This is a genomic window from Janibacter sp. UYMM211, from assembly GCF_040547045.1.
Classification (GTDB): domain Bacteria; phylum Actinomycetota; class Actinomycetes; order Actinomycetales; family Dermatophilaceae; genus Marihabitans; species Marihabitans melonis.
In genome coordinates this window covers 1-56337 of the sequence record NZ_JBEPOY010000001.1, presented here as the reverse complement: position 1 = coordinate 56337, position 56337 = coordinate 1, and the positions used below count along the sequence as shown (strand labels likewise).

51 protein-coding genes, 4 tRNA genes and 1 pseudogene (1 of these 56 only partly in view) are annotated in these 56337 nt (G+C 72.1%); 28 read left to right on the top strand and 28 right to left on the bottom strand.

Features of this window, described 5'->3' with window-relative positions; genetic code table 11:
- Window positions 1-308: the 3' portion of a 1-deoxy-D-xylulose-5-phosphate synthase gene (dxs, locus tag ABIB53_RS00280; protein WP_229299022.1), read on the top strand. Its footprint begins 1555 nt before the window's first position; only the last 308 of its 1863 coding nucleotides appear in the window; the start codon falls outside the window, past its left edge; the stop codon is at window positions 306-308.
- 91 nt (window positions 309-399) lie between these two features.
- Here the strand turns inward: dxs and ABIB53_RS00275 are convergent, their stop codons facing one another.
- Genes ABIB53_RS00275 through ABIB53_RS00265 form a run of 3 tightly spaced genes read right to left on the bottom strand, consistent with a single transcriptional unit; the run spans window position 400 to window position 5579 of the window.
- Window positions 400-1938, bottom strand: a complete 1539-nt coding sequence (locus tag ABIB53_RS00275) for a helix-turn-helix domain-containing protein (RefSeq protein WP_068276537.1) — start codon at window positions 1936-1938, stop codon at window positions 400-402.
- Window positions 1939-1969: 31 nt separating this feature from the next.
- A complete protein-coding gene (locus ABIB53_RS00270) occupies window positions 1970-3703 on the bottom strand; it encodes an NAD(P)/FAD-dependent oxidoreductase (protein WP_354586655.1) in 1734 nt (577 codons plus the stop codon).
- A 13-nt stretch (window positions 3704-3716) separates the two neighbouring features.
- Complete coding sequence (locus ABIB53_RS00265; RefSeq protein WP_354586654.1) at window positions 3717-5579, bottom strand: Na+/H+ antiporter; 1863 nt, start codon at window positions 5577-5579, stop codon at window positions 3717-3719.
- A gap of 140 nt (window positions 5580-5719) precedes the next feature.
- Here ABIB53_RS00265 and ABIB53_RS00260 point away from each other — a divergent pair, with 140 nt between their 5' ends.
- A complete protein-coding gene (locus tag ABIB53_RS00260) occupies window positions 5720-7567 on the top strand; it encodes an ABC transporter ATP-binding protein (RefSeq protein ID WP_354586653.1) in 1848 nt (615 codons plus the stop codon).
- A gap of 163 nt (window positions 7568-7730) precedes the next feature.
- Here the strand turns inward: ABIB53_RS00260 and ABIB53_RS00255 are convergent, their stop codons facing one another.
- On the bottom strand, window positions 7731-9848 hold the full coding sequence (locus ABIB53_RS00255; RefSeq protein ID WP_354586652.1) for a 3-hydroxyacyl-CoA dehydrogenase NAD-binding domain-containing protein: 2118 nt from the start codon (window positions 9846-9848) through the stop codon (window positions 7731-7733).
- Between the two features lie 3 nt (window positions 9849-9851).
- Entirely contained in the window at window positions 9852-11075 is a 1224-nt protein-coding gene (locus ABIB53_RS00250) for a thiolase family protein (protein WP_229299017.1), read from the bottom strand.
- 267 nt (window positions 11076-11342) lie between these two features.
- Between ABIB53_RS00250 and ABIB53_RS00245 the strand changes: the two genes are divergently transcribed.
- Entirely contained in the window at window positions 11343-12233 is an 891-nt protein-coding gene (locus ABIB53_RS00245) for an alpha/beta fold hydrolase (RefSeq protein ID WP_354586650.1), read from the top strand.
- A gap of 184 nt (window positions 12234-12417) precedes the next feature.
- On the opposite strand, the gene ABIB53_RS00240 is transcribed toward ABIB53_RS00245, so the two are convergent.
- From ABIB53_RS00240 to ABIB53_RS00230, 3 genes are all read right to left on the bottom strand, one after another.
- Complete coding sequence (locus ABIB53_RS00240) at window positions 12418-13689, bottom strand: ribonuclease D (RefSeq protein ID WP_191563802.1); 1272 nt, start codon at window positions 13687-13689, stop codon at window positions 12418-12420.
- Window positions 13686-14267 carry a DUF3000 domain-containing protein gene (locus ABIB53_RS00235; RefSeq protein ID WP_068275439.1) on the bottom strand — a complete coding sequence of 194 codons (582 nt, stop codon included), beginning with the start codon at window positions 14265-14267 and terminating at the stop codon, window positions 13686-13688. The genes ABIB53_RS00240 and ABIB53_RS00235 overlap by 4 nt, the downstream gene beginning before the upstream one ends.
- Before the next feature lie 112 nt (window positions 14268-14379).
- Complete coding sequence (locus ABIB53_RS00230) at window positions 14380-15846, bottom strand: hypothetical protein (protein ID WP_354586649.1); 1467 nt, start codon at window positions 15844-15846, stop codon at window positions 14380-14382.
- A gap of 102 nt (window positions 15847-15948) precedes the next feature.
- On the opposite strand from ABIB53_RS00230, the gene ABIB53_RS00225 reads away from it, so the two are divergent.
- Together ABIB53_RS00225 and hemE are read left to right on the top strand one after the other, a co-directional pair.
- Window positions 15949-16785, top strand: coding sequence for an EamA family transporter (locus ABIB53_RS00225; RefSeq protein WP_354586648.1), 837 nt, complete (start codon window positions 15949-15951; stop codon window positions 16783-16785).
- Between the two features lie 122 nt (window positions 16786-16907).
- A complete protein-coding gene (gene hemE, locus ABIB53_RS00220) occupies window positions 16908-17972 on the top strand; it encodes a uroporphyrinogen decarboxylase (RefSeq protein WP_354587347.1) in 1065 nt (354 codons plus the stop codon).
- Here the strand turns inward: hemE and ABIB53_RS00215 are convergent.
- Window positions 17920-18915, bottom strand: a complete 996-nt coding sequence (locus tag ABIB53_RS00215) for a DUF4349 domain-containing protein (protein ID WP_354586647.1) — start codon at window positions 18913-18915, stop codon at window positions 17920-17922. The genes hemE and ABIB53_RS00215 overlap by 53 nt on opposite strands.
- 128 nt (window positions 18916-19043) lie before the next feature.
- On the opposite strand from ABIB53_RS00215, the gene hemG reads away from it, so the two are divergent.
- From hemG to ABIB53_RS00200, 3 genes are all read left to right on the top strand, one after another.
- Complete coding sequence (gene hemG / locus ABIB53_RS00210) at window positions 19044-20495, top strand: protoporphyrinogen oxidase (protein ID WP_354586646.1); 1452 nt, start codon at window positions 19044-19046, stop codon at window positions 20493-20495.
- Window positions 20492-21208: a hydrogen peroxide-dependent heme synthase gene (gene hemQ, locus ABIB53_RS00205; RefSeq protein WP_123091881.1), complete on the top strand. Its 717-nt coding sequence runs from the start codon at window positions 20492-20494 to the stop codon at window positions 21206-21208. The genes hemG and hemQ overlap by 4 nt, the downstream gene beginning before the upstream one ends.
- 197 nt (window positions 21209-21405) lie before the next feature.
- The gene (locus ABIB53_RS00200; protein ID WP_354586645.1) at window positions 21406-22317 is read left to right on the top strand and encodes a type IV toxin-antitoxin system AbiEi family antitoxin domain-containing protein; all 912 of its coding nucleotides are present in this window, start codon (window positions 21406-21408) and stop codon (window positions 22315-22317) included.
- A gap of 106 nt (window positions 22318-22423) precedes the next feature.
- On the opposite strand, the gene msrB is transcribed toward ABIB53_RS00200, so the two are convergent.
- Window positions 22424-22849: a peptide-methionine (R)-S-oxide reductase MsrB gene (gene msrB / locus ABIB53_RS00195; protein ID WP_372430348.1), complete on the bottom strand. Its 426-nt coding sequence runs from the start codon at window positions 22847-22849 to the stop codon at window positions 22424-22426.
- Window positions 22850-22953: 104 nt separating this feature from the next.
- Entirely contained in the window at window positions 22954-25407 is a 2454-nt protein-coding gene (locus ABIB53_RS00190; protein ID WP_354586643.1) for a DUF8508 domain-containing protein, read from the bottom strand.
- A 163-nt stretch (window positions 25408-25570) separates the two neighbouring features.
- On the opposite strand from ABIB53_RS00190, the gene ABIB53_RS00185 reads away from it, so the two are divergent.
- The gene (locus ABIB53_RS00185) at window positions 25571-26653 is read left to right on the top strand and encodes a DNA polymerase domain-containing protein (protein WP_354586642.1); all 1083 of its coding nucleotides are present in this window, start codon (window positions 25571-25573) and stop codon (window positions 26651-26653) included.
- A 56-nt stretch (window positions 26654-26709) separates the two neighbouring features.
- On the opposite strand, the gene ABIB53_RS00180 is transcribed toward ABIB53_RS00185, so the two are convergent.
- Together ABIB53_RS00180 and ABIB53_RS00175 are read right to left on the bottom strand one after the other, a co-directional pair.
- Window positions 26710-26988, bottom strand: a complete 279-nt coding sequence (locus tag ABIB53_RS00180; protein ID WP_354586640.1) for a hypothetical protein — start codon at window positions 26986-26988, stop codon at window positions 26710-26712.
- A 29-nt stretch (window positions 26989-27017) separates the two neighbouring features.
- Entirely contained in the window at window positions 27018-28085 is a 1068-nt protein-coding gene (locus ABIB53_RS00175) for an ATP-dependent DNA ligase (protein WP_201467114.1), read from the bottom strand.
- 30 nt (window positions 28086-28115) lie between these two features.
- On the opposite strand from ABIB53_RS00175, the gene ABIB53_RS00170 reads away from it, so the two are divergent.
- Window positions 28116-29282 carry an alpha/beta hydrolase family protein gene (locus ABIB53_RS00170; protein ID WP_191563813.1) on the top strand — a complete coding sequence of 389 codons (1167 nt, stop codon included), beginning with the start codon at window positions 28116-28118 and terminating at the stop codon, window positions 29280-29282.
- A 70-nt stretch (window positions 29283-29352) separates the two neighbouring features.
- Here the strand turns inward: ABIB53_RS00170 and ABIB53_RS00165 are convergent, their stop codons facing one another.
- Window positions 29353-30027, bottom strand: a complete 675-nt coding sequence (locus ABIB53_RS00165) for a dihydrofolate reductase family protein (RefSeq protein WP_354586638.1) — start codon at window positions 30025-30027, stop codon at window positions 29353-29355.
- Between the two features lie 51 nt (window positions 30028-30078).
- On the opposite strand from ABIB53_RS00165, the gene ABIB53_RS00160 reads away from it, so the two are divergent.
- Window positions 30079-31074, top strand: a complete 996-nt coding sequence (locus ABIB53_RS00160; RefSeq protein ID WP_354586637.1) for a polyphosphate kinase 2 family protein — start codon at window positions 30079-30081, stop codon at window positions 31072-31074.
- Window positions 31075-31106: 32 nt separating this feature from the next.
- Here ABIB53_RS00160 and ABIB53_RS00155 read toward each other — a convergent pair whose 3' ends face one another.
- The gene (locus tag ABIB53_RS00155) at window positions 31107-32765 is read right to left on the bottom strand and encodes an acyl-CoA dehydrogenase family protein (RefSeq protein ID WP_354586636.1); all 1659 of its coding nucleotides are present in this window, start codon (window positions 32763-32765) and stop codon (window positions 31107-31109) included.
- A gap of 176 nt (window positions 32766-32941) precedes the next feature.
- Between ABIB53_RS00155 and ABIB53_RS00150 the strand changes: the two genes are divergently transcribed.
- The 4 genes from ABIB53_RS00150 (at window position 32942) to ABIB53_RS00135 (ending at window position 34216) form a co-directional block, all read left to right on the top strand.
- Window positions 32942-33850 carry a YihY/virulence factor BrkB family protein gene (locus ABIB53_RS00150; protein ID WP_191563817.1) on the top strand — a complete coding sequence of 303 codons (909 nt, stop codon included), beginning with the start codon at window positions 32942-32944 and terminating at the stop codon, window positions 33848-33850.
- Between the two features lie 104 nt (window positions 33851-33954).
- A tRNA-Gly gene (locus ABIB53_RS00145) sits at window positions 33955-34027 on the top strand.
- A 22-nt stretch (window positions 34028-34049) separates the two neighbouring features.
- Window positions 34050-34120, top strand: a tRNA-Cys gene (locus ABIB53_RS00140).
- Window positions 34121-34144: 24 nt separating this feature from the next.
- Window positions 34145-34216 (top strand) — tRNA-Val (locus tag ABIB53_RS00135).
- 84 nt (window positions 34217-34300) lie between these two features.
- Here the strand turns inward: ABIB53_RS00135 and ABIB53_RS00130 are convergent.
- Entirely contained in the window at window positions 34301-35473 is a 1173-nt protein-coding gene (locus ABIB53_RS00130) for a ScyD/ScyE family protein (RefSeq protein WP_354586635.1), read from the bottom strand.
- Window positions 35474-35684: 211 nt separating this feature from the next.
- Here ABIB53_RS00130 and ABIB53_RS00125 point away from each other — a divergent pair, with 211 nt between their 5' ends.
- Both ABIB53_RS00125 and ABIB53_RS00120 read left to right on the top strand, forming a co-directional pair.
- Window positions 35685-36770, top strand: a complete 1086-nt coding sequence (locus tag ABIB53_RS00125) for a helix-turn-helix transcriptional regulator (protein ID WP_354586634.1) — start codon at window positions 35685-35687, stop codon at window positions 36768-36770.
- An 89-nt stretch (window positions 36771-36859) separates the two neighbouring features.
- Window positions 36860-37342 carry a hypothetical protein gene (locus ABIB53_RS00120; protein WP_201467107.1) on the top strand — a complete coding sequence of 161 codons (483 nt, stop codon included), beginning with the start codon at window positions 36860-36862 and terminating at the stop codon, window positions 37340-37342.
- 4 nt (window positions 37343-37346) lie between these two features.
- Here the strand turns inward: ABIB53_RS00120 and ABIB53_RS00115 are convergent, their stop codons facing one another.
- The 3 genes from ABIB53_RS00115 to ABIB53_RS00105 are packed head-to-tail and all read right to left on the bottom strand — an operon-like array spanning window position 37347 to window position 40605.
- Entirely contained in the window at window positions 37347-37895 is a 549-nt protein-coding gene (locus ABIB53_RS00115) for a DUF6328 family protein (RefSeq protein WP_354586632.1), read from the bottom strand.
- Window positions 37895-39580 carry an alpha-amylase family protein gene (locus ABIB53_RS00110; RefSeq protein ID WP_354586631.1) on the bottom strand — a complete coding sequence of 562 codons (1686 nt, stop codon included), beginning with the start codon at window positions 39578-39580 and terminating at the stop codon, window positions 37895-37897. The genes ABIB53_RS00115 and ABIB53_RS00110 overlap by 1 nt, the downstream gene beginning before the upstream one ends.
- Entirely contained in the window at window positions 39577-40605 is a 1029-nt protein-coding gene (locus ABIB53_RS00105; RefSeq protein ID WP_354586630.1) for a TIGR03885 family FMN-dependent LLM class oxidoreductase, read from the bottom strand. Before ABIB53_RS00105 ends, ABIB53_RS00110 begins: the two co-directional genes overlap by 4 nt.
- 85 nt (window positions 40606-40690) lie before the next feature.
- Between ABIB53_RS00105 and ABIB53_RS00100 the strand changes: the two genes are divergently transcribed.
- The 5 genes from ABIB53_RS00100 to ABIB53_RS00080 all read left to right on the top strand — a co-directional run bounded on the left by ABIB53_RS00100 (window position 40691) and on the right by ABIB53_RS00080 (window position 43548).
- Window positions 40691-41701, top strand: coding sequence for a chorismate-binding protein (locus ABIB53_RS00100; RefSeq protein WP_354586629.1), 1011 nt, complete (start codon window positions 40691-40693; stop codon window positions 41699-41701).
- Window positions 41698-42546 (top strand): aminotransferase class IV, encoded by an 849-nt coding sequence (locus tag ABIB53_RS00095; protein ID WP_123091864.1) that lies wholly within the window; start codon window positions 41698-41700, stop codon window positions 42544-42546. The genes ABIB53_RS00100 and ABIB53_RS00095 overlap by 4 nt, the downstream gene beginning before the upstream one ends.
- A gap of 5 nt (window positions 42547-42551) precedes the next feature.
- The gene (locus tag ABIB53_RS00090; protein ID WP_236572294.1) at window positions 42552-43118 is read left to right on the top strand and encodes a PGPGW domain-containing protein; all 567 of its coding nucleotides are present in this window, start codon (window positions 42552-42554) and stop codon (window positions 43116-43118) included.
- Window positions 43119-43189: 71 nt separating this feature from the next.
- Window positions 43190-43266: transfer RNA gene (locus tag ABIB53_RS00085), tRNA-Val, on the top strand.
- Between the two features lie 159 nt (window positions 43267-43425).
- Complete coding sequence (locus ABIB53_RS00080; protein ID WP_354586628.1) at window positions 43426-43548, top strand: hypothetical protein; 123 nt, start codon at window positions 43426-43428, stop codon at window positions 43546-43548.
- 1122 nt (window positions 43549-44670) lie between these two features.
- Here ABIB53_RS00080 and ABIB53_RS00075 read toward each other — a convergent pair.
- The 4 genes from ABIB53_RS00075 to merA form a co-directional block, all read right to left on the bottom strand.
- On the bottom strand, window positions 44671-44937 hold the full coding sequence (locus ABIB53_RS00075) for a PepSY domain-containing protein (protein WP_354586627.1): 267 nt from the start codon (window positions 44935-44937) through the stop codon (window positions 44671-44673).
- On the bottom strand, window positions 44934-45278 hold the full coding sequence (locus ABIB53_RS00070) for a hypothetical protein (RefSeq protein ID WP_354586626.1): 345 nt from the start codon (window positions 45276-45278) through the stop codon (window positions 44934-44936). The genes ABIB53_RS00075 and ABIB53_RS00070 overlap by 4 nt, the downstream gene beginning before the upstream one ends.
- A gap of 480 nt (window positions 45279-45758) precedes the next feature.
- On the bottom strand, window positions 45759-46346 hold the full coding sequence (locus ABIB53_RS00065) for a recombinase family protein (RefSeq protein ID WP_072623518.1): 588 nt from the start codon (window positions 46344-46346) through the stop codon (window positions 45759-45761).
- Between the two features lie 221 nt (window positions 46347-46567).
- On the bottom strand, window positions 46568-47968 hold the full coding sequence (merA, locus tag ABIB53_RS00060) for a mercury(II) reductase (protein WP_017838447.1): 1401 nt from the start codon (window positions 47966-47968) through the stop codon (window positions 46568-46570).
- A 105-nt stretch (window positions 47969-48073) separates the two neighbouring features.
- Here merA and ABIB53_RS00055 point away from each other — a divergent pair, with 105 nt between their 5' ends.
- The 5 genes from ABIB53_RS00055 to ABIB53_RS00035 all read left to right on the top strand — a co-directional run bounded on the left by ABIB53_RS00055 (window position 48074) and on the right by ABIB53_RS00035 (window position 52936).
- The gene (locus ABIB53_RS00055) at window positions 48074-48463 is read left to right on the top strand and encodes a heavy metal-responsive transcriptional regulator (protein WP_007928756.1); all 390 of its coding nucleotides are present in this window, start codon (window positions 48074-48076) and stop codon (window positions 48461-48463) included.
- 648 nt (window positions 48464-49111) lie between these two features.
- Window positions 49112-49756, top strand: a complete 645-nt coding sequence (locus tag ABIB53_RS00050; RefSeq protein WP_354586625.1) for an ATP-binding cassette domain-containing protein — start codon at window positions 49112-49114, stop codon at window positions 49754-49756.
- A 20-nt stretch (window positions 49757-49776) separates the two neighbouring features.
- Entirely contained in the window at window positions 49777-51702 is a 1926-nt protein-coding gene (locus ABIB53_RS00045) for an FtsX-like permease family protein (protein ID WP_354587346.1), read from the top strand.
- 281 nt (window positions 51703-51983) lie between these two features.
- A complete protein-coding gene (gene cmtR / locus ABIB53_RS00040; RefSeq protein ID WP_028708027.1) occupies window positions 51984-52343 on the top strand; it encodes a Cd(II)/Pb(II)-sensing metalloregulatory transcriptional regulator CmtR in 360 nt (119 codons plus the stop codon).
- Window positions 52340-52936, top strand: a complete 597-nt coding sequence (locus tag ABIB53_RS00035; protein WP_030153505.1) for a cadmium resistance transporter — start codon at window positions 52340-52342, stop codon at window positions 52934-52936. The genes cmtR and ABIB53_RS00035 overlap by 4 nt, the downstream gene beginning before the upstream one ends.
- Before the next feature lie 66 nt (window positions 52937-53002).
- On the opposite strand, the pseudogene ABIB53_RS00030 reads toward ABIB53_RS00035, so the two are convergent.
- A pseudogene (locus ABIB53_RS00030) lies at window positions 53003-53257 on the bottom strand (oxidoreductase dimerization domain-containing protein); the annotation flags it as partial.
- A 174-nt stretch (window positions 53258-53431) separates the two neighbouring features.
- Here ABIB53_RS00030 and ABIB53_RS00025 point away from each other — a divergent pair.
- The gene (locus ABIB53_RS00025) at window positions 53432-54001 is read left to right on the top strand and encodes a GNAT family N-acetyltransferase (protein WP_354586623.1); all 570 of its coding nucleotides are present in this window, start codon (window positions 53432-53434) and stop codon (window positions 53999-54001) included.
- Between the two features lie 157 nt (window positions 54002-54158).
- Here ABIB53_RS00025 and ABIB53_RS00020 read toward each other — a convergent pair whose 3' ends face one another.
- The 4 genes from ABIB53_RS00020 to ABIB53_RS00005 form a co-directional block, all read right to left on the bottom strand.
- Window positions 54159-54581 (bottom strand): arsenate-mycothiol transferase ArsC, encoded by a 423-nt coding sequence (locus tag ABIB53_RS00020; RefSeq protein WP_354586621.1) that lies wholly within the window; start codon window positions 54579-54581, stop codon window positions 54159-54161.
- Window positions 54578-54940 carry an arsenate reductase ArsC gene (locus ABIB53_RS00015; RefSeq protein ID WP_354587345.1) on the bottom strand — a complete coding sequence of 121 codons (363 nt, stop codon included), beginning with the start codon at window positions 54938-54940 and terminating at the stop codon, window positions 54578-54580. Before ABIB53_RS00015 ends, ABIB53_RS00020 begins: the two co-directional genes overlap by 4 nt.
- Before the next feature lie 93 nt (window positions 54941-55033).
- Window positions 55034-55651, bottom strand: coding sequence for an arsenate reductase ArsC (locus tag ABIB53_RS00010; RefSeq protein WP_354586619.1), 618 nt, complete (start codon window positions 55649-55651; stop codon window positions 55034-55036).
- Window positions 55651-56337 (bottom strand): arsenic resistance protein (locus ABIB53_RS00005; protein ID WP_354586618.1); only part of this gene is annotated, 687 nt, incomplete at its 5' end. The genes ABIB53_RS00010 and ABIB53_RS00005, both read right to left, overlap by 1 nt.

Genomic DNA, 56337 nt, shown 5'->3' with positions numbered 1-56337 from the left:
CCGAGAAGCTCGCGGCCGAGGGGCTGACCACCCTCGTCGTCGACCCGCGCTGGGTGCTCCCGGTGCCGGAGGCGCTCGTCGCGCTCGCCGCCCGCAGCGGCCGGGTCGCCGTGCTCGAGGACAACTCGGTCGCCGGCGGCGTCGGCTCCGAGGTGGCTCGCGCCCTGCAGGACGGCGGGGTCGGCGTGCCCGTGCACCGCTTCGGCCTGCCCAAGGAGTTCATCCAGCACGCGTCGCGCGGCCAGGTGCTCGAGGCCGTCGGCCTCACCCCGGAGCCGATCGTCGAGGAGCTGCTCCGCAGCCGCTGACCGGCGGTCGCCCCACCGGCGACGAAGGGAGGGCCCGTCACCACGAGGTGACGGGCCCTCCCTTCGTGCGGGTGGCGCGGGTGGACCGGGCTCAGATGTCCCGGAAGGGGCGCACGTCGGCGCCCAGGGCGTTGAGGCGCTCGGCGAGGTCCTCGTAGCCGCGGTTGATGACGTAGACGTTGCGCAGGAAGCTCACGCCCGGGGCGGCGAGCATCGCGAGCAGGACGACGACGCCGGGGCGCAGCGCCGGCGGGCAGGCGACCTCGTTCGCGCGCCACCGGGTCGGGCCGGTGATCTGCACGCGGTGCGGGTCGAGCAGGGTGACGTGCCCGCCGATCTTCGTCAGCTCGGTGAGGTAGATCGCGCGGTTCTCGTAGACCCAGTCGTGGATCGTCGTCGTGCCCTCGGCGCACGCCGCGATGAGCGCGAAGAAGGGCAGGTTGTCGATGTTCAGACCCGGGAAGGGCAGCGGGTGGATCTTGTCGATCGGCGCCTTGAGCGGCCCGGGGTGGGTCGTGATGTCGACGAGGCGGGTGCGGCCGTTGGCCGCGGTGTACTCCGGCGACAGCGTGTAGCGCATGCCCATCTGCTCGAGCGTCGCCAGCTCGATCTCGAGGAACTCGATGGGGGAGCGGCGGATGGTGATCTCGCTGCCGGTGACGACCGCAGCCGCGATGAGGCTCATCGCCTCGATCGGGTCCTCGCTCGGGCTGTACTCGACGTCGACGTCGATCTCGGCGACGCCGCGCACCCGCAGGGTCGTCGTGCCGATGCCCTCGATGCTCACGCCGAGCTTCTCGAGGAAGAAGCACAGGTCCTGGACCATGTAGTTGGGGCTGGCGTTGCGGATGGTCGTCGTGCCGGTGTCGCGGGCGGCGGCCATGAGGGCGTTCTCGGTGACGGTGTCGCCGCGCTCGGTGAGCACGATCGTCTTGTCGGTGCCGACGGCGTCGCTGACACGGGCCTCGTAGAAGCCCTGGGTGGCCTCGACGTCGAGCCCGAAGTGCTTGAGCGAGGCGAGGTGCGGCTCGACCGTGCGGGTGCCGAGGTCGCAGCCACCGGCGTAGGGCAGGCGGAACTGCGGCATGTCGTGCAGCAGCGGGCCGAGGAACATGATGACCGTGCGGGTGCGGCGGGCCGCGGCCTCGTCCATGCTCGCGAGGTCGAGACGGGCCGGCGGGGTGATCCGCAGGTCGTTGGAGTCGGGCAGCCACTGCGTCTGCACGCCGATGGAGTGCAGCACCTCGAGGATGCGGTTGACCTCCTCGATGCGGGCCAGGCTGCGCAGGGTCGTCGTGCCCTTGTTGAGCAGCGAGGCGCACAGCAGCGCGACGGCGGCGTTCTTGCTCGTCTTGACGTCGATGGCGCCCGACAGCTGCCGCCCGCCCTCGATGCGCAGGTGCACGGCGCCGTCGACGCCGGACTTGCCGAAGGAGAGGAACTCGGTGTCGAGGGCCTCGCTGATCTTGGCCAGGGAGTCCAGCGTGAGGTTCTGCTTGCCGGACTCGACGCGGGTCACGGCGCCCTGGCTGGTCTCCAGGACGCCGGCCAGCTCGGACTGGGACATGCCGCGCTTGACGCGGGCGTCGCGGATCAGCAGGCCGATGCGGTTCAGGTAGTCGTCACTCACGTCGTCCAAGGTAACTCATATATGAGTTAACTCAAGTCGACGTCCGGCGTGGCGCGGGTGCCGTGGCGGTCGGGCCGGGCGACGGGGGAGCCTCAGGGGAGAGGTGGAGGTGCACCTGGGGGACGACGGACGCCCCTTCGCCGGCGGCGGAGGCGACCCGCTTCATCGAGCCGGCGCGGATGTCCCCGACCGCGAAGACGCCCGGCACCGTCGTCGACAGGTCGGCCGGCGGGCGGCCGTCGACCCAGGCGTCGCGGGGCACGTCGCGACCGGTGAGGACGAAGCCGCGCTCGTCGCGGGCGAGGGCGTCGGGCACCCAGTCGCACGCCGTCCGCGCGCCGAGCAGGAGGAAGAGCCCGCCGGCGGGGACGTGCCGGCTCTGCCCGGTGTCGCAGTCGGTGAGCTCGAGCCACTCCAGCCGGGCCGCGTCGTCGGCGTCCTGCGCACCGGCGTCGGTGATCTCGGTGCGCCCGAGGACGGTGATGCGCGGGTTGTGCCGGATCTCGCCGACGAGGTACGAGGACATCGTCGAGGAGAGGTCGGGCCGTCGGACGACGACGGTCACCGAGCGGGCGTACCGGGCGAGGTGGACCGCGGCCTGCCCGGCGGAGTTGCCGCCGCCGACGACGTAGGCGTCGAGCCCCTCCATCTCGCGGGCGACCGCCATCGCGGCGCCGTAGTGCACGCCCCGGCCGACGAAGGCCTCGACCGAGGGGACCCCGAGGCGCCGGTAGTCGACGCCGGTGGCCAGGACGACCGCGCGGGCGGCGATCTCGCCGCCCTCGGTGCGCACGCGGTGGGGCGCGCCGCCCTCGCCGACCTCGATGCCGACGACCGGCCACCCGGTGAAGAAGCGGGTGCCGAAACGGATCGCCTGGCCCCGCGCGCGCTGGGCCAGGCGCATCCCCGAGATGCCACGGGGGAAGCCGAGGTAGTTGCGGATCATCGAGCTCGTGCCGGCCTGGCCGCCGACGACCTCGCTCTCGACGACGACCGTGGCCAGCCCCTCGCTCGAGCCGTAGACCGCGGCGGCCAGACCGGCCGGTCCGGCCCCGACGACGACGAGGTCGACGACGGCGTCGACGTCGACGTCGTCGGGACGGCCGTAGAGCATCGCGGCCACCTCGCGGGCCGAGGTGACGAGCGCCGGGGCGACCTGCTGCCCGACGCCGGTGACGACGGGCCACCCGGGCGGCCCGTCGTAGCGGGCGAGCACCTCGCGCCCCCGGGGGCTGTCGGGCGTGTGCACCCCGACGGGCAGACCAGTGCGCTCGAGCAGCCCGCGGACGTCGAGGGCGACGCCGGTGAGCGACGGGGCGATGATCGAGACCGTCTCGACGACCGGCGCGCCGACGGTCGCGTTCCAGTCGTTGAGCAGCTCGCCGACCGCGCTGTGGAACTCCTCGTCGCGCACCCCGCGCGGCAGGAGGAGGAAGGCGTCGTACACGCCCTTCGCCAGCCCGGGGCGCAGCGCCGGGGCCTCGGCGCGGAAGCGCTCCCACGGCGAGAGGACGACCCGGCGGGCCGTCGGCACGACACCGCGGAGCTTGACGAGCAGGGGTTGGATGTCGGTGCCGGGGACGAGCGACTCGGTGACGAAGAGCGCGACCGGGGTGCCGGCGTCCTGGAGCGCGCGTCCGTGCGCCGCCGCAGAGGCGAGGTCGGGGGCGACGACGACGGTGTACTCGCCCTCGTAGCGCCGGAACTGGGTACGCAGCTCGTCGCCGTGCTCGGGGGCGATGACGATGATTGCGGGGTCGCTCATGACGTGCCTGCTCTCAGCCGCTCAGCTGGTGGACGAAGCACCACCGCCACGACTCGTCCGGCTCGGCGGACTGCATGACGGGGTGCTGGGTGTGCTCGAAGTGGCGCGACGCGTGCCGCTGCGGCGAGGAGTCGCAGCAGCCGACCTCGCCGCACCCGAGGCAGCGCCGCAGGGTCACCCACGTCGTGCCCTCGGCCTCGCACGCCGGGCAGGTCTGCGCCGTCGCCTCGTCGAGCGCGGGATGGGCGTCGAGGTCGTCGCACGAGGCGCCGGCGGCGACGGTGTCGGCGGTGGGGGCGGGGGCGGGCTCGTCCTGACGCGCGGCCTCGACCATCGACTCCTCGATGTCGAGCATCGCGAGGACCTCGCGGATGACCTGCGAGGGCATCTCGCCCTCGCTGCGGATCTGGAGCACCCGCTCGCGCTCGGCGGCGAGCATCTCCTGGCGCACCCGGGAGTACAGGGCCGCCGGGCTCTGCGCGCCGTCACGTGTGCCGAGCCGCTCCCACGCGGCGAAGCTGCGCTGCTCGACGCGGGTGCGGACCATCTCGGCGACCCCGTGCTCCTCCGGCCCGAGCTCGGCCGGGTCGAGCTCGTCGAGCCGGGCGAAGCCGGCCTCGCCGGCCTGCTGCAGCACCGTCGCGCGGGCGAGCGCGTCGGAGGCGGGGTCGGGCGGCGGCACGCCGAGCACGCGGGTGAGCAGGGGCAGGGTGAGCCCCTGGGCGAAGAGCGTGCCGGCCACCGTGGTGAAGGCGATCATGAGCACGACCTCACGGTGCGGCGTGTCGTCGGGGATGACGTAGGCGGCCGCGAGGGTGACGACGCCGCGCATGCCGGCCCAGCCGACGAGGAGGGCCTGGCGGGGCGGCAGGGCCGCGGCCCGCCGGGTGCGGCCGAGCAGCGCCCGGGTGCTGAAGACCCACGCGACGCGCACGACGACGACGGTCGCGAGCACCGCGAGGCACACGAGGACGACCCGGCCGACCCCGATGTCGCTGCGGCGCACCTCCTCGACGAGGGCGCTCGCCTGGAGGCCGATGAGCAGGAAGACCGCGCCCTCGAGGACGAAGGCGATGCTCGCCCACGTCATCTGCTCGGTGATCCGGGAGCGGGCGGTCTGCACGAGGGGTGCCTTGTGGCCGAGGAGCAGCCCGGCGACGACGACGGCGATGACGCCGGAGGCCTCGATCTCCTCGGCGCAGATGTAGGCGGCGAAGGGGGTGACGAGCGAGATCGCCGTGTCGAGGAGCGGGTCGGTGACGCGCCGGCGGACCTTCGCGACGACGACGAAGGCGAGCAGGCCGACGAGGGCTCCGCCGCCGGCGGCGACGACGAAGTCGAGGGCGACGTCGAGGACCGCGACGCCGCCGGCGGTCGCGGCGATGGCGGTGCGCAGCGCGACGAGAGCGGTCGCGTCGTTGAAGAGCGACTCGCCCTCGAGGATCGTCACGACCCGGCGGGGCAGCCCGATCCGGCGGGCGACGGCGGTCGCCGCGACGGCGTCGGGCGGGGCGACGACGGCGCCGATCGCCACGGCCGCGGGCCAGGAGAGGTCGGGCACGAGCTGGCGCACGACGACGGCGACGACGGCGGTCGTCGCGAGGACGAGCCCGACGGACAGGGCGAGGATCGCGCCGCGGTTGGCGCGGAAGTCGACGAGCGAGGTCTGCAGCGCCGCCGAGTAGAGCAGCGGCGGCAGCAGCCCGAGCAGCACGACCTCGGGGCTCAGCTCGATGGTGGGGGCGAAGGGGAGCAGCGACCCCAGCGCTCCGACGAGGACGAGGAGCAGTGGTGCCGGCACCCGGAGCCGCTCGCTCACCGCGGTGCCGGCGAGGACGGTCACGGCGAGCAGCACGAGGGTGATCGCGGTCTCCACCAGGGGAGGGTAGGCCTGTCCGGGCCGCAGCGCACCGCTGCCGCGTCGTGCGCGTCGCCGCGGACCGCTGCCGGTCGCCCAGTCACCGCCCCCTAAGGTGACCCTTACCTGACGACCCCCGATGGGAGCGCATCACCTCCGTGAGCAGCAGCACGAGCACCCGCCCGCCGCAGACCGCGGCCGACCCGACGGCCGCCCCGCGGCCCGCCGACGACCCGAGCCGCCCCCTTCGCGCGCTGTGGGAGCGCTACCGCGCCTACCGGGGACGCTTCGTCCTCGCGCTGCTCATGTCGACGCTCAACAAGATCGCCGACGTCGTGCCCGAGCTGCTCATCGGCGCCGCGATCGACGTCGTGGTGCGGGGCGACCGGTCCTTCGTCGGCGAGCTGCTCGGCGTCGAGTCGCGCTACGGCCAGCTCGCGTGGCTGGCGACGATCAACGTCGTCGTCTGGGTCGTCGAGTCGCTCACGGAGTACCTCGCCGCGGTGCTCTTCCGCGGGCTCTCGCAGGCCGTCGAGCACGACCTGAGGGTCGAGGCCTACGACCACGCGCAGCGCCTCGACCTCGGCTGGCACGAGCGCCGCCCGCAGGGCGCGACCCTGGCGGTCGTCAACGACGACATCAACCAGCTCGAGCGCTTCCTCGACGTCGGCGTGCCCTCGATCCTGCAGACCGCGCTCAACGTCGTGCTCGTCGGGGCGGTCTTCGCGGTCGCGTCGTGGCAGCTGCTCGTCCTCGCCTTCCTGCCCATCCCGCTCGTCATCGGCGGCGCTCTCGTCTTCCAGCGGCGGCTGCAGCCGCTCTACGCCCGCGTCCGCGAGGCCGTCGCCGACCTCTCCGGCGCGCTCTCGGCCAACCTCGCCGGGCTGGCGACGATCAAGGCCTTCACCGCCGAGCCGCGCGAGACCGAGCGGATCAGCGCGAGCTCGGACGCCTACCGCCAGGCGAACATCACGGCCATCCGGTCCTCGGCCGCCTTCGTGCCGCTCGTGCGCATGGCGATCCTCGCGGGCTTCACCTGCACCCTGCTCGTCGGCGGGTGGCAGGTGCTCGACGGCGACCTCGCCGTCGGGCTGTACTCGGTGCTCGTCTTCATGACCCAGCGCCTGCTGTGGCCGCTCACCGACGTCGCCGAGGTGCTCGACCTCTACCAGCGCGGGCGGGCCTCGGTCGTGCGGGTGCTCGGGCTGCTGCAGGAGCCGGTGGGGGTGCGCCCGGGTGCGCAGGAGGTCGAGGGCCCCGCGGAGGGGCGCATCGAGCTGCAGGGCGTGCGGGCGGGCTACGCCGACGGCCCCGACGTGCTCCACGGCATCGACCTCGTCATCCCCGCCGGGCAGACGCACGCCCTCGTCGGGGCGACGGGGTCGGGCAAGTCGACCGTCCTGCGCCACCTGCTGCGCTTCGACGACCCACGCGCCGGCCGGGTGCTCCTCGACGGCCGTGACGTGCGCGAGCTCGACTGGGACTCGCTGCGCGGGTCCATCGGCTACGTCGCCCAGGACATCTACCTCTTCGCCGGGACGATCGGCGAGAACATCGCCTACGGGCGGCCCGACGCGACCCGTGAGCAGATCCGCGCGGCCGCCGACGCCGCCGCCGCGCTCGACGTCGTCGACGCGCTGCCCGAGGGGCTCGACACGTGGGTGGGGGAGCGCGGCGTGACGCTCTCGGGCGGCCAGCGCCAGCGCATCGCCCTCGCCCGGGCGCTCCTGCGCGACCCCTCGATCCTCGTGCTCGACGAGGCGACGAGCGCGGTCGACAACGAGACCGAGGCCGCGATCCAGCGCTCGCTGCGCACGGCGACGCGCGGGCGGACCGCGGTCGTCGTCGCGCACCGCCTGTCGACCGTGCGGCACGCAGACCGCATCTGGGTCATGGACTCGGGGCGGGTCGTCGAGGCCGGCAGCCACGACGAGCTCGTCGAGCAGGGCGGTCTCTACGCCGCGCTGTGGGCGGTCCAGACCGGCGACGCGCCCGTCGCGGGGTAGCCCCCGCTGGTCGAGGTGCGAGGGCCGCCGCGGCCCGAGCCTCGAGACCAGGCCGGCGCACGACGAAGGGGGGCCCGCGCGAGGTGCGCGGGTCCCCCTTCGTGCTCCTGCTACGGCGCGGTACTGGTCGTCATCACGACCAGTACTGCGCCGTAGCGCGTGGTCAGGCCGGGACGGAGGCGACACCCGGCGGCAGGAAGCGCTGCCCGGTGACGCGCTCGGACACGCCCTCGCGGTCGAGCAGCGGGGTGATCCCGCCGTTCCAGAACTGGAAGCCGGCGCCGGTGATCATCGCGAGGTCGATGTCCATCGGGGCCTGCGCGACGCCCTCGTCGAGCATGAGGCGCACCTCCTCGGCGATGACCCCGAGGACGCGCTCGCGGACCTGCTCGACGGTGAGCTCGACGGGCTGCTTCGGCGCGACCTGGGCGGCGAGCAGCTCCGGGTCGGCGACGGGCTTGCCGTCCTGCCACAGGTAGTAGCCCGGCTTCTTCATCTCGACCATGGTCTGCAGGTTCGGCGAGACGTAGAAGCGGTCGCCGAGGGCCCGGTGGAGGGTCTGGCTGTTGTGCAGCGCGATCGGCGGGCCGACGAGCCCGAGCAGGACGAAGGGGGGCATCGGCGCGAGCCCGGCGACGCCGCGCTCGGCGACCTCGACCGGTGTGCCCTCGTCGACGACCCGGCTGAACTCGCCCATGAATCGGCCCAGCAGGCGGTTGGTGATGAAGGACGGGCTGTCCTTCACGAGGATGCACGTCTTCTTCAGGCCCTTGCCGGCGGCGAAGGCCGTCGCCAGGGTCGCGTCGTCGGTGCGCTCGCCGGGGATGATCTCCAGCAGCGGCATGACGGCGACGGGGTTGAAGAAGTGGAAGCCGACGACCCGCTCGGGGTGCTCGAGGTCGGCGGCCATCTCGGTGATCGACAGCGACGAGGTGTTCGAGGCGAGCACGCACTCGGGGCGCACGACGGCCTCGACCTCGGCCCACACCTGCTTCTTGACCGAGATCTCCTCGAAGACCGCCTCGATGACGAGGTCCGCGTCGGCGAAGCCGTCCTTGCTCGTCGAGCCGGTGACGAGGCCGCGCAGCTGGTTGGCCTTGTCCTGGCTGATCTTGCCCTTGGCCAGCGACTTCTCGATCTCGGCGTGGACGTAGCCGACGCCCTTGTCGACGCGGTCCTGGTCGAGGTCGGTCATGACGACCGGCACCTTGAGAGAGCGGATGACGAGCATCGCGAGCTGGCTGGCCATGAGGCCCGCACCGACGATGCCGACCTTGCCCACGGGACGGGCCAGGGCCTTGTCCGGGGCGCCGGCGGGACGCTTCGCGCGCTTCTGCACGAGGTCGAAGGCGTAGAGCCCGGCGCGCAGCTCGTCACCCATGACGAGATCGGAGAGGGCCTCGTCCTCCGCGGCGAAGGCCTCGTCGCGGCCGGCCGTGCGGGCCGCCTGGACGAGGTCGATGGCGCGGTACGGCGCCGGAGAGGTGCGCGAGGTCTTCGCGTCGGCGAGAGCCCGGGCGGCGTCGCAGGCCGCGGCCCACACCCCTTCGTCCTCGCTCACCGGGGCGCGCTCGACGGTGGTCTCGCCCCGCAGGACCGAGCCGGCCCAGCGGATCGAGTCCTCGAGGAAGTCGACGGGGGCGAAGAGCGTGTCGGCCATGCCGAGCTTCGCGGCCTGCGGGCCGGAGAGCATGCGGTTCTGGCTGAGGGGGTTCTCGACGACGACCGTGAGGGCCGCCTCGGGCCCGACGAGGCGGGGCAGCAGGTAGCAGCCGCCCCACCCGGGCACGAGACCGAGGAAGACCTCGGGCAGGGCGATCGCGGGGACACCCGCGGAGACTGTGCGGTAGTCGCACGCGAGCGCGATCTCGACGCCGCCGCCCATCGCGGCGCCGTTGACGAACGCGAAGGTCGGCACCGGCAGGTCCATGACCGCGGCGAAGGCGGCGTGGCCGGCTCGGGCGATCTCGCGCGCCTCGTCACGGGAGGTGACGTGCGGGACCCCGGAGAGGTCGGCGCCGACGGCGAAGACGAAGGGCTTGCCGGTGATGCCGACGGCCTGGATCTCGCCGGCCTCGGCGCGGCGCCGCGCCTCGGCGACGGTCTGCGAGAGCTCGGCGAGGCCCTGGGGGCCGAAGGTGCTCGGCCGGGTGTGGTCGAGGCCGTTGTCGAGAGTGATGAGGGCCATCGTCCCGGCGCCGCCGGGGAGGGTGACGTCCTGGGCGGGGGCGTGGGTGACGACCTCGTCGTGCGCGGTCGTCGGGGCTGCGGTGGTCGTCATGGCTCAGGCCTCGCTCGTCGTGTCGGAGCCGTAGTCGGCGTGGTGGGGGTTCTCCCAGATGACGGCGCCACCCATGCCGATGCCGATGCACATCGCGGTCATGCCGTAGCGCACGCTCGGGTCCTCCTCGAACTGACGCGCGAGCTGGGTCATGAGACGCACGCCGGAGCTCGCGAGGGGGTGCCCGGTGGCGATGGCGCCGCCGTAGCGGTTGACGCGCTCGTCGTCGTCGGCGATGCCGAAGTGCTCGAGGAAGGCGAGCACCTGCACGGCGAAGGCCTCGTTGAGCTCGAAGAGGCCGATGTCCTCGATGCCCAGGCCGGCCTTGGCCAGGGCCTTCTCGGCCGCGGGGACCGGGCCGTAGCCCATGACCTCCGGCTCGACGCCGACGAAGGCGAAGTCGACGAGACGCATGCGCACCGGCAGGCCGAGCTCGGCGGCGGCCTGCTCGGAGGCGATGAGGCACGCGGTCGCGCCGTCGTTGAGACCGGCGGCGTTGCCGGCGGTGACGTTGCCATGGGGGCGGAAGGGGGTCTTCAGCCCGGCGAGGTCCTCGAGCGTGGTCTGCGGGCGGGGCGGCTCGTCGGTCGTCGCGAGCCCCCAGCCCTTCTCGGCGTGCCGGGTCGCGACCTCGACGAGGTCGGGCTGGATCTTGCCGTCCTCGTAGGCCTGCGCGAGCTTTCGCTGGCTGCCCAGGGCGTAGGCGTCGCTGCGCTCCTTGGTCAGGCTCGGGTAGCGGTCGTGGAGGTTCTCGGCCGTCTTGCCCATGACGAGGGCGCTGGGGTCGACGAGCTTCTCGGCGACGACGCGGGGGTTGGGGTCGACCCCTTCGCCCATGGGGTGACGGCCCATGTGCTCGACGCCACCGGCGACGGCGACGTCGATCGCGCCGAAGGAGATCGCGCCGGCGACGTTGGTCACCGCCGTCATCGCGCCAGCGCACATGCGGTCGACGCTGTAGCCGGGGGTGGTCTTCGGCAGCCCGGACAGCAGGGCGGCCATCCGGCCGAGGGTCAGGCCCTGGTCGCCGATCTGGGTGGTCGCGGCGATGGCGACCTCCTCGACGCGCTCCGGCGGCAGGTCGGGGTTGCGACGCAGGAGCTCACGGATGCACTTGATGACCAGGTCGTCGGCACGGGTCTGGGCGTACATGCCCTTCTCACCGGCCTTGCCGAAGGGCGTACGCACGCCATCGACGAAGACGACCTCACGCGGGGTGCGGGGCACGGCGGCCTTCACTTTCGCTCGGGGGTCCCCACCGGGATGGCGGGGTGACGTCAGGCTACTAAGCGAGCGCTCACCGCACGAGGGGTGGTGGGGTGAGTTGTCCCACCCCGCCCCGCCGAGACCCCCGCCAACCACCTCGTCGGTGGGGCGATCACCACCAGTACGGCGGGGTAGGTGGGGGTCTGGGCGGGTGGGTGGACAGGGATGGGGAACGACGGGGGAGCGCGGGGACCGCCGGGGCGAAGGGGGGTGCGGCAGGGTGGTCGGATGAGCGGCGCCGAGATCTTCGACGGCTTCGTCGACGAGCGGGTCGACGTCGGCGAGGTCGTCCTGCGGGTGCGTCACCGGTTCACCGACCCCGCGCGCACGCCGGTGCTCCTCGTCCACGGGCACCCGCGCACCGGCGCGACGTGGCACGAGGTGGCCCGTCGGCTCGTCGAGCGCGGGCACGACGTCGTCGTGCCCGACATGCGCGGCTACGGCGCCTCGAGTGCGCCCGAGCCCCGGCCCGACCACCGGCAGCAGTCCAAGCGCGCCGTCGCGGGCGACCTCGTGCGGCTGCTCGACGTCCTCGACGTGCCTCGCGTCGTGCTCGCCGGGCACGACCGCGGCTGCTACGTCGCGCTGCGGCTGGCGCTCGACCACCCCGACCGCGTCGCCGCCCTCGGGGTGCTCGACGGGGTGCCGATCAGCGAGGCGCTGGCGCGGTGCGACGCACGCTTCGCCGCCGCATGGCCGCACTGGTTCTTCTTCGCGATGCCCGACAAGCCCGAGCGCGCGATCCTCGCCGACCCGCTCGCCTGGTACGCGCCGTCCCCGCAGCACATGGGCGCCGTGGCGCTCGCCGAGCTCGAGGAGGCGCTCGTGCGACCGCAGGTCGCGCGGGCGATGCTCGAGGACTACCGCGCGGGGCTGGGCGTCGACCGCGCGGACGAGGAGGCCGACCGGGCCGCGGGGAGGCGGCTGCGCATGCCGACGACCTTCGCCCGCAGCCGCGACGACGACCTCGCCGAGCTGTACGGCGAGCCGGTGCGGATCTGGCAGGACTGGGCCGACGACGTCGTCGAGGTCGTCGTCGGGTCGGGCCACCACATGGCCGAGGAGGCTCCCGGCGAGGTCACCGACCTCCTCGCGGACCTGGCCGCCCGCGCCCGCTGACGCGCCCCGTCGTCGGTGCCGGTTCCCCCTTCGCCGCGGGGTGACGGTGCCCCCTTCGCCGCCGGGTGAAGGTGCTCCCTTCGACGCGCGCTACGGCGCAGTACTGGTCGCGACCACGACCACTACTGCGCCGTAGCGCGCGTCAGAGCGGGAGCGAAGGGGGACGAGCGGCGGCCGAGCGGGGTCAGCCCGTGTGCTCCTCGAAGGCTGCCGCCAGCATCGGGGCGACGACCTCTCGCTGCCAGGGCCGCACGCCGTGCGCGGCGAGCGCCGCCTCGAAGCCGGCGGCGTCGGTCTGCTCCGGTGGCGTCCACACGACGCGACGCAGCGGGTCGGGCGCGCAGACGTTCTCGACCGGGATCGTGTGCGCCTCGGCGAAGGCCGTGAGCATCTCGCGGGTCGTCGTGAGCCGGGCTGCGGCGACGGGGTTGCGGTCGGGCCAGCTGCGCTGCGGCGGCGGGGCGTCGGTGCGCACGGACACCGGGGGCAGCTCGGAGTCGGGGAGCGCCGCGGCCCGCTCGACCGCGGCGAGCCAGTGCCGGCCGTAGCGCGGCACGCTGCGCGGCGAGGTCGGCAGGTCGGCCGCGGTCGTCGGGGACTCCATGGCGATGGCGACGAGCGCCGCGTCCGGGACGACGCGGCCGGGGGAGATGTCGCGCTCCTGGGCGATGGCGTCGCGGGCGTACCAGAGCTCGCGCACGGTCGCGAGGACGCGCGGCTTGCGGATCTTGTGCATCCCCGAGGTGCGCCTCCACGGGTCGTCCTTGACGGCCGGCTGCCAGGTGAGCAGCGCCTCGAACTCCTGGCGCGCCCACTCGGCCTTGCCCTGCACGGCGAGGTCGATGCCCATGAGGTTGCGCACCTCGCCGAGCACCTCGACGTCGAGCGCCGCGTAGCGCAGCCACGGCTCGGGCAGCGGGCGGGTCGACCAGTCGACCGCCGAGTGCTCCTTGGCCAGGCTCAGCCCGAGGTAGTGCTCGACGACGGCGGCCAGGCCGACGCGGGGCAGCCCGAGCAGACGGGCGGCGAGCTCGGTGTCGAAGAGCTGGCGCGGCCGCAGGCCGACCTCGGCGAGGCAGGCGAGGTCCTGGGTCGCGGCGTGCAGCAGCCACTCGCCGCTGCCGATCGCGCGGTCGAGCGGAGAGAGGTCGGGCACGGCCATCGGGTCGAGCAGCCAGGTGCCGGCGTCGTCGCGGCGCACCTGCACGAGGTAGGCGCGCTGGCCGTAGCGGTAGCCCGAGGCCCGCTCGGCGTCGAGGGCCACGGGGCCGCTGCCGCGGGCGATCGCCTCGGCGCACTCGAGCAGACCGCGCTCGGTCGTCACGACGTCGGGCACGCCCTCGGCCGGCTCGGACAGCACGGGCAGAGGAGCAGGGGTGGGCTGCTCGGCGGCCTCCTCGAGGTCACGGACCTCGGAGGGACCGCTCTCGTCCGGTCCGCCTCCGGCGGTGCTCATCGGCGCCTCCCCGGCAGGGCGACGACGCCGTCGGGCAGCGGGGGCAGCCCGCCGATCGTGCACAGCAGGTCGACCCACGCCTCGAGGTGCTCCCCGACCTGGGCGTCCTGCGGGCTCCACGACGCGCGGATCTCCATCTCTACGCTCACCGAGCGGTCCTCGAGGTCGCCGTAGGACTCCGAGACGACGCGCGTCACCGTGCCGGCCTCGGCGACGAGCTCGACACCGCGCTCCTCCAGGGCGTCGACGAGCCAGGACCAGCCCACCTCGCCGAGCACCGGGTCGGTCGCGACCTCGGGCTCGAGCTCGGCGCGTGCGTAGGTGACGACCCGCCACGGGCCGCCCCACGGCTCGGGCTCGGAGGGGTCGTGCAGCAGCACGAAGCGTCCGGTGGCGAGCTCGTCCTCGCCGTTCGCGTCGAGCACGTCTCCGGTCATCGCCACGGCGTGCGGGGCGATCCGGGTGGGTGCGGGGACCTCGGTGAGCCGCACCTCGGGCCGCACGCTCGCCGCGTGCAGCGCGCTGAGAGCGTGCTCGAAGTCGTCCGCGCCCTGCGCGGAGGTCGGTCGGGTGGCCACGTCGCGAGGGTAGGTCGACCGGTGACCCCGCGGGAGTTGCCACGCCGGGGGCTCCCCCTTCGCCTGGCCTCCCGGGGTGACCGGCGTCCTGGGCCCCCCCACGCCGGGCCGATCAGTCCCGGCTGACGACCATGCTGGTCACCCGGTCGGCGTCGTCGTAGCGGACGGTCCACACCCCGCCGTCCACGGGTCGCTGCTCGACCCGCTGAGGATCGGTGCGCGCCGGCGCCAGTCCCTGGCGCAGGGCGCGCAGGTCTGCCCGCGTCGGCTGCGGCGGCAGGCCGTCGACGGCCGCGGCGAGCCGGTGCCCCCCGTGGCGCCCGCCCAGCTCGATCTCGTCGACCTGGTTGGCGCGGAACCCGACGCGCACCCCGGGCAGGGCGCGCACCCGGTCGACCAGAGGATGGTCACGGTCGCGGCCGAGGGTGTCGAGGAAGGTCACGAGGTCCCCGCTCACCCGCCACCGGCGGTCGGGGACCGCGTGCCCGCCCCGTGGCCGGACGGACACCGATCTCGGGGCGACCGCGGTCCCGAGGGCGCCGTAGCCGATCACCACGTCACCGACCGGGGACCGGAAGAGATCCAGGTCCGCGGTGGTCAGCACCGGACGCCCCAGGGCGCTGGCCACCTCCTCCCGCGACGGCGGTCGGGTCAGACCGGGCAGCAGGGCGGGTCGGCCCTCGTCGGGGTGCAGCGCGGGCGCGCGGACCTCGGTCACGCGCCGGTCCTCGAGCAGCACCTCGACGCCACCGGCGAGCTCGATCATGCGCCGCGACCCCAGCAGCGAGTCCGTCCACCGACGACGCGGCTCGCCGAGCAGGGCGATCAACGCCCCGAGCGGGGCGCTGCCCTCGTCCTGACCGAGCGCGTGGAGCATGACCCCGATGGCCTCGACGGGTGCCGTGGGCGGGACCGGACGGGAGAGCCTGAAGCCGACGAGCCCGCCGGCGTCGTCATAGCGTGCGGTGAGTCGATCGCCCTCGAGACGATGGACGTCGGGCCCCTCGTCGACCGGGTCGCCGAGGATCGCGGCCACCCGCGCGCGATCGCTGCCGGCGGCCAGACCGACGACCAGCGCTCCCGCTCGCGGATGTGCGGCCCCACCGGTCAGGTCGAGCTCGACCCCGACGTGCACGCCGTCGCGCTCGACGGCCCGGGCCGTGCCGCCGGCCAGGGCACGCGACCGGGTGACGGCGTCGTCGTCGACCGCCGCGCCCAGCGCGTCGAGATGGCACCAGATCTCTCCGGCGACTCGGGGCGGCACGGTCCGCTCGGCCCACGGCGACCAGCACTCGGGACGCCAGCGACCGCCCGACGGGCTGAAGAGCAGCCGGTCCGGGTGATGACCGGACCAGCACTCGCCCAGGAAGGGCCGCAGCGCGTCGGGCTCGGCCAGCCCCGTGCGGTACTGCTCGTCGGTCAGCGCGTACAGCGCGTCGGCCGACCCGTGACCGACCTGCTGGTCCACGCCGACCCACGCTCGCCCGCTGGTCACCTCGACCCCGAGGCTCGGCCGGCGTGCGACCTCGACGAACCACCGCTGATCCGGCGTCCGGCTGGGTCCGGTGCGAGTGCTCACCTGCCGATCCTCTCCTGCCGGGCCTGCGTCAGGGAGCCCGCTCCCGTCGCAGGGACCCCGCGGTGCCAGGCCGGGGGCTCCCCCTTCGCCTAACCTCGCGGGGTGACCCTCGTCCTCGGCCTCCTCGCGGCGGTGGTGTGGGGCAGCTCGGACTTCGTCGCCGGGCTGACGTCGCGGCGCACGCCCGCGGGGGTCGTCCTCGGGTGGAGCCTGGCGGTCGCCGCGGTGCTCACGAGCGTCGCCGTCCTCTCCGCCGGGCCGCTGCCGCCCGGTCGCTGGTGGCTGTGGGGGAGCCTGTCGGGGGTCGTCGGCACCCTCGGCCTGTGCGCGCTGTACGCAGGGCTCGCGGCGGGCCGCATGGGCGTCGTCGCACCGGTCGCCGCGTGCGGCGTCGTCGTCCCCGTCGTCGTCGGGCTGCTCGGCGGTGACCCGGTCGGCGTCCTCGTCGTCATCGGCCTCCTCTGCGCGGTCGTCGGCATCGTCCTCGCGAGCGGTCCTGAGCTGCGGACGGGGGCGAAGGGGGAGCGCGCCGGCCTCCCGGTCCTCCTCGCGCTCCTCGCGGCGCTCGGACTGGGGGCCTCGCTCGTGCTCGTCGAGCGCGGGTCGCACAGCTCGGTCCTGCACACCCTGTGGTCGCTCAAGGTCGTCGGCGCGCTCGTCGTGCTCCTCGGCGCGCTCGCCGTGCGCCGGGTGGGGGTGCCGCCGCGCGCGACCCTGCCCGGGATCCTGCTCGTCGGTGTCGCCGACCTCGGGGCCAATGTCTTCTACGCGCTCGCCGCGACGCGCGGCCCGCTGTCGGTCGTCAGCGTCCTCGCCTCGCTCTACCCGGTCGCCACGGTGGCGCTCGCGACCCTCGTCCTGCACGAGCGGCTGCGGCCGGTCCAGGCGGCCGGGGTCGTCCTCGCCCTCCTCGGCGTCGTCCTGCTCGCCGCCGGCTGAGCCGCGGGCGAAGGGGGGACGAGGGTTTCGTCACCGGCCCGGCCGTGGGGGAGGATCGGGGCGTGAGCACCGCCGACCCCACCGCCGACGCCCGCGCCGACCGCACCGGTGCCGCACCGGGCCTGCAGCAGCCGCTCGAGGCGGCGACGACCTCGGCGGACAGCGACCTCGTCCGCGCGGCACGGGGGCTGCCCGTGCGCCGCACGCCCGTGTGGTTCATGCGTCAGGCCGGCCGCTCGCTGCCCGAGTACCGCGCGCTGCGCGAGGGCAACGAGATGCTCGCCGCGTGCCGCACGCCCGACCTCGTCACCGAGATCACGATGCAGCCGGTGCGCCGTCACGGCGTCGACGGGGCGATCTTCTTCTCCGACATCGTCGTGCCGGTGCACGCCGTGGGCGTCGACCTCGACATCGTGCCGGGCCGGGGTCCGGTGGTCGCCGAGCCCTTCCGCACCCGCGCCGACCTCGACCGGCTGCCCGAGCTGACGCCCGAGCACGTCCCGGACATCACCGAGTCGGTGCGCCGGCTCGTCGCCGAGCTCGGCCCGGTCCCGCTCATCGGCTTCGCCGGAGCGCCCTTCACCCTCGCCAGCTACCTCGTCGAGGGCGGGCCGAGCAAGAACCACGAGCGCACCAAGGCGCTCATGCACGGCGACCCCCAGCTGTGGCACGACCTGTGCGAGCGGCTCGCGCGGATCGCGGGCGCCTTCCTGCGGGTGCAGGTCGAGGCCGGCGCGAGCGTCGTCCAGCTCTTCGACTCCTGGGCCGGCTTCCTCTCGCGGGCCGACTACGTGACGCACGTGCAGCCCCACTCGGCCGCGGCCCTGGCGATGGTCGCCGACCTCGACGTCCCGACGATCCACTTCGGGGTCGGCACCGGCGAGCTGCTGCGCGACATGGGCGCGGCGGGGGCCGACGTCGTCGGCGTCGACTACCGGACCTCGCTGGCCGACGCGATCGAGCGGCTCGAGGGCCGCCACGCCGTCCAGGGCAACCTCGACCCCGCCCTCCTCTTCGCCCCGTGGGAGCCGCTGGCGGCGGCGGTCGAGCGCATCGTGGCCGAGGGCCACGCCGCGCCGGGCCACATCTTCAACCTCGGCCACGGCGTGCTGCCCACGACCGACCCCGACGTCCTCACCCGTGTCGTCGAGCTGGTCCACCAGCAGCCGGTACGAGCGGCGGGCTGACCCGCCGGCGCCGCCACCACCACACGAGAGGCGCGGTGACGAGCAGCCCGAGCGCGACGAAGGGGGTGAGCGCCCCCAGGACCGTGAGCAGCACGGCCGCCGAGCTGCCGAAGGCGTCCCAGCCGGCCGACAGCCCGGCGACGAAGCCCGTCGCGTCCTCGTCCTCGCGCTCCGGCGCGCCCTCCTGCGACAGGCTGACCGTCACCGGCGAGGTGCTCGTGCGCCGCTCCAGGTCCTTGAGCTGGGCCAGGAGCGACTCGAGGTCGGCCTGGCGGGTCGACAGGTCGCTCTCGAGGGTGACGAGCTGGTCGATGTCGTCGGTGCTCGCGACGAGCCGCTGGACGCGGGCGATGGAGGCCCGCATGGTCTTGATGCGCGAGGCGGTGTCGGTGTAGGTCGAGCTCTCGTCGCTCGTCGAGGTCGTGCGCCGCTCGACGGTCCCGAGCTCGGACAGCGCGTCGAGGGTCGTGTCGAGACGTGAGCTCGGCACGGTGACGACCACCTCGCCCCACGCGTGACCCTCGTCCGAGGAGACCTCCTCCGAGGTCACCGCGCCGTCGACCCGGGCGGCCGCGCTGCGGACCTTCGCCGCGGCCTGGTCGACGTCGGCGACGGTGAGGTCGAGGGTCGCGCTGCGGGCCAGGCGCTGCTGCGAGACGACGGTGCGCTGCTGGGAGCGCGCGCCCGTCGCCCCCTTCGCGCCGGTGGCCGGTCGGCTCGCGTCCTGGTCGTCGGCGACCGAGGAGTCCTCGGCGGCGCCTCCCTCGCCCTGGGCGGTCGCGCCCTCGGACCGGGGGACGCCGGAGTCGGAGGACGACCCGCCGAAGCCGCACCCCGTGAGCGTCACCGCCGCCACCAGCGCCGCGGCGGCCGTTCCGACGGCCGAGCGGCGCCACCCCTTCGTGCTGTCCTCGCCATGAGTCCTGCTCGCCTGCGTGCTCATCGTCTGCCCCCTGCTCTCTCGGCACCGCCGGGTGCGGCGCCGTCGGGGATGGGACGGCGTCGGCGGGGCGGGGGGTTCCGGCCGGGGCGGTCACGATCGGGTCACGCGTGGGTGGCAGAGTTGGGGGCATGGCTCGAGTCGTCGTCATCGGGGCCGGGATCGCCGGTCTGACCACCGCGGAGTCGCTCGCCGCGCGCGGGCACGACGTGCTCGTCGTCGAGGGGCGCGACCGCGTGGGCGGCGTCGTCGCACCGGCCGAGGTCGCGGGGGTTCGCCTCGACGTCGGCGCCGAGTCCGTGCGGATCACCGACGACGCGACGGCGGCGCTGGAGCGCGTCGGTCTCGCGCAGCGCCAAGTGCGCCCCGAGCCCGTCCCCGCGCAGCTGTGGGACCGGGGCCGGCTCGTGCCGCTGCCCACCCGGACCTACATGGGGGTGCCCGCGGACGCAGCGACGACCGGCGGCGTCCTCACCGAGCAGGAGCAGGAGCGGGCGGCGAAGGGGGGACCGGCAGCCCTCGGCGAGGGGCCCGACGCCGACGTCTCCGTGGCCGCGGGCATCTCCGCCGAGTACGGACGCGCCGTCGTCGACCGGCTCGTCGAGCCGCTCCTCGGCGGGGTCTACGCCGGTCGCGTCGACGAGCTCTCGCTCCCCTCGACGATGGGCGGGCTGTGGCAGGCAGCGCGCGAGCACGGGTCGCTCGCCGCCGGCGCCCGCGCGCTCGTGCCTCCTGCCGACCCCGCGGCGGCGCCCGCCTCGGGCGCAGGCGGGGCGACAGGCCGGCGCGGACCCGCCCTGCTCGGCGTCGACGGGGGAGTCCACCAGCTGCCGCTCGCGCTCGCGGACCGCGTGCGTGCGCACGGCGGGCAGATCCGCCTCGGCACGATCAGCCGTGGCGTCGAGCGCACCGCGCAGGGCTGGCGCGTCGTCGTCGGCCCGACGACCGCGCCCGAGGCGATCGACGCGGACGCCGTCGTCGTCGCGACCCCCGCACCTGCCGCGACCCGCCTGCTGCGCGACGTCGCCCCCGTCGCCGCCGACGCGCTCGCCGAGGTCGAGACCGCCTCGATGGCCGTCGTGACCATCGCGGTCCCGGTCGGCCGCGACGGCTGGGATGACCTGCCCGGCTCGGGCTTCCTCGTGCCCGCGGTGGACGGGCGGCTCATCAAGGCGAGCACCTTCGTCAGCACGAAGTGGGCATGGGCGGCGCAGGCGGCGCGCGAGCACGGGCTGCTCCTGCTGCGGGCCTCCGTCGGACGCGCCGGCGACGCCACGAGCCTGCAGCGCGAGGACGCCGAGCTCGTCCGCGGGGCCCTCGCCGACGTCGCGACCGCGCTGGGTCGGCCCGTGCCGCAGGTCGCCGACAGCCACGTGCAGCGCTGGGGCGGGGGGCTGCCGCAGTACACGGTCGGCCACCGCGCCCGTGTCGCCCGCGTCGTCTCCGGCCTCGCCGACCTGCCCGGGCTCGCCGTCACCGGCGCGACCTACGAGGGGGTCGGCATCGCCGCCGTCATCGCCCACGCCCGGGCCACCGCAGACACCACCCACGACCAGCTCAGCCACACCAAGGAGATCGCATGAGCACCCGTCCGTCCCCGTCCAAGCCGTCGCGCGAGCAGCTCGAGGCGATCAACTCCTCGGTGCACTACGCGATGTTCTCCGTCTTCGCCGCGGTGAGCCCCCTCGGCGAGGACCGCGAGGGCGCGGCGGCCGAGGTCGCCGAGCTCTTCGCCGAGCTCGAGGCCGACGGGGTGCGCATCCGCGGGACGTACGACGTCGCCGGTCTGCGCGCCGACGCCGATCTCATGATCTGGTGGCACGCCGACACCATCGAGCAGCTGCAGGGCGCCTACCACCGCTTCCTGCGCACCGCGCTCGGCCAGCACCTCGAGCCCGTGTGGTCGGTGGCCGCGCTGCACCGCCAGGCGGAGTTCAACCGCAGCCACATCCCGGCCTTCATGGCCGGCGAGGACCCCCGCGCCTACCTGTGCGTCTACCCCTTCGTGCGCTCCTACGACTGGTACGTCATGGACGAGACCGAGCGCCGCTCGATGCTCGCCGAGCACGGCGCCATGGCCCGCGACTACCCGGACGTGCGCGCGAACACCATCAGCTCCTTCGCCCTCGGCGACTACGAGTGGGTGCTGGCCTTCGAGGCCGACGAGCTGCACCGCATCGTCGACCTCATGCGCGAGCTGCGCGCCTCCAAGGCCCGCCTCCACGTCCGCGAGGAGATCCCCTTCTACACCGGCCCGAGGGTGGAGATGGCCGACTTCGTCGACCGCCTCCGCTGACGCCCCACCTGCCCCAAGTTTCTCGGGTCACCCGATAAACCCCGGCTCAGCACGAGTCCCGAACTCCTGCCGAGCCGGGGTTTGTCTTGCTCAGTGCCCTCGACGTGGTTGTCCCCAGGCACCGACCGCTCGGGAACCTCGTCCACAGCCCGGGGTCGACCACGGCGCCGACAGGGCACAGAGCGCGACCGTGACGCATGCATCTCGTCACCCCAGACATCTTCAGCTGCCTGCTCGCGATGCCGGACGGCATCTTCACCCGCCAGGACGCCCTGCGGTCGGGCATGAGCGACGAGGTCCTCACCGCCGGGTGCCGCCGCGGTGTCATCGTGAGGATCTGCCGGGGCGCCTACACCCGACCCGGGGAGTGGACGAAGGGGGAGCACCGTCGCCTCCTCGCCCGGGCGGCCCTGCGGGTCTACCCGGACGCCGTCCTCGCGAGCGGCACCGCCGTCGAGGCTCATGGCGTGCCGACCTTCGAGGTGGCGGTGATCCGGACCGACATCTGCCGGCCCATCGCCCGCGAGGCCTTCACCGAGCAGCTGCGCATCCGCCCCCTTCGCCAGGAGCCGGTCGCCACGCCCTGGGGTCCGGCGGTGCCCCTGCCCGACGCGCTCGCCCAGACGGCCGTCGACCACGGGATCCCCGCCGGCGTCGCGTCGATCGACGCCGCTCTCCACGAGCGGAGGGTCTCGATGCACGAGCTCGAGGCCGTCCGAGAGGCCATGGCCGGCACCCCGCGCTCGTCCCGTCTCACGTGTGCCCTCGCGTGGGCCGACGCGGCGGCCGAGTCCCTCGGCGAGAGCGTGACCCGGGTCGCCCTTCGTGGTGCGGGGCTCGAGGTGGAGTCGCAGGTGGACATCGCCGACCAGGACGGGGTCTTCGTCGGGCGGGTCGACCTGCGCATCAAGGGCACCCGGGTGCTGCTGGAGTTCGACGGCAAGGTCAAGTACACGGAGGGCGGCACTGACGCCCTCTTCCGTGAGAAGAAGCGCGAGGACCGGCTCCGCGCCCTCGGTTACGTCGTCGTGCGGCTGACCTGGGCGGACCTCTTCCACACCGATCGCATCATCGCCGCCGTCACGGCAGCCCTCGCCGTCGCCGCGTGACCCGCTGAGCATGACAAACCCCGGCTTCGCACGAGTTTCTTGCTGGTGCCAAGCCGGGGTTTATCGGGTCACCCGAGAAACTGGTGACGGGTGGGGCGAAGGGGGATCAGCCCTGGGCGGGGCGCAGGGTCATGGCGATCGAGTTGATGCAGTACCGCTGGTCGGTGGGGGTCTCGTAGCCCTCGCCCTCGAAGACGTGCCCGAGGTGGCTGCCGCAGCTGCCGCAGCGGACCTCGACGCGGGGGCGGCCCGGGAGCGAGTCGTCCTGGATGTACTCGACGCGGTCCTGCGCGAGCGGGGCGAAGAAGGAGGGCCAGCCGCAGTGGCTCTCGAACTTCTCCGTCGAGGTGAAGAGCTCCGCGCCGCACGCGCGGCAGGCGTACACCCCTTCGGTCGTCGTGTCGGTGTACTCGCCGGTGAAGGGGCGCTCCGTGCCGGCCTGACGCAGCACCGAGTACTCGTCGGCGCTGAGCTCGGACCGCCACTGGGCGTCGTCCTTGGACACGGAGTACTGCCGGCCGGTGGGCTCCACGATGGTCTCCTTCGCGGGTCGGGGGTGGATCACATCATGCCAACGCCCTCACGTCCCAGATGTTCCCGGGGCGTGAGGGCGTCGGTACGAAGGGGGGTCGAGCCCTACTTCTTGAGGTCCAGGTGCACGACCTGCGGGTCGTGGTCGCTGTCCTGGTCGGAGAAGGCGGCGTTCGTGTGGACGATGTCGTAGCGGAAGACCGGCTCGCCCGCCTTCGGCTTGCCCGGCCGCCACGGGCCGTTGACCTTCTCCCGCGTCACCAGCGAGGGGCTGAGCAGGATGTGGTCGAGGACCTGGCTGTTGCCGTCGAAGACGTAGGTCCACCGCTCACCGGCGGGCAGGGTGCGCGGCAGGTCGGTCAGCGCCGTCGAGCCGCTGCCCTCGAGGGTGTCGACGAGGATGTCCGCGGTCGTCGAGAACTCGAAGTCGTTGACGTCGCCGGCGACGACGACCTTGGCCTGGCTGTCGGCGTCGAGCAGGTCGTCGACGAAGGAGCGCACCGCGCGCGCCTGGGCATGCCGGTCGTCCTCGCTGGAGCGCACCGGCTGCTGCCAGCGCCCGAAGAGCGGGTCGTCGCCGCCCTTGCTGCTCAGGTGCACGGCGACGACGAAGACGCTCTCGCCGCGGTAGCGCAGCTCGGTGACGAGCGGCTTGCGCGAGCTCTCGAAGGCGGGGTTCGTCGGGTCGACGCGACCGGGAGAGGTCGTGAGGTAGGGCTCGGTCCGCTTGCCCTTGCGCCGCGTCTCGACGAGCGCCTCGTGCTCGGGGTCGCCCGCGTCGCGGGCGATGACGTCGACGTCGCGGTCGGCCCGCACGAGCAGGACGTTGCGGATGTTCCCGCCGGGCTGGCCGCCGTCGGCCTTGTCCTTCGGGTTGACCCAGTGCGCCGTGTACTGCGGTCCGCCCTGGGCGAGGATCGCCGCCGCGAGCTTGTCGGTCGTCGCGGTCGAGTCGACGGTGCCGTCGTCGACGGCGCCGTTGTCGTCCTGGACCTCCTCGACGGCGATGACGTCGGGGGAGCGCAGGTTCGTCACGACCTGCGCCGCGAGCCGGTCGAACTTCTCCTGCGGGTTCGTGGGAGCGAGGTTCTCGACGTTGAAGGACGCGACGCTCAGCTCGCGGTCACGCTGGACGGGCGCGACCTCGCGCTGCGCCGGGCCGTCGACGACCGTCGGCTGCTCCTGGACGTGGAGCTTGAAGTTGCCGAAGTCGTAGTCGAGGACGCCGGTGACGAGCCCCGGCAGGGTGTCGCCCTGGTCGGCCGCCGGGAGGGCGCCGGTGAGGTAGTCGTCGAGGATGACGCGCATCGTGTTGGGCCGGTCGTAGCCGGAGTAGACGACGCCGCCCCAGGCGGTGCGGGTGGCCTGCACGCCGCTGCCGGGCACGACGGGGAGCTCGCCGAAGGAGTTCGTCGGGCCGACGGCGGTCGCGTCGCGCACCCCGAGGCGCATGCCCTCGAGTGACTCGTAGAAGTCGATGGCGTCGCGCTCGGGCCGGAACTCGGCACCGTCGTACTCGACGTTCTTCGGGTCCGCCGCATCGACGCTCTGCTGCGGGGCGGTGCGGTCCTCGCCGAGGACGACCGGGGCCGGGACGGGCGCCGTGCCGGTCACGGTGACCCGCGGGCCGACGACCTGCGTCGTCGTGAGGTTGTCCCACCCGCTGGAGCCACCGGGACGGAACTCGTCGACGGCGCCGTCGACGCTCACGGTGTCGCCGACCGTCGCGGTCGGCGCCGTGCGGGTGTACACGAGGATCGCCTCGGACGTCGCGGGGTCGTCGTCCGGGGTGGTCGACTGCATCCAGAAGCCGTTGCGGCTCACCGCCGTGACGACCCCTTCGACGCCGTTGACCCGCTGCCCGTCGAGCGGGGAGAGGTGAGCCGCGCCCTGGATCTGCGCGATGGTCTCCGGCTCGTCGACCGGCGGCTCCTCGCCCCCTTCGCACGTCGTCACCGGGGTCGTCGAGGACTGCGGCGTCGGTGCCCCGACGACGAAATCGCCTGCGTTGTTATCCGTGTCGCCGCAGATGTCCCGGCGCGCGACGGACGTCGTGTTGCTCGTCGCCCCGGCCGGCGCGCCCTCGAAGGTCGTCGCCGAGCCCCAGCCGAGGAGGTCGACCTCGCCCCCGCTCGCGTCGCGCAGGACGACGCGGGCGCCGCTCGAGGACATCGGGACCGTGCCGGTCGCGTCGGGGGTGGGCAGCGCGGGGGCGGTCGCGCTCGCGCCGTCGGCCTGCTTGACGAGGTAGCGACCACCCGCGGCGATGCTGCCGCTCAGCGGCGTCGTCTGCGCGGTCGTGCCGCTCGCGGAGTAGTAGGCCAGGCTCCAGCCGCTGAGGTCGACGGCCGCGCCGGAGCGGTTGGCGAGCTCGACGAAGTCGCTGCGGAAGGGGGCGCCGGAGTTGCCGCCGCCGCCGTAGGCCTCGGAGATGACGACCGTCGTGGAGACGGCGGTGGCGCTCGGCGCGGTGACGGCGAGGGCGGCGGTGACGAGCGGGACGGCGGTGAGCGCCGCGAGCGCGCGACGGCGTCGGGGCGAGGTGTGGCGAGAGGGCACGGGGGTTGCTCCTGAGCTGGAGAGAGGGGGCGAGAGAGACGGTAGGCACCCCTGGGTGACGCCACGCCGCGTCCGGGGTAAACCTCTGGCCAAGACCAGGTCAGGACTTCGTCAGGGGGCGAAGGGGGACCGTGCTGTCCCCTCCCACCACTACCGTGAGCGCATGGCCAAGACCCCCGCGGGCAGCGTCACCGCCGGTGAGCGCGAGGTCCGCGTCTCCAGCCCGGACCGGGTGATCTACGAGGCGACCGAGCGCACGCCGCCGATCACCAAGCTCGAGGTGTGCCAGTACTTCGCCGACGTCGGCGAGGCGATGATGCGCGCGGTCGGCGAACGACCGACGGCGATGGAGCGCTGGCCCGACGGGTGGCGCGAAGACATGCGCCTGGCCGTCGGCCCGCAGGACAAGGGAGCCGACGGCTTCTACCAGAAGCGGTTGCCGCGAGGCGCGCCCGACTACGTCGAGACCGTCGAGATCACCTTCCCCAGCGGACGGACCGCGGCCGAGCTGTGCCCCACCGAGCCCGCCTCGGTCGTGTGGGCCGCGCAGATGGGTGCGCTGACGCTCCACCCGTGGCCGGTGCGCCGGCCCGATGTCGACCACCCCGACGAGCTGCGGGTCGACCTCGACCCGCAGCCCGGCACGACCTTCGCCGACGCGCGGCGCGTCGCCGGCGTGGCCCGTGAGCTGCTCGAGGAGCTCGGCATGCGCGGCTACCCCAAGACGAGCGGCAACCGCGGCATCCACATCTACGTCCGGGTCGAGCCGACGCACTCCTTCGAGGACCTGCGCCACGCGGCGATCGGCTTCGGGCGCGAGCTCGAGCGCCGTGACGACGGCGTGACGACGGCGTGGTGGAAGGAGGAGCGCGGGGAGCGGATCTTCGTCGACTTCAACCAGAACAACCGCGACCGCACGATCGCGAGCGCGTGGAGCCTGCGCGCCCGCCCCGGGGCGCCGGTGAGCACCCCGCTGACGTGGGAGCAGCTCGCCGAGGTCGACGACCCCGCGGCCCTGCACCTGCTGTCCGTCCCCGAGAGGCTCGCCGACGGCGACCCGTGGGCCGACATGGACGGCACGTCGTACTCCCTCGCACCGCTGCTACGGCTGTGGGAGGAGCTGCCCGGCGGCGAGCTGAACTTCCCGCCCGACTACCCCAAGATGCCCGGCGAGCCCCCACGCGTGCAGCCGAGCAAGAAGGTGGCGTCCCACTGGGACGAGGACGGCAACCGAGTCGAGGGCTGAGCGCGACGAGGTCCGCGACGACCGCCGGAGCGACCGGGTCGGAGCGCGACGAGGTCTCAGGCCACGAAGCCGTCGAGCTCGGCGACGGTCTCGCCGTGGGCGGTGACGACGACCTTCGTGCTGCCCAGCGCCGACTGGTGCACGGTCGCGACGACCTGCGTGCCCGTCGACAGCGTGCCGACGAGCTCTCGGCTCCCGGCGAGCACCTCCTCCTGCGCGAGCAGCTGGTCCCCCTCGAAGAGGCGCCAGGTCGCGCGGATCGCACCGGTGGAGCCGACGACGCGCACCGGACGCCCGTCGACGGTGAGGTTGTGGCTGTCTCGCGTGAGGCTCATGGCCAGACGCTACCGATCGTCACGGCCGATCAGGGCTCGCGCTCGAGGAGCACCTCGCCGAGGTCGTAGGCCGGGGCGCGGTCGATCTGGTCGAGGGTGCACGACTCAGGGTCGCGGTCAGGCCGCCAGCGCACGAGCTGCACGGCGTGCCGGAAGCGCCACCCCTCGAGCTGGTCGAAGGCGACCTCGACGACGAGCTCCGGGCGGAGCGGGACGTAGGAGACGTCCTTGCTCGAGGAGAAGCGCGAGCGGTCGGTCTCGGCCTGCACGACCTCGCCCTCCTCGTCGCGGCGCACGTAGGGCTCGAGCTCGTCGACGAGCTCGAGACGGCGCGCGGTCGTGAAGGCGGCGATCCCCCCGACCCCGATGAGCTGCCCCTCGTGGTGCAGCCCGAGCAGGAGCGAGCCGACGCCCTGCCCCGACTTGTGCACGCGGTAGCCGATGACGACGGCCTCGGCGGTGCGCTTGTGCTTGACCTTGATCATCGTGCGCTTGCCGGGGGAGTAGGGCGAGGCGAGCGCCTTGGCGACGACGCCGTCGAGACCGGCCCCCTCGAAGCGGGTGAACCAGTCCGTCGCCTCGTCCGGGTCGCGGGTGACGCGGGTCAGGTGGATCGGTGCCTCGGGAGAGACCTGCGCGAAGAGCTCCTCGAGGCGCGCACGGCGCTCGGCGAAGGGGGTGGACATGAGGTCCTCGTCGCCGACGGCGAGCAGGTCGAAGACGACGACCTCGGCCGGGGTCTCCTGCGAGAGCTTCGTCACGCGCGACGCCGCGGGGTGGATGCGCTGCGAGAGCGCCTCCCACTGCAGCCGCTGGGCTCCCGGCTCGCCGGAGCGCACGACGATCTCGCCGTCGAGGACGACCCGCTCGGGCAGGTGCTCCAGGCAGGCCGCGACGACCTCGGGGAAGTAGCGGGTGAGCGGCTTCTTGCCGCGGCTCGCGAGCTCGACCTCGTCGCCGTCGCGCAGGACGACGCAGCGGAAGCCGTCCCACTTCGGCTCGTAGGCGTACCCCCCGTCGACCGCGTCGGCGGCGGGCACCGCGGCGGCGGCCTTGGCGAGCATGGGGTCGACGGGGAGCGCGATGGGTTGCCTCACCCGCCCATCATGACCTGAGAGGATCGCCTCGTGAGCCCCAGCACGACCACCCGACGCGCCGCGACGTACGGCGGTGCCGCCGTGGGCGGCGCCCTGGCCGGTGCCGGCTCGGTGTGGCTCGGCGCCGCGGCCTACTTCGCCCGCCGCGTGCTCACGCCCGACCCCTACCGGCCCGACGACGCCCGGATCCGGGTGCTCCATCACGACTCGGTCACCCTCGACGCGACGCCGGAGACGACCGTGCCGGGCCTGTACGGCCTGTGGGTCGACGGCGACGGCGGTCACGTCCGGGTGGGCGAGGTCCTCGAGCACGACCACCGCCTCCAGCGGGTGCGCCGGCGGCTGGTCGGCGTCGACTGGGGCACCGCCCGACCGGGCCCGGTGCGGGTCAACGGCTACTACTACGCGCGCAACCCCCGCGAGGACCTGGGCCTGCACCACGAGGACGTCGTCGTCGACGGCGAGGTCGGGCCGATGCCGGCCTGGGTGGTGCCCAGCGAGGGAGCCGACCACTCGCGCTGGGCGGTCCTCGTCCACGGGCGCGGGGCCCGGCGCTACGAGACGTTGCGGGCCGTGCCCGCGCTGCACGCCGCCGGTCTCGACGTGCTCGTGCCGAGCTATCGCAACGACACCGAGGCCCCGCTGGGCCCCGACGGGCGCTACAACCTCGGCCTGTCGGAGTGGCGCGACGTCGAGGCCGCGATGCGCCTCGCCGTCGCCCGGGGTGCCCAGGAGATCGTCCTCGTCGGCTGGTCGATGGGCGGGGCGATCGTGCTCCAGGTGCTCGACCGCTCCGAGCTCGCCCCGCTCGTCAGCCGGGCCGTGCTCGACGGCCCGGTCGTCGACTGGGCCGACGTCCTCGCCCACCATGCCCGGCTGCACTCGGTGCCCCGGGCGGTCGGCAGCCTCGGACGCAGCCTCATGGGTCAGCGCTGGGCGCGCGGTCTCGTCGGGCTCACCGAGTCCGTCGACGTCACCCGCACCGACTGGGTGCGCCGCGCCGACGAGCTGCACCACCCGCTGCTGCTCATCCACTCCCGTGACGACGAGTTCGTGCCGGTCGGGCCCTCCGAGCGTCTCGCCGCCGCCCGGCCCGACCTCGTGACCTTCGAGCCGTGGTCGCTCGCCCGGCACTGCAAGGAGTGGAACGTCGACCCGCACCGGTGGGACCGGGTCGTCGGCGACTTCGTGCGCTGAGGTCGTCCGGCGCTCGCACCGGCGCCCCACCCCGCGCCCGCACCGGCCCCGGTGCTCTGACCGCGGTGCGTCAGCGGCGCACGCGCCACAGCCCGACGAGGGTGCCGTCCTCCTCGAGGAGGTGCACCGGCTCGAGCGCGACCTCGGCGGCAGGACCGCGCAGGATCCGGGGGTGGTCGTCGGGCGACCCGACGACGAGCGAGGGCGCCCACGACAGGCCGAGCTCGTCGACCAGGCCCGCGGCGACGAGGTCCCCGGCCAGGCTCGGTCCCCCTTCGCACAGGACGTGCGGGCCGAAGGCCGCGCGGCACCGCTGCACGAGGGCCGCGAGGTCGACCTCGTCCTGCCCGACGTGCCACACGTGCTCGCCCTCGGGCACGCCGGAGGCGGCCACCGTGGCGAGGACGACGGTCCCGTCGCCCTCGCGGACCGAGCCGGGCAGCTCGCCGCGGCGGCTGACGACGACGAGCGGCGTCGACCGGGACCCGTACTCCTCCGCCCGGGCCGTGCCGGCACCGACGAGCACGACGTCGGCCGCCCGGCCCATCGCCCGGTACCCACGGCCGTCGGCCTCGGTGTTGATCGAGCCCGACACCCCGTCGCCGCCCGTCGCGGCGCCGTCGAGGGTGGAGACGAAGCTGAGGCGCAGCAGCTCGCCGTCGTGGGCGTAGAGCGCGTCGACGGCGGCGTCGTCGAGGGTCCCGTCGGGCAGGTCGACGTGCGGGGGAGCGATGAGGGCGCGCATGGCGGCATCCTCGCAGCCCCACGGGCCCGGACCGGTGGGCATGATGGGCCGATGGCGAAGGGGTCGAAGAAGACGAAGACATCGGCGAAGAGCGCGAAGGACGAGCGCTCGAAGGACAAGCGCCCGAAGGGGGCGGACCGCACGGGCGCAGGGCCGAAGAAGTCAGCCCCCGGCGAGCCCGTGCAGACGACGGTGACGAAGGGGGCACCCGTGCCCCAGACCTTCGGCGAGGCGCTGCGCGCCGGTCCGACGACTCGGGTCGACGAGATCGACACGCGTGGCACGCCGGGCTTCGACGGCGACAAGGCCGCGGCTGCCGAGCTCATGCCCGAGCTCGCCGACGTCGTCAGCGAGCTGCAGGAGCGGTTGTACGCCGAGTCCAAGGGCGGCGGTCAGCGCAGCGTCCTGCTCGTCATCCAGGGCATGGACACCTCGGGCAAGGGCGGCATCATGCGCCACGTCGTCGGGGCCATGGACCCGCAGGGTGTCGCGCTCACGAGCTTCAAGGTGCCGAGCGACGAGGAACGGCGTCACCCCTTCCTGTGGCGGATCCGGCGCGCACTGCCGCGGGCCGGCGAGATCGGCGTCTTCGACCGCAGCCACTACGAGGACGTCCTCGTCGTGCGCGTCCACGACCTCGTGCCGCGCGCGCAGTGGTCGCGCCGGTACGGCCAGATCGCGACCTTCGAGCGCGGTCTCGTCGAGAGCGGCACAACGGTCGTCAAGGTGATGCTCCACATCAGCAAGGACGAGCAGCGCGCCCGCCTCGCCGAGCGTCTCGCCCGCCCCGACAAGCACTGGAAGTACAACCCCGGCGACATCGACGAGCGCGAGCACTGGGACGAGTACATGGAGGCCTACCAGAGCGTCCTCGAGCGCACCTCGACCGAGAGCGCGCCGTGGTACGTCGTGCCCGCCGACCGCAAGTGGTACGCCCGTCTGGCCGTCATGCAGCTGCTCAAGGAGCACCTCGAGGCGATGGACCCGCGGTGGCCGGCTGCCGACTTCGACGTCGAGGTCGAGCAGGAGCGCCTCGAGCACACCTGAGCGTCAGCGGCGACCAGGCGGGACGCGCACCGTCAGCAGCGTCCGAGCGCGACGGGCGCCGCGAGCGACGCGAGACGGGGATCGATCGACCCGAGCCCGAGACGGGCACCCGCGCCCAGGCGTGACTCGACGAAGGCCTCGGCGAGCTCCGGTGGCGCGTAGCGCGTCATGAGGCTGCCCTGGAGCACGAGGGCGAGGTCCTCGACGAGGCGCCGGGCGCCGGCCTGGGCCGCGAGCGGGTCGAGCGCGACGGCCGCGCAGGCGGTCTCGACGGCGTCGAGCGCCCGGTCGAGCGTCGACGAGCTGCCCCGCGCGACGGCGGCCTCCTCGAGGAGGGCCTTGAGGCTCGCGGGCTCGCGGCTGATCGCCCGGACGACGTCGAGCGCGTTGACGTTGCCCGAGCCCTCCCAGATCGAGTTGAGGGGGGCCTGGCGGTAGAGACGGGCCAGACCGTTCTCCTCGACGTAGCCCGCCCCGCCGAGGCACTCCAGCGCCTCGGCGACGAGGGTCGGCGTGCGCTTGCACACCCAGTACTTGCCGACGGCGACACCGAGGCGTGCCAGCTCGACCTCGCCGGTGTCGACCGCGTGGGCCAGCCGCATGCCGAGCAGGGTGGCCGCCTCCGACTCGAGCGCGAGATCGGTGAGCACCGAGCGCATGAGCGGCTGGTCGACGAGCAGCGCGCCGAAGGCGCGACGGTGCCGGGCGTGGTGCACGGCCCGGGCGAGGGCGGCGCGGGTGGTCGCGGCCGACCCGAGGACGCAGTCGAGACGGGTCGCGGCGACCATGTCGATGATCGTGCGCACCCCGCGCCCCTCCTCGCCGACGAGCGAGCCCCACGTGCCGTCGAGCTCGACCTCGGAGGAGGCGTTCGAGCGGTCGCCCAGCTTGTCTTTGAGGCGCTGGAGGGCGAAGGGGTTGCGCGTCTCGTCGTCGAGGACGCGCGGCACGGCGAAGCAGCTCGGCGCGTCCTGCCCGTCGGTGCGGGCGAGGACGAGGAAGAGGTCGCTCATCGGGGCCGAGCAGAACCACTTGTGCCCGGTGAGCCGGTAGGTGCGCCCGGGCAGCGGCCCGTCCGGCGCCGGCGTCGCGAGCGTGCGGTTGGCGCGCACGTCGGAGCCGCCCTGCTTCTCCGTCATCCCCATGCCGGCGACGAGCCCCGCCTTGAGCGCCGGCGCTCGCAGACCCGGGTCGTACTCGCGCGACGCGAGACCGGGCTCGTAGCGCGTCGTGAGCTCGGGGGAGTGGCGCAGCGCGGGCACGGCGGCATGGGTCATCGTCACCGGGCAGATGTGGCCGGCGTCGACCTGCGACCAGGTGACGAAGCCGGCCGCCCGCCGCACGTGAGCGCCCGTGCCCCGTCCGGCCGCCCAGGTGGCGGCGGTGAGCCCGGCACCGACGGCGACGCGCATGAGGTCGTGCCAGGCGGGGTCGTAGTCGACCTCGTCGACGCGGTGCCCCCAGCGGTCGTGGGTGCGCAGCCGGGGGGCGTTGCGCTCGGCCCGATCCGCGAGCTCGGCCGCCTCCGCGCTGCCCGCCCGCTCGCCGAGCGCGTGCAGCGCTGCGTGGGCGTCGGCCCGCCCGGTCCCGGGGACCCAGCGCTCGACGGCCTCGGTGAGGGTCGGGTCGCTGCCGTAGACGTCGACCCCGACGAAGGGGGGCGGCTGGTTCGTCACGTCGTGGGTCGGCATGGCGCGAGGATAGGCGGCCGGTCCGGTGGTCTCGAGGCTCGGGCCCGTAGGGCCCGTCGCGCCTCGACCGACGAAGCCCTCGCCGGTCGAGGTGCGAGGGACGAGGCCACCCCGACGAGCCGCTCCTCCCGCGTGGGTCACGCCGGTCGGGCCGTGCGGGCTCTACGGTGCAGAGCGTGAGCACACGGGCGAGGGTGCGCGACGGGCTCGAGAGCGTCCCCTTCGCCCTCGCCCTCGTCCGGCTCGTGCGCGAGACGGTCCGCATCTGCCTGCGCTACCGGGTCACCGGGCTGGCCGCGGAGGCCGGCTTCTTCGCGCTGCTGTCCCTCCCGCCGCTCGTCCTCGGGCTCTTCGGCGGGGTCGGCTACGTCGGCAGCGCGGTGGGGCAGAGCGGTGTCGACGACTTCACCGAGCGGATCGCCAGCTATGCCGGCAGCTTCCTCACCCCGCAGGTCATCGACGACCTGCTGCTGCCGACGGTCGACGAGGTCTTCCGCGCCGGGCGCGGCGAGCTCATCTCCATCGGCTTCCTGCTGTCGGTGTGGTCGGGCTCGCGGGTGCTCAACGTCTTCATCGACACCATCTCGATCATGTACGGGCAGTCCGGCATCCGCGGGATCGTGCGCACGCGGGCGATGAGCCTGTCGATCTACACCCTCGGGCTGCTCTTCGGCGTCGTCATGATGCCGCTCGTCCTCGTCGGGCCGAGCGCGATCGGCTCCCTGCTGCCCGACCCCGCGGACTGGCTCGTGGCCCTCTACTGGCCGGTCGTGTCCGTCCTCGTGCTCGCCGGTGTCACGACCCTCTTCCACCTCTCGACCCCGCAGCGCGACCCCTGGCGCCGCGACCTGCCCGGCGCCGCCCTCACCCTCGTGCTGTGGGTCCTGTCGGCCTGGCTCGTGCGCACCCTCGTCGCCGGCTCCCTCGGCGGCACCTCGATCTACGGCCCGCTGAGCACCCCGATCATCCTCATCGTCGGCCTCTACGCGATCGCGATCTCCGTGCTCGTCGGGGCCGCGCTCAACGCCGCCGTGCGCTCCCTGTGGCCCCACTCGGCGGCCGACCGGTCCATCGCGCAGGCCTGACGACGGGGGTGCGAGGACCGCCCCAGGAGTCGGTTTGGAGTTCACCGTCCGTCTGGGCTACTGTCACACCGCACGCAAGGGGCAAGGAAGCCCGGAGCGGAAGTGCGGATGTAGCTCAGTTGGTAGAGCGCAACCTTGCCAAGGTTGAGGTCGCCGGTTCGAGGCCGGTCATCCGCTCGGAAGGTTCACCGCCTCCAGTGGTGGAGTGGCCGAGAGGCGAGGCAACGGCCTGCAAAGCCGTCTACACGGGTTCAAATCCCGTCTCCACCTCGACGCAGGACCTAGCAGGACCCCGGGCGATTGGCGCAGCGGTAGCGCGCTTCCTTGACACGGAAGAGGTCACTGGTTCAAACCCAGTATCGCCCACCGCAGACGAAGGGTCCCGACCACCAGGTCGGGGCCCTTCGTCATGCCACCGGGGCTCGTGCCGCCGGTGTCCTCCCACCGCGATCAGTGGTGGTGATGGTGGTGGTGCTTCAGCGACACCTTGACGATCGACCCCGGGGCCCGCGGCGTGCCCGTCTCGAAGTCGATGTCCGCGAGCTGGCCGAGGTACATCGTGCGCCCGCTCACCTCGACGGCCAGGGGCCGCTCCATCCGGTAGGCGGCCCAGCGGTGCCGGCCGTGCACGGCCGTCACCTGGCCGCCGAAGAGCTCGGCGACGTAGAGCGTGTCGCCCTGCACCGCGAGGTTCGTCGCCCCGAGGAATCCGGAGGCGACCTTCGTCACCGCGCCGTGGCGTCCGATCGTGAAGACGGCGCCCCGGGCACCCAGGCTCGGGTCCTCGGGGCCGCCGGGCAGCGAGCTCATGTAGAGCCGGCCGCGCGGGCCCACCTCGACATCGGTGGGGACACCCTCGAAGGCGTAGGTGACGCCCACGGTGCAGTCGGGCAGACCGATCGACGCGGCGATCTCCGTCGTGATGAGCAGCGGCCGGCGTGGCGCGAGGGCGAGCGTCGAGATGCGTCCGCGGCGGTCGACCCGCAGCACGGAGTTGCCCGCGGCGTCGGCGACCGCCCAGGACCCGTCCGGCAGGGCGGCGACCGCGTAGGGGTGCGACTCGACGATGCCCGTGTACGTCGCCTGGCCCCCGGTGAGCCCGCCGAAGACCTCCTCGGCGCAGGGGTTGCCGCCGGCGATGATGCCGTAGGTGACCCCCTGGTCCGGGTTGACGGTCTGCTCGTACGCGCCGAGGTCGGCGACGACGTCCGGCCGTCCCTTCGACTGGATCGTCAGGGTGCTGCGCCCGTCGGCAGAGGTGCTCGCGTATGCCCACGTGCGGCCCCCCTTCGCCACGTCGACGCCGGCGATCTCACCGCCCTCGACCCGCGCGAGCACGGTCTTGGTGCCCGATCGGGAGTACCTCGTGAGGGTGCCGAGGAAGCCGTCGGTCGCGTAGACGTCGCGCCCCTCGACGGCGAGCTGGAAGGGTGCGAGGACGCTGTCGTCGATCGTCGAGACCCAGCGCGGGTGCCCCTCGGGGCCCCCGGGGGGTCGTGCTGCGGACGTCGGCGGCGCGAGGCTCAGACCCAGGACGGCTGCCGCGGCGGCGGCGAGGACGGGTCGGAGCCCTCGACGGCGACCCGGGTGCTGGTGACGGGCTCTCAGACGGCTCGATGACATGGGCTGCTCCTCGTGACGTGGGGTCCGACCACGCGCCCGCCCTCCCCGGCGGGCTCGTCTCGCGACGGTGCTCGGATCCCATGAAGGGTCGTGCAGGCCCCCAGGGCCTGCCCATCCCCGAGCCGCGGCTTTGTCCGATTCCGCCCCGGCGGAGGGTGACCTGCCCCACAATGCTGGGGGTCCGGTGACGCCGTTCGGGAGGTGGTCGTCGATGGACAGAGATCTGGTGCGCGACCGCGTGGTGGCAGATGTCGCCGTCCTCGCGCGGGCCCAGGTCGACCTCGAGACCTTCGCGCACGAGGCGATGCAGTCCCTGCAGCGCGCGGTGCCGCACGACGGCTGGTCTCTCGGCACCCTCGACCCGGCGTCGCTCATGCCCACGGGGGTCTGCCTGCGCGAGGGCTGCGCGGTGGCCTGGGCGGCGCACGACCGCGAGTGGGCGCGCCTCGAGTACGGCCAGGACGACCCCACCTCGGTGCTCGCCATGGCGCGCTCCGGCTGCGCCGCGCTCGGCGTGCACGACGTCACCGGGGGAGACCTCTCCCGCTCACCTCGTATGCGCGACCTCATGAGCCCCGTCCTCGGCTGCGCCGACGAGCTGCGCGCCCTCGCCACCGACGGGCACCGGTCGTGGGGGGCCGTCTTCCTCTACCGGCTCCGCGGGCACTTCGAGCCGTGGGAGGTCGCGCTCGTCGAGGCCCTGTGCCCCTCCTTCGCCCGCGCGGTGCGCCGTGGGGTCCTCGGGATGTGGGCCGGTCGGCGCACGGTGACCGACGACTCCACCCCCACGATGGTCGTCCTCGACGCGCGGGGCGAGGTGGTCCTGTCCTCGCCCGGAGGCGTCGAGCAGCTCGTCTCGCTCCACCACGGCGACGGGGCCGAGGCGAGCGAGGGGCTGCTCGCGTCGCTCGCCGCGGCGGCCGCGGCGACCCGGGCGACGAAGGGGGCGCACCACCCGACGACGAGGGTGCGCCTGGCCGACGGACGGTGGTGCACCGTGCACGCGACGCCGCTGGGCTCGCCCGACGGGGACCTCGTCGGCGTCACGATCACGGAGTCGCGCCCCCGCGAGCTCCTCCCGCTCGTCGTCGACGCCCTGGGCATGACCCCGCGCGAGCGCGACGTCCTCGTGCTCGTCGTGCGGGGCGCGGACACGCGATCGGTGGCCGAGCAGCTGCACATGAGCAGCCACACGGTGCAGGACCACCTCAAGGCGATCTTCGCCAAGGCGGGGGTGCACAGCCGCCGCGAGCTCACCGCCCTCGTCCTCGGGGACCAGCTCGACCCCGCGTGGTGAGGCCACCCTGGACAGCCGGGCTCCGCGGAGCCGATCCGTGCACCTGCGCGGATAGCCTGGCCTGACACCGTCGACAAGGGAGTGAAGCGATGACGCAGGACCCACGCCGCGAGGAGCTCGCGGCGCACGACGAGCGCGGGACACGCGACGGCGAGACCGTCGAGGTCGCCCCCACCCACGGCCCCGAGCACGACACCGAGGTGCACCCGCACGTCTCGAAGTCCGGCGAGCGGGTCGTCCTCAACACCATCGCCGGCGAGGTCGGCACCGAGGCGGTCCGGGCCCAGGCCGCGGCCCTGCTCCGCGTCGTCGGCGAGGCCGGCGGGCTCACCCAGGACGAGCTCACCGAGCGCGTCCACGAGGCGATGGCCGCGACCGGTGCCGGGGACCAGCCCACGGTCGTCGCCCGCTCGGTCGCCGAGGCGATCCAGCGCGGCATCCGCTCGCGGCTGGTCATCGAGACCGATGACGGCGCCGTCCTCGGCGTCTACGATGCCCCGGCCGACGAGGTCGAGCGCGTCCACCCCAACGTCACCGACCCGGCCCACGAGGACCGACCCTTCTACACCTGAGCGATCAGGACGAGGACCGCGAAGGGGGCGGGCTGCCGGCACGACCGGCGGCCCGCCCCATCTGCATGGGCAGCACGACCCACAGGGCGAGGAAGACGGCGGCGCCGACGACGAGCGCGGTGACCGCAGCCGGGGTGCCGAGCAGCACCTCGACGATGAGGTAGAGCACGGCGAGCAGGCTGAGGGCGAGCGAGACCATGCCGCCCTGGGCGCACCGGTTGCCGAAGGCGACGAGCTCGCGCTTCGCGTGCCGGCGGAAGAGCAGCCGGTGCGCGCTCACCGGTGCGGCGAGCAGCGCCGTCGCGAGGAGCGCGAGGCAGAAGGCGACGAGGTAGATCACCCGGTGGTGCGGCTCGAGCACCGTGAAACGGGCCTGGAAGGGCAGGGTGAGCAGGAACCCGGCGAGGATCTGCACGCCGGTCTGGACGACCCGCAGCTCCTGGAGGAGCTCCTCCCAGTTGCGGTCGAAGCGCTCGGTCGCCGTCTCGTCCCGCCCGTCGCCCGGGGCGACGTCCCGCCCGTCGTCGGTTCGACCGCCGTCCCCCTTCGCCATCACGCCACCCGGGTGTCCTGCGCGGAGCAGACCCGCAGCCAGAGGAAGCCGTAGCCGTCGATCGTCGTCTCGAGGACCCCCTTCGGCCCAGGCTCGATGCGACGGGGCGCGCCCGGCGTGAGCAGGTCGACGAAGGAGCACTCGTCCGGCAGGTCGGGCACGGTGACCGATATCTCGACCGGCTCGCCGGAGAAGTTGTGCAGAGCGACCATGCGCCACTCGTCCTTGCGGCACACGTGCGCGAGGACCGAGTGCGGCGTGCCGCGCAGCACCTCGACCTGCGACCAGCCGATCTCCGGGCTCTGGCGGTAGCGCTGGATGAGCCGGGAGACGAAGCGCCACAGCGAGTCGACGTCGCCGCGCTGGTCGGCGACGTTGATCCGCTCCGGCCCCCACGGGCCCGACGTCATCGGGCGGACCTGCTGACGCTCGGGCGCCTGGCTGAAGCCGCCCGAGGGGTCCCACTGCATCGGGCTGCGCACGGCCAGCCGACCGGGGATGTCGAGGTTCTCGCCCATGCCGATCTCCTCGCCGTAGAAGAGCACCGGGGTGCCCGGGAGCGAGAACATCAGCGAGTACGCCATCCGGATGCGGCGCATGTCGCCGCCGAGCATCGTCGGCAGCCGGCGGCGCAGCCCGCGGTCGAAGAGCTGCATCTGCGGCTCGGGGCCGAAGGCGTCGAAGACCTCCTGCCGCTCGTCGTCGGTGAGCTTGTCGAGGGTGAGCTCGTCGTGGTTGCGCATGAAGCTCGCCCACTGGCTCTCGTCGGACAGCCGCGGGCGGGATCGCAGCGCCTTGGCCAGCGGGCGGGCGTCGTGACGGGCGAGGGAGAGGTAGGTCGCCTGCATGCCGACGAAGTCGAACTGCGTCGTCAGCTGGTCGGCGTCGGTGCCCCCGAAGAAGAGCTTCTGCTCCGGGTAGGGGAGGTTGACCTCGCCGAGCAGCATGACGTTGCCCCCGCGCCGCGAGACGAAGCGGCGCAGGCTGCGCAGGTACTCGTGCGGGTCGTAGGCGGGGAACTTCCGCTCGGACTCGGGCAGGGTGTCCTCGGCGAAGAGGAAGGGCACGGCGTCGACCCTGAAGCCGCTCACGCCGAGCTGGAGCCAGTAGCCCATCGTCCGGGCGATCTCGTCGCGGACCGCGGGGTTGGCGATGTTGAGGTCGGGCTGGGTCTTGTAGAAGTTGTGCAGGTAGTACTCGCCGGTGCGCTCGTCGAGCTCCCAGATCGAGTCCTCCTGGTCGGGGAAGACCACCTGGTCGGAGGTGTCCGGCGGCGTCGAGGAGCGCCAGACGTACCAGTCGCGGTAGGGGTTGTCGGTGCTCTTGCGCGACTCCGTGAACCACGGGTGCTGGTCGCTCGTGTGGTTCATGACGAAGTCGACGATGACCCGGATGCCGCGCGAGCGGGCGAGGTGGACGAGCTCGACCATGTGGCCGGGTGTGCCGGCCCGCGGGTCCACGCCGTAGAAGTCGGTGATGTCGTAGCCGTCGTCCCGGTCGGCCGTCGGGTAGAAGGGCATGAGCCACAGGCAGGTGATCCCGAGGTCGGCGAGGTAGTCGACACGCTCGGCCATGCCGGTGAGGTCGCCGCAGCCGTCGCCGTCGGAGTCGACGAAGGTCTGCACGTCGGCGCAGTAGAGGACGGCGTGCTTCCACCACAGGTCGGCGGTGTCGGTGAGGTTCACCGGGCTCCCTTCGGGTCGGGCTGGGTCGTGCCGGGTGTCGTCTCGGGCCGGGTCGTCTCGGGGCGGGTCGGCCCCAGGTGCGGGAGCACCTGCTCGGCGAAGGTGTCGAGGTACTCGCGCTGGTCCTGCCCGACGAAGTGGAGGTAGAGCTCGTCGTAGCCGATCTCGAGGTACTCCTGCAGCCACTCGACGTGCTGACCCGGGTCGGCCGAGATGCGCACGGCCTCGGCGACGGACTCGCGGGTGACGTGCTCGCCGATGGCGTCGAAGCCCTCGACGCTGTCGACGTCCCACGCGATCGGCGGCCCGACGGTGTTGCTGCGCCACTGGTCGTGGGCGATCGCCTCGGCCTGCTCCTGCGTGGGCGCCCACGACAGGTGCACCTGCAGCCGGGCCGGGCCGCGGCCGCCGGCGTCGCGGTAGGCGGCGAGCACCTCGCGCAGGCGCTCCACCGGCTGGTTGACGGTGATGAGGCCGTCGGCCCAGTCGGCGTGGCGGGCGGCGGTCTGCGGCGTGACGGCCGGCCCGACGAGACGGGGCACGGGGTCGGCGAGGGTCCACAGCTGCGCGCGGTCGACGACGACGTGGCCGTCGTGGCTGACGACCTCTCCGCGCAGGAGCCGGCGGATGACGTCGACGCACTCGCGCAGCCGCTCGTCACGGATCTCCTTGCGCGGCCAGCCCTGCCCGGTGACGTGCTCGTTGGCCGCCTCGCCGGAGCCGAGCGCCGCCCAGAAGCGACCCGGGTACATCTGGCCGAGGGTCGCGATCGCCTGGGCGAGGATCGCCGGGTGGTAGCGCTGACCGGGGGCGTTGACGACGCCGAAGGGGAGGTCCGTCGTCGCGAGTGCGGCGCCGAGCCAGCTCCACGCGAAGCCCGACTCGCCCTGCCGCGCGCTCCACGGCACGAGGTGGTCGCTCGACATCGCGGCGGTGAAGCCGGCTCGTTCGGCGTGCTGGACGTCGAGGAGGAGCTGGCGGGGGCTGATCTGCTCGTGGCTGCAGTGGTGTCCGATGACCGGCATGGGGACAACCCACCACACGTCGGCCCCGTCGTGGGGCTTAGCGGCGTGCGCCGTCCAGCCTCGGGGGCGCCCCTATGCTGCGGCCGTGGAGTACGCCCGCTTCGGCCGCCGGCTGCTCACCGACCCCGTGGCGGTGAGCACCGACCTCGCCGACCTCGACGACGGCGGCCAGTGGGCGGTCGTCGTGACCTTCGAGGGCGAGGTGACGGCGGTCCGCTTCGCCCGGGCGGAGCAGACCTCCGACGCCCCGGCCACGGGTCCGTGGGTCCCGCCCGGTAGGTGGTCGTCCTCGATGTCGGAGGGGGAGTACCTCGCCGGGGTCGAGCGGGTCCGCGAGCACGTCGCGGCCGGCACGGTCTACCAGGTCAACCTCTGCCGGGTCCTCACGGCGCCCCTGGCGCCGCAGGCCCACCTCCCCGCCCTGGCGGCGGTGCTCGAGGAGGGCAACCCCGCCCCCTTCGCCGGGCTGGTCCACGTGCCCTCCGCCGGGCTCGACGTCGTGTGCGCCTCGCCCGAGGCCTACCTGCTGCGCGACGGCGATCGGGTGGTGAGCCGCCCGATCAAGGGGACCGGGCGGGTGCCCTCCGACCTCGGGGCGAAGGACCACGCCGAGAACGTCATGATCACCGACCTCGTGCGCAACGACCTCAGCCACGTCGCCGTCCCCGGCACGGTCGACGTCGAGGCGCTGTGCGCGCTCGAGGAGCACCCGGGTCTGCTCCACCTCACGAGCGACGTCGCGGCCCGGCTGCGACCGGGTATCGGGTGGGCCGAGCTGGTCGGGGCGACCTTCCCGCCCGGGTCGGTGAGCGGTGCGCCGAAGTCCTCTGCGCTGCAGGTGATCCGCGAGCTCGAGCCGGTCCGCAGGGGTCCGTACTGCGGCGCGATCGGGTGGGTCGACGCCGACGCGGGACGGGGGGAACTCGCGGTGGGCATCCGCACGTTCTACGCCGAGCAGGGGCCCGCCGGGCGCGTCCTGCGCTTCGGCACGGGCGCCGGCATCACGTGGGGGTCGGACCCGGGCCAGGAGTGGCGCGAGACCGAGCTCAAGGCGGGCAGGCTCGTCGGTCTGTCATCTGGAAGAGTTGGGGTATGAGCATGGGTGTCACGGTCTGGGTCAACGGCGAGCTCGTGGACGGGGGGCAGGCATCTCTCACCGCGCTCGACCACGGTCTGACCGTCGGTGACGGGGGCTTCGAGACGTGCAAGGTCGTCGACGGGGTCGTCTTCGGGCGCACCCGTCACCTGCGTCGCCTCGAGCGCACGCTCGAGGGTCTCGGGCTCACGGGCTTCGACGCCGACCACCTCGACGAGGGGGTCGAGGCGGTGCTCGCCGCCGGTGGCCCGATGCCGCTGGGCCGGCTGCGCTGGACGGTGACCGGGGGAGTCGGGCCGCTCGGCTCGGACCGCTCGGACACCCCGCTCACCTACGTCGTGGGCCTCGTGCCCGCCTCGCCGCTGCCGAGCCACGCCCACGTCGCGACCGTGCCGTGGACGCGCAACGAGCGCGCGGCGACCGCGGGGCTGAAGACGACGTCCTACGCGGAGAACGTCATCGCGCTCGCCCGGGCGAAGAGCCAGGGCGCCGACGAGGCGATCTTCCTCAACACCCGCGGCGAGCTGTGCGAGGGCACGGGGTCGAACGTCTTCGTCGTCCGAGACGGCGTCGTCCTCACCCCGCCGCTCGAGTCGGGCTGCCTGGCCGGCATCACCCGCGCCGTGACGATCGAGTGGTGCCGCGAGGCCGGTCTCGAGGTCCGCGAGGAGACCCTGCCGGCGGACGCCATGGAGACGAGCGACGAGGCCTTCCTCACGAACACGATGCGCGACGTCCAGCCGATCGCGACCGTCGACGGCCGCGCCCTGGCGACCCAGACCCCGGTCACCGACCAGGCGGCGGCGATCTTCGCGACCCGCTCCGCCGAGCGGATGGACCCGTGACCTCGATGGAGGCCACGCGGGGGGAGCAGCAGGAGGAGGAGCGTCGGGGCCTCGGGCTCGACGCGCAGGGTCACCGTCGTCCGTACCGAGCCATCCGGCGCGACCAGCACGAGCTCGTGCGCGAGGAGCTGCTGGAGCGCTTCGGCGAGAACCAGACGATCGACCCCGAGGAGGACACGATCCGGTGGCGGCGCGCGGTGCGCCTCAACCCGGTGCTCGGCCCGGTCTACCGCATCGGGGTCTTCGTCGCCGGGCTGGCGCTCATCGTCGTCGGCATCCCCATGGTCCCCCTCGTCGGCCCGGGCTGGGTCGTCATCTTCGTCGGCCTCTTCCTGTGGTCGACGGAGTACATGTGGGCCCGCCGGGTCACGCAGTTCGTCAAGGCCGAGGTGAAGTCCTTCGAGCAGTGGGCCCGTCACCTGCCCCTCGCCGCGAAGATCCCGCTCGTCATGGTCTCGGTCGCGATCGGCTGGCTGTGCTTCTACCTCGCCCTCCTCGTCACCGGGCTCCCGGGGTGGACCCCGGACGTCGTCGAGGAGTACCTGCGGATGCTCCCCGGGCTGGGTGCGTAGCCCGATGTGACGAAGGGGGAGAGCGCCAGGTACTCTGCACTGGCTTCACCGCCTCACCGCGGCAGCACCACGGACGTATAGCTCAGCTGGTTAGAGCGCTCGCTTCACACGCGAGAGGTCAGGGGTTCGAGTCCCTTTACGTCCACCAGCCAAGAAGCCCGAGATTCTGCGGAAAAGTCAGAGTCTCGGGCTTCTTGCTTGGGTTCGTGCGTACACAGTGCGTATCTAAGCGCCGGTTCGGGGCATGAATCGGCCCCGCCACGGCGGTAACCGTGCGGGGCCAGACGACAGCGTTAGGAGCGCTCTCGTGGAACCCATGCTACTCGCCATCGCCCTGCCGCCTCTAGTAGCGGCGTGCCAGTCCATCGGCCTGGTCGGTCTCGGCCTCCTGGTCGCGGCCATCCTCGTCATCGAGGCGATCGAGCGATGACCCTGGAAGTGCGCCGCGCAGCGGCCCCTTTGAAGCTCCCCTCTGGCACAACCGTGGCGACTCGAGGCCTGGACGGCTCCTGACCCCCGACGGCGGGGTGACAGGGCCTCCCGCCGGCTTGCGCTCTCTCGACACCTAACGAGACGGCGTAGGCGCACAACTAGTCGCCCCCGGTGATCGACCCCCAACCGTGCGAACCGGCGCACGGTGCCCCCGACCTCAGGCAGTGCACGGCCGGTCGAGGGTCTGACTCAGCCTGGTCTCGATTCGAGGCCGGGCTAGAGGGCATGGGCGCGAACTCTGCGGGGTCGGCTTCTTTGGGAGGGTTCGCCAGAGGTGTGCCCTCCGGTCCGACCAGAACACCGCAGACGCACCCTCAAGCCCTTGACGAAGTGGCACGGCTCGGCCGGACGACTGGTTCAGCCCTTCTCCACCGGGGGAACCTTGCTGAGCCAGCGACGCAGCATCCGCTCTCTCTCGACCAAATGATCCTTAGGACCTACGTGCCTGCCCTTGAGCGACTCCAGAATCCGCCCGAGAACGTCGAGCTGTTGCTCGATCCGCGCGCGGAGCTCAGCGGCGCGGGACGCGCACCGCTTGGAGCAGTACATGAGCATCGGACCGCGGCCGATGTAGTCAACGGGTGCGCAGCACTCCGGGTTTCCGCAGGGGGCTGTTGCCCCTATGGGCGCCTCGTCTATGGCGATGTTCACCTGCGCGAGCCAGGCGCGGGGTCCTGGAACCCATCTGGAAGCGTGCCTGAAACACCTGAGGGGTAGCGGGGCGTTGTCACTTTCGATACCTCCGCATCGGAGTCCTGTCATGTCTATGCTGACGCCCTCGATAGTCCCTGCTGCAGCGCGGGCTCGGGCGGTGGCACCTTGGGCTCTTGTTGATTGTCTCTCGCATGATCGTGGGCGAGGTGAGCGATCGACGTCGACCCAAGCAACACTGAAGAGGTGCAGGCTGCGCCATGCGGGTCAATCCGTAGATCACGTGCTCGTCGCGTCGCCTGGTAGACCAAGACCGGCCAGACTGCCACCAGTGGGTTCCGGCCGCTCAGGGGTCTCAGTTGAGCCTCGAGGACGAAATCGATCAATGCTGCCAGCGGCTGAGCGGTGATCAGCTGGTGGGCGTGACGTCACCCGTTGCGGGGTCGACCCTCAGCTCGATCTCGCGGTTGTCGCTATTGGAGATGATCTCGACCTCCCACGCGCCCTGGTCGTCGTCATCCCAGGCCGCGTCGTCGACGGCGCCCGGGGTGTGCGGGACGGAGGCGTCGATGGCCTGCTCGATGGGGAGCTTTGAAGCGGCTGCCGCCCGGTCCTCGTCGTCGGCATGCTCGGCCTCCTCGGTGCGGACGGACTCGTCAGCGGTGTTCGCCTTCACGTCACGCACCTTGTCCCCGACGAGGATGTCGACGTCCCACTGCCATTACGGGCATCCCGGCCCTGGGCGATGACGACCCCCTCGTCCCCGGACTCGGCCCGGACGTGCTCGAGCGCAAGGGCACGTGCGGCGGCTGCCTCCTCGACCGTCCCGGTGGCCTCCCCTAAGGAGGTATCGGAGTCCGTCGAGGATGCACTCGATGTGGCCGTGTCCGAGGTAGCCGATGTAGCGGTTTCCACGGTGGTGGACGTGGCCGCCCGTTCAGAGTTTTCCGAGCATGCCCCGAGAGAGAGCGAGGCGACAACGGCCAGCGACAACGGCGCGATCTGCTGGATGCCCATGCTTTCGACTCTACGACTGCAGTACCCGCGGCTCGAGAGTGCAGTCGTGAGGTGGGCGCCGGGCAGGCGTGGTATAGGTCATGACCGTGGACAACTATCGGGTTCCCGTGCCGCCTCATGTAACCCGGGCATTCACGGAGATTGCGCAGGGAACCCGTCTGTTCGGGCACATGTTTAGAAGCTGCGGCGACCCGGCACCATCCTCTTGTCGCGTTTAATGGGCGTTACTGCGAGACTAACGCGGGCGGGTCAAATGCGACGTCTTCGCGTTGGGCCGTGCGACGAACGGTCGAGGCTGTCGAGAAGCGCTCAAAATTGGAGCAACGCGATTTCTATCTAAGATACGAAGATTCTGGTTGGGCGCACTCCGCCGATGAGGCCGTGCGGCATGATGTCGCGTCCAGCCAAGGTGGTAGGCGCTACTGGCTGTCAAAGGCCGATGGCTCGTTGATATTCAGCCCTGGCGGGTATCTGGCGCGGTCAGGAGTCCTGTGACTGGTCGGTGGCGTTGTGGCGGTAGAACGTGGCGCGGGACCACCCCACGAGTCGGGCTGCGTCTGTGGCGGTGCGTCCTTTGGCGCGTGCATCGTTGACGATCGCGAGCTTCTCGGCGATCACGGCTGGCTCGACGCGGGGTCGCCCGAACTGGGTGCCGGAGGCTTTGGCTGCGGCGATGCCGGCATTGACCCGTTCTGTGATCAGCTCCCGCTCGTATTCAGCCAAGGTGGCGAGCATGTTCAGCATCAGCCGTCCACTGGTGGTGGCTGGGTCGATGCCGTCTTGGATGGAGCGGATGCCGATGCCGGACTCGCGCAGCAGGGTCACCGTGTTCAGCACGTCGATCAGTGAGCGTCCCAGCCGGTCCACTCGCCAGACCACGACCGCGTCTCCAGCGGTGGCGTACTCCAGGAGTCGGCGCATCCCTGGACGTTGCGCTGCGTTCTTGCTGCCCGAGGTCACATCGGAGAAAACGTCCCGAGCCTCGACGCCGGCCTTGGTCAGCGCGTCCAACTGCAACTGCGCGTCCTGACTGGCCGTGCTGATTCTCGTGTACCCCAGAAGTCTCACCCACCCATACTGCCTCAGAAACCCTTCCGGTGATGTCGTCTGAGACGTTTCTCGTCGAGACACTTTTCCGAGACACGCCTGCAGCCGCAGAACCGCGAGAGCTCGGTCCTCGGCAGCGACGTCAGATCGTGTCTCATCAACCTGTAGGTTTTTAAGGCACATTCACGGCGCCAGGCGGGCCGCCGCGGGAGCCCTCGTCCACCCCGCTGGGGCCGCGGGTTTCAGGCGCAGCATGACGTCGGCATCTGGTTTCGGAAGAGGCCGGCCACGATGCGCAGGCTTTCGCTCATGGTCAGGTACGGCGCCCAGGTGTCGGCCAGATCGTCGACGGTCATGCCGCTTTTGATGGCGTAGGTGGCCGCCAGCATGATCTCCCCGGCCCCGTCCGCCAGAGCGTGCACGCCCAGAACCTTGCCGCTCACGGCGTCGGCGACGAGCTTCACCGCCCCGCGGGTGTCGTGCTGGACGAGCGCCCGGGGGACATCGGACAGGTCCAGGACGCGGCAGTCGCACGCGTGCCCTCGGGTGAGGGCCTCGTCCTCGGTCAACCCCGCCGAGGCCAGCTGGGGCCGGGTGAACACGACCGCAGGAAAGCCGGCGTAGTCGACCCGAGCTGCCGGCGGGTACCTGTCCTCGGTCAGGGCGTTGAGCGCGGCGGCCCGACCGCCGGCGGCGGCGGCGTAGACGTACTGGGGAGCCCCCGAGACGTCACCGGCGGCCCAGACGCGCGGGTTGGAGGTGCGCTGGGTCTGGTCGACCACGACGAAGCCGCGCTCGTCCACGTCCACACCGGCAGCGGCCAGGTTCAGGCCGTCGGTGCGGGGCAGGCGTCCGGTGGCCACCAGGACCTGCGCGCCGCGCACCTGTTCGCCCGAGTCCGTGGTCACCACCACCTCTCCTGCGGGGCCTGGTTCGCGGGCCACAGTGGTCGCGCGCTCTTCGACCACGGTGATGCCGTCGTCGGTGAAGACTTCCCGAAGTCTCTGGGCCAGCTCCGGCTCGGCGTGCGGCGCCAGACGCCCGACCACAGAGACCCGGGTGCCGAGGTGAGCGAACAGCTGGGCCTGCTCCATCCCGACGTACCCGCCACCGATAACGACCAGGGACTCAGGCAGCTCGGTCAGCTGCATCGCGGTGGTGGACGTCAGCCGGTCCACAGAGTCGAGACCGACCACCTCCGGGATGGCGGGGGTGGCACCGGTGGCGACCAGATAGGCCCGGGCCCGCAGCGCCTGGCCGTCGACGGCCAGGGTGTCCCCGTCCAGGAAGCTGGCCTGGCCTGGGCGGACCTGGAAGCCGTAGGCAGCGGCCACATCGGCGTACTTCGCATCACGCAGGCGCTCGATGAGTGCGTCCTTCTGGGCCACCAGATCGCCGAGGTTCACCGGTGCGGCTGACGTTGGGGCACCTTTGAAGGGATTGGTGAGCGCGGCGTGCCGGGCCCCGGCGGCCGCCAGGAGCGTCTTGGACGGCACGCAGCCGATGTTCACGCACGTCCCGCCCAGAACACCGCGCTCAACCAGCACGACGCTCTTACCGGCCTGGCTGGCCGCGATGGCGGCGGACATCGCCGCGCCTCCTGAGCCGATCACGGCCAGATCGACGTCGTAGTCCACACCCATTTGCCCACCTTCCTTCGCGTGACCCCTCTTCAGCGTCCATAGTGGACGTTCCAGCGCAGGGGAAGGTCAAGGCGAACATGGACGAGAGCCGAGAAAGGGGCCACTGTGCGCATCGGTGAGTTGGCCGTGGCCAGCGGCACCACAACCAAGACGCTGCGCTTCTACGAAGAAGCCGGCCTACTACCTGCGCCTGAGCGCACCGCCAACGGATACCGCGACTACACCCCTGCGGCCCTGGCGCGCCTGGACTTCGTTCGCCGCGGCCGCACCGCTGGGCTCACCCTGGCCCAGATTCGCGAGATCCTCGACATCCGCGACGCCGGAGTCGCACCCTGCCAGCACGTGCACGCCCTGCTCGAAGCCCACCTGGGCGACCTGGACCGCCAAATCGCCGACCTGCAAGCACTGCGACACACCGTCGCGCACCTTCACCACAGTGCCACCACCAGCGACCCCACCAAATGCGACACCACGACCGTCTGCCGCTATCTGTGACCAGACCGGTGCTCGCGTGTATCGCCATGAGCAGATGCCGCCACAGAGCGTCGACAGAACCCCGCCATATAACGGCGAAAGCCACATCGAATCGGTGAGCGGTCGGACTGGGCGTGGTGTCGCGGTTGACGATCGTCATCGCACGCCGGTGCATCGGGTCGGCGTACCTAGCGCAGTCCCTTGGCCTTCGCTGTCTCCGTTCCGGTTGCCGCTCATGTAGTTCTCTGGTTCGCTCAGGGCGCTAGCTCCTTCAGGCACTGGATCGATCACCAGGGGGGGGCTGGGCAAGGGGACGATCAAATGCGTACGTGGATGAAGGCGGGCGCGGTCACGGCTGTGTTGCTTCTCAACGGGGGAGCGGCGGTGGCCGTCTCGTCATATCAGGGGTCGGACTTCACCCGCGATCTCGACTCGCGTCGTGAGGTCATGGCATGTGACATGGAGTCCGACGGGAACGGAGTTCGCGGCGAGTACGTGCCGAACGGTACGAGCTCTACTCACACGATTTACGACGGCAACGGTGCGAGCAACACCTGTGCTCACTCGGGCTCGTACTCAGCCCGCATCTACAAGCACAGGGTTACGGAGGTGCTCGAGCTCGAGCCCGACGCCCACGGTGCCTGGGTCTACCCGAGGTAGGCGCCACCTGTGAGCGTTCGTGTTCAGGACGTGCACGTGGAGGTGGGCGGCAGGGAGATCCTTCCGCCCACCTCCTTCTCTGTCGCCGACGGCGGGAGCGTAGCCATCGTGGGGCCTTCCGGCTCGGGCAAGTCAACGCTGTTGGAGTGCCTGACCGGCTGGCGGGCAGTATCAGGTGGCCAGGTTGTCATCGACGGTGCAGAGCCTCTGGGGAAGGACGCGGCCAGCCGAGATGCCTATCGACGCAACGAGGTGGGCGTCCTCTTCCAGGAGCACGACCTGCTCCCTGAGCTGACAGTGGGAGAGAATGTCGCACTGCTCGAGACTTTTCGAGGTGGGCCAGCTGGGATAGAGCGGCGCGTCGCTGACCATCTCGACCTCGTCGGTCTTGCTGGGAGGCAGGGTTCGGCGGTCACCACTCTTTCTGGCGGTGAGGCGCAGCGGGTAGCGGTGGCCCGTGCGTTGCTGTCGGCGAAATCCCTTCTCGTAGCGGACGAGCCAACCGCGGCGCTGGACCGGGCAAATGCCGACAACGTGTCGGCGCTCCTAATTGATCTCTCGCGACGTCGCGGGATCCCGCTCGTGCTGGCCACTCACGACCGTCGAGTCGCCGAGCGCTGTGACGAAGTTGTCGACCTCGGTGTGACGAGGTGAGGCTCGCGCTTGTCCTGCGGATGGCGACCTCGTGGGCGTTCACCAAGGACGCCCAGCACCTGTGGCGTGGCCTGGTACTAGCGAGTGCAGCGTGCGCGGCGGTGATCACCGTCATCGTGCATCTCGGTCTGGTGGGGGCCTCCCAGCGGGCCCAGGACCGAGTGGCGGACAGGGCTCTCATGGTGGTCACCGACGAAGGTGGTCTGCACCCACGCGGGACGCGGACTGTGCCTCGGGGGCTGATGTGGGGCGACCAACAGGTGGCGGTCGTGTGGTTGGACCCCCACGACCCCGACGCCCCCCTACCCGCAGGTCTGACGTCATTCCCCAAACCGGGCCAGGTCGCGATATCCCCAGGGTTACGCGATGCAGGCTTCTTGGAAGCAAGCGCGGGGATGCAGGTAGGTCAGGCAGGTTCTGGGCCAGATGGGACGATCGGGCCGTCCGGTCTGGCTAGTGCAAACGAGCTCTTGATCTACGCACGGCCGGCGAAGGGCAGGGAGCTAGGAGTTGATGGTGCGTCGTGGCAGCTGATCACCATCGGCGCACCGTCGACAGACGTCACCGTCAGTGATCCCGCGACCCAGCCATGGCCGTTGATGGTTGAGACGAGCCAACCCTCGCCCACGGTGGCGCGAGAGCTGTACTCCGCGGCAATCCTCGGCGGTGTACCGGCTTTGATCTTGCTGGTGGCTGCTTCGGGAGCGATGTCCGCTGTGCGTCGCGGGCGCATAGCGACGTTGCGACGGCTGGGGATCTCTAGCGGCTCGGTTCGGGCTATTACCGGTGTCGAGGCTGCTCTGCTGGCTGGGTGCGGCGCCGTTGCCGGTGGCCTCATGGGTTGGTTGATCACCCGTCAGATGACCGGTCTGCCAGGTTCGGGACTGCGTTACTTCACCGGAGACCTGTCGGTCGACGCGTCGTGGTCAGCCCTGACGGTGCTCATAGTGGTCGTCACGGCGGCGGTCCTGGCTGCGTCCCGCCTTCCTCGCGAGCAGGACCTGGGGTCCGCGCAGACGTGGTTCGCGGACCACTCCAAGCACCTGCTCGGGATGCTCGCACTGGCAGCCGTCGGCATGGTCGTCGCTGGCCTGCTCGACGCTCCGCGCGCGATCTTCGTGGCGCTGATCATCGCCGCAATCCTGCTCCCGCTGGCACAGCCAGCCGCGATGTCGTTCGCCGCCGCCGCGATCCCAGCACGTCGGGCCTCACTCGCCGTGGCGGTTCGCCGCGTGGCCCACAAGCCTCTCGAGCTCGCCGCTCCAGCGGGTGTGGTCTCGGCACTGGTGCTCCTGGCCATGGCGGGCGGCGGGATACAGGCGCGACTGCTGGAGCCGATTGTCGAACAGACGACAGCATGGCAGGAGCGTGCGCAGGTCGAGATGACTTGGCAGGACCCGCGCCCAGGGGACCTCGACCTGCTGCGGGCGGGAGGTGCGCAGGTCAAGGCCGGTTCGGCAGGGGGTGAGGCCGTGGTGACGGGAACCGTCGAGGAAGTTCGCTCGGTAGAAGCGCGCGCCAACAGATCCCTGGCAGCACCCAACATCCTCGACCTTCGCCAAGGCATGTCACGTCCGGACACGACGTGGGTGATCCCCACCACGCTGTGGGCCACCGGCGTCCTGATCCTGGCCGGTCTGGTCACGTTGGGGAACAGAGTTCTTGGCCTGGTCCGTGACGATGTGCGGATGTTGAGGTCGGGCCTTGGGCAGGGTGACGTCCTAGCTGTTCAACGATGGGAGCTGGCCATAGCGGTGCTCGCTGCCTCGTGTCTCGGGGGCCTGGTCGGAACTGTGTTCCTGGTAGCGGGTGAGCTGGTCGACATCAGCCGGCTGGCTGGCGTAGTCATCCTCATCGGTCCATTGATCGTCCTGCTGATGGGTGGTGTCGTAACGGTCCTCGAACGGACGTCACGAGCCTCGATCAGACGTGCCCGCGACGACTAGCTGTACTAATCTGGGACGTTGGTTGATTGGGCGCGATCCACTGATGTAATCACTGGCGCGGGGAGGACCTCTTGCGGTGGGAGTGGAGCTGCCGATTCGCCGCTAGCTCGCAGGAGGCCCTCGTCTCCCAACGCCAGCTGATTGCCGACAAGATGATTCGTGAGGAATCGCTTTCTGTCGCAGTCGCACTTGACCATCCCCAACTGACACAGCTTCGTTCGCACGCTTAGCGACTCCGGGCTGCGTAAAACCACTTCAGTCCTCGCTGTATAGTTCAGCGCATGCTGACCATTGCTTCTCGCCTGGACGTGATGAACCGGTTGGGCCGCGCGCTGGCCGACCCGACCAGGTCCCGGATCATCCTGACGCTGCTCGACCGGCCGGCCTACCCGGCAGAGCTGGCCCGCGATCTGGACCTCACACGCTCCAACGTGTCCAATCATCTGGCGTGCCTGCGCGACTGCGGCATCGTTGCTGCCGAACCCGAGGGCCGCAAGACGCGCTACGAGATCGCCGATCCCCACCTGACGCAGGCGCTGACCGCCCTGGTTGACGTCACCCTCGCGGTTGACGAGAACGCCCCGTGCATCGATCCTGCCTGCTCGGTGCACGGATGCGACGCAGCAGAGGCGGGCGCGTGATCCTGGCTGCGGTCCTGCAGGCAATCGGCCTGTTCATCGCGACCAACATCGACGACATCATCGTGCTCTCCTTGTTCTTCGCCCGCGGCGCGGGCCAACGCGGGACGACCACCCGCATCTTGGTCGGCCAGTACGTGGGGTTCGCCTGCATCCTCGGTGCCGCTGTGCTGGTGACTATCGGAGCCGGAGCATTCCTGCCCTCAGCAGCTATCCCGTACTTCGGGCTCATCCCCCTGGCCCTCGGTCTCTGGGCTGCATGGCAAGCCTGGCGCGGAGACGATGACGACGATGACGCCAAGGTCACGGGCACGAAGGTCAGCGCGTGGACCGTCGCAGGAGTCACCTTCGCCAACGGCGGAGACAACATCGGCGTCTATGTCCCCGTCTTCCTCAGCGTGGAACCCATCGCAGTGGTCGCCTACTGCCTCGTCTTCCTCGCGCTCGTCGCGGTCCTGGTCGTAGTCGCCAAGTTCGTTGCCACCCGGCCGCCGATCGCTGAAGTCCTCGAGCGCTGGGAACACATCCTGTTCCCCATCGTCCTGATCGGCCTCGGCATCGTCATCCTCGTCAGCGGAGGAGCGTTCGGTCTCTGACGGAGCCAAAGCGAACGAGAGAGGTCGCCAGGCTCGACGCTCCGGTATAGGGATCCCTGTGCGGGTTCATGCTGCGCAGCAGGAGAGTTTGGTGATGTCGGTGGTGAAGGTTTGGGCGGTGAGTTTGAGGCCTTCGGCCATGGTCAGGTAGGGGCTCCAGAGGTTGGCGACCTGGTCGGTGGTCATGCCGGCCTCGAGGATGTAGACGCCGGCGGCGGCGAGGTCACCGGCGTCCTGGGCGAGGGCGGTGATGCCGATGATGCGGCCGGTGTCGGCGTCGGTGACGATCTTGATGAGCCCGCGGGTGTCACGGTTGACGATCGTTACCGCACGCCGCAGCGCGGTGCGGTGCGGTGCGGTGCCGCGACTCGAGTGCTTTCATCCGGTGAAGCCCCGGAAAGCCCGTCTGGGTAACGAAGATCATTCAGCAGTCCTCGCACCCACGGCCCGGCAATTCAGTGGATGCGCTGTGACGTTCCGTGCCACCGTCTGCGCGTGAGCAGAACGAGCCCATGGCCGAAGACCATCGATAGCGTGCTGCTGCGCGACCCCACGCCCGCCGACGTGGACGCCATCGCGAGTTTCCGCAACCTCCCGGAGGTTGGCCGCTGGCTGATCGTCGCCCACGAGTCCATGGAGGACCTGCAGGACTACTGGCCGTCAGTGACGAGCAGCGACACCGACTTCTCCTGCATAGCCGAGGTCGATGGCCAGGTCGCGGGACTCGGGTACCTCGAGATTAACGACGGCACGGGCCAGCCCGGCAAGCCCCAGGGGACCGACGCAAGCATCGGGTACATCGTGCGGCCCGGTTGTCAGGGACGCGGGATCGGCTCAGCGATCGCATCAGGGATCGTGGAGGCAGCTTTCGTCGACCTCGCTCTGCGCCGTGTCACCGCTGGGTGTTTTGCCGACAACACCCCCTCCTGGCGCATCCTGGAAAAGGCGGGTCTCAAGCGGGAGCAGCACGGCCGTAGAGACTCTTGGCACGCCGAGCTCGGCTGGATCGACGGCTACACCTACAGTGCCCTATCCGAGGACTGGCTGCCCAAGCGCGGTCGTTAGACAGCCACTCCGAGTTTGGAGACTGCGCCGATACCGGGCGGAGCCGATCACGGGTGGTTCGCAGAGTTCAAGGTCTCACCCAGACAGCCATCACGACCGGTCTCGCAGTCACATCCGACGATCGTCACTGGACAGGGTGATCAGGTGCTCCGGTCGGTCAGGGCAGGCCCAGCTCGTGGGCCAACGCATCTACGCGCTTGGCGATGTCGTCGCGGATCAGGCGCATCCGCTGCGCCCCTTCGATGCCACGTGTCGAGGGCTCGTCGGTGATCCACCGCTCGACCTTCGCCTGCCCCACCTGCTGGAGGGATGCCTCTTCCCCGAGGATCACCACCCGGTTGACTGACTCCAGCAGGGCCGGGTCGATGGCCTTGGGGTGCTCCCCCTCGACGCTCGCGCCGACCTCGGCGAGGGCGTCGACTGATGCTGCGTTCAAGGAGCCGCCGGGACGGGTGCCGGCTGAGTGGACGTCGACCGACGTGCCGTAGCGGTGGCGCATGAGTGCGGCTGCCATCTGCGACTTGCCGCCGTTCTTGACGCAGACGAACAGCACTGAGGGCCGCGCCTCGCGCGTGCTCATGCGGAAGACCCTGCGGGGACGTCGAGGGAGGCGAGCAGGTCCACGACGCGCTGGCGGATGGCGTCGCGGATGGGGCGCACGGCCTCTACGCCCTGACCGGCGGGGTCGTCCAGGGGCCAGTCCTCGTACCGCTTGCCGGGATAGATCGGGCAGGTGTCGCCGCAGCCCATGGTGATCACGACGTCGGAGCTCTGCACCGACTCGTCGGTCAGGATCTTCGGCTGCGCGGCGCTGATGTCGATGCCGACCTCGCGCATGGCCTCGACGGCCGCGGGGTTGACTGCGTCGCCGGGTGCGGACCCGGCCGAGCGGACCTCGACGGCGTCGCCGGCGAGGTGGGCGAGCCAGGCCTGCGCCATCTGGGAGCGGCCGGCGTTGTGGACGCAGACGAACAGGACGGAGGGGCGGGTGCTGCTCACGGGTGCTCCTTGGTGCGGTGTCGAGAGGGAAGGTCAGTCGAGGACGTCGCGCAGGAGCGCGGTGACGCGGGCCTGGATGTCGTCGCGGATGTCGCGCACGGTGTCGAGGTCGGCGCCGTGGGGGTCGGCGACGCTCCAGTCCTCGTAGCGGCGCCCGGTGTAGATCGGGCAGGCGTCGCCGCAGCCCATGGTCACGATGACGTCGGCGGCGCGCAGGACGGAGTCGGTCAGCGGCTTGGGGTAGGCCTCGGTCAGGGAGATGCCTCGTTCGGCCAGGGCCTGGACGACGACGGGGTTGATCTCGTCGGTGGGCTGGGAACCGGCGGAGCGCACGTGGACCCTGCCGCCGGAGAGGCGTTCGGCCAGGGCCGCGGCCATCTGGGAGCGGCCGGCGTTGTGCACGCACACGAAGAGCAGCTCGGGGACCTCCTTGGTGATGCGTCCCTGCGCCTGGGCTGCCGCGGTGAGGCGTTCCCGGGCGTCCTTGGCCACGAGCACTGGCAGGTAGGTCGGGATCGTGGAGACCAGCTCGAGGCGTTCGCGCGCCTCGTCCACGGCGAGCTGGACGGACTCGCGGGGGAAGACCCCTTCGTAGGAGTAGGACAGGTCGTCGACGATGGCCGCGTAGGGATCGGGCCGGGCCGAGGTCATCAGATCTCCTGGGTGGGCGTGCCGTTGGTGGCCGCGGCGCGTCGGCGCAGGGCGAGCGAGACGTAGACCAGGCCGACGAGGACGGGCACCTCGATCAGTGGTCCGACGACCCCGGCCAGGGCCTGGCCGGAGGTGACGCCGAAGGTCGCGACGGCCACGGCGATGGCGAGCTCGAAGTTGTTGCCGGCGGCGGTGAAGGCGAGGGTCGTCGTGCGCTCGTAGCTCAGCCCGAGGCTGCTGCCGAGGAGGTAGCCGCCGCCCCACATGACGGCGAAGTAGACGAGCAGCGGCAGGGCGATCCGCGCGACGTCGAGGGGCCGGCTCGTGATCTGGTCGCCCTGGAGGGCGAAGAGCAGGACGATCGTGAAGAGCAGCCCGAGCAGGGCGAAGGGAGAGATCCGCGGCAGGAAGGTGCCCTCGTACCAGGCGCGGCCGCGCACCCCTTCGCCGATCCGGCGCGAGAGGTAGCCGGCGAGCAGGGGCACCCCGAGGAAGATCAGGACCGAGACGGCGATCTGCCCGAAGGAGACGTCGAGGGCGGCCTGCTGCAGGCCGAGCCAGCCCGGCAGGACGGCGAGGTAGAACCAGCCTAGGGCGGCGAAGGCGAGGACCTGGAAGAGCGAGTTGAGCGCGACGAGCACGGCGGCGGCCTCGCGGTCGCCGCAGGCGAGGTCGTTCCAGATGAT

Bases quoted from the DNA above. Each gene is read 5' to 3' on its own strand.
- ABIB53_RS00270 (WP_354586655.1), bottom strand. From the start codon at position 3,703: ATGAGCGACCCCGCAATCATCGTCATCGCCCCCGAGCACGGCGACGAG.
- ABIB53_RS00255 (WP_354586652.1), bottom strand. From the start codon at position 9,848: ATGACGACCACCGCAGCCCCGACGACCGCGCACGACGAGGTCGTCACC.
- ABIB53_RS00245 (WP_354586650.1), top strand. From the start codon at position 11,343: ATGAGCGGCGCCGAGATCTTCGACGGCTTCGTCGACGAGCGGGTCGAC.
- ABIB53_RS00240 (WP_191563802.1), bottom strand. From the start codon at position 13,689: ATGAGCACCGCCGGAGGCGGACCGGACGAGAGCGGTCCCTCCGAGGTC.
- ABIB53_RS00215 (WP_354586647.1), bottom strand. From the start codon at position 18,915: ATGAGCACGCAGGCGAGCAGGACTCATGGCGAGGACAGCACGAAGGGG.
- hemG (WP_354586646.1), top strand. From the start codon at position 19,044: ATGGCTCGAGTCGTCGTCATCGGGGCCGGGATCGCCGGTCTGACCACC.
- hemQ (WP_123091881.1), top strand. From the start codon at position 20,492: ATGAGCACCCGTCCGTCCCCGTCCAAGCCGTCGCGCGAGCAGCTCGAG.
- ABIB53_RS00200 (WP_354586645.1), top strand. From the start codon at position 21,406: ATGCATCTCGTCACCCCAGACATCTTCAGCTGCCTGCTCGCGATGCCG.
- ABIB53_RS00185 (WP_354586642.1), top strand. From the start codon at position 25,571: ATGGCCAAGACCCCCGCGGGCAGCGTCACCGCCGGTGAGCGCGAGGTC.
- ABIB53_RS00180 (WP_354586640.1), bottom strand. From the start codon at position 26,988: ATGAGCCTCACGCGAGACAGCCACAACCTCACCGTCGACGGGCGTCCG.
- ABIB53_RS00165 (WP_354586638.1), bottom strand. From the start codon at position 30,027: ATGCGCGCCCTCATCGCTCCCCCGCACGTCGACCTGCCCGACGGGACC.
- ABIB53_RS00160 (WP_354586637.1), top strand. From the start codon at position 30,079: ATGGCGAAGGGGTCGAAGAAGACGAAGACATCGGCGAAGAGCGCGAAG.
- ABIB53_RS00155 (WP_354586636.1), bottom strand. From the start codon at position 32,765: ATGCCGACCCACGACGTGACGAACCAGCCGCCCCCCTTCGTCGGGGTC.
- ABIB53_RS00130 (WP_354586635.1), bottom strand. From the start codon at position 35,473: ATGTCATCGAGCCGTCTGAGAGCCCGTCACCAGCACCCGGGTCGCCGT.
- ABIB53_RS00125 (WP_354586634.1), top strand. From the start codon at position 35,685: ATGGACAGAGATCTGGTGCGCGACCGCGTGGTGGCAGATGTCGCCGTC.
- ABIB53_RS00120 (WP_201467107.1), top strand. From the start codon at position 36,860: ATGACGCAGGACCCACGCCGCGAGGAGCTCGCGGCGCACGACGAGCGC.
- ABIB53_RS00115 (WP_354586632.1), bottom strand. From the start codon at position 37,895: ATGGCGAAGGGGGACGGCGGTCGAACCGACGACGGGCGGGACGTCGCC.
- ABIB53_RS00105 (WP_354586630.1), bottom strand. From the start codon at position 40,605: ATGCCGGTCATCGGACACCACTGCAGCCACGAGCAGATCAGCCCCCGC.
- ABIB53_RS00095 (WP_123091864.1), top strand. From the start codon at position 41,698: ATGAGCATGGGTGTCACGGTCTGGGTCAACGGCGAGCTCGTGGACGGG.
- ABIB53_RS00090 (WP_236572294.1), top strand. From the start codon at position 42,552: ATGGAGGCCACGCGGGGGGAGCAGCAGGAGGAGGAGCGTCGGGGCCTC.
- ABIB53_RS00070 (WP_354586626.1), bottom strand. From the start codon at position 45,278: ATGGGCATCCAGCAGATCGCGCCGTTGTCGCTGGCCGTTGTCGCCTCG.
- merA (WP_017838447.1), bottom strand. From the start codon at position 47,968: ATGGGTGTGGACTACGACGTCGATCTGGCCGTGATCGGCTCAGGAGGC.
- ABIB53_RS00045 (WP_354587346.1), top strand. From the start codon at position 49,777: ATGGCGACCTCGTGGGCGTTCACCAAGGACGCCCAGCACCTGTGGCGT.
- cmtR (WP_028708027.1), top strand. From the start codon at position 51,984: ATGCTGACCATTGCTTCTCGCCTGGACGTGATGAACCGGTTGGGCCGC.
- ABIB53_RS00020 (WP_354586621.1), bottom strand. From the start codon at position 54,581: ATGAGCACGCGCGAGGCGCGGCCCTCAGTGCTGTTCGTCTGCGTCAAG.
- ABIB53_RS00015 (WP_354587345.1), bottom strand. From the start codon at position 54,940: ATGGCGCAGGCCTGGCTCGCCCACCTCGCCGGCGACGCCGTCGAGGTC.
- ABIB53_RS00010 (WP_354586619.1), bottom strand. From the start codon at position 55,651: ATGACCTCGGCCCGGCCCGATCCCTACGCGGCCATCGTCGACGACCTG.